The sequence below is a fragment of the Bacillus sp. DE0042 genome, from assembly GCF_007680225.1.
Classification (GTDB): Bacteria; Bacillota; Bacilli; order Bacillales; family Bacillaceae_G; genus Bacillus_A; species Bacillus_A wiedmannii.
On sequence record NZ_VEJP01000015.1, the window covers coordinates 1 to 46,764 of the forward strand.

58 protein-coding genes and 2 pseudogenes are annotated in these 46,764 nt (G+C 36.6%); 33 read left to right on the forward strand and 27 right to left on the reverse strand.

From position 1 onward, the window contains the following. Positions 1 to 248: 248 nt before the first annotated feature. A complete protein-coding gene (locus FS802_RS29595; protein WP_098708232.1) occupies positions 249 to 977 on the reverse strand; it encodes a VanZ family protein in 729 nt (242 codons plus the stop codon). Then, positions 977 to 1,306 (reverse strand): PadR family transcriptional regulator, encoded by a 330-nt coding sequence (locus FS802_RS29600; RefSeq protein ID WP_048542314.1) that lies wholly within the window; start codon positions 1,304 to 1,306, stop codon positions 977 to 979. The genes FS802_RS29595 and FS802_RS29600 overlap by 1 nt, the downstream gene beginning before the upstream one ends. A gap of 345 nt (positions 1,307 to 1,651) precedes the next feature. On the opposite strand from FS802_RS29600, the gene FS802_RS29605 reads away from it, so the two are divergent. From FS802_RS29605 to yunB, 3 genes are all read left to right on the forward strand, one after another. Beyond that, positions 1,652 to 3,043, forward strand: a complete 1,392-nt coding sequence (locus FS802_RS29605) for a bifunctional metallophosphatase/5'-nucleotidase (protein WP_144525663.1) — start codon at positions 1,652 to 1,654, stop codon at positions 3,041 to 3,043. Positions 3,044 to 3,108: 65 nt separating this feature from the next. Further along, positions 3,109 to 3,411 carry a YunC family protein gene (locus FS802_RS29610; protein WP_000248463.1) on the forward strand — a complete coding sequence of 101 codons (303 nt, stop codon included), beginning with the start codon at positions 3,109 to 3,111 and terminating at the stop codon, positions 3,409 to 3,411. A gap of 54 nt (positions 3,412 to 3,465) precedes the next feature. Beyond that, entirely contained in the window at positions 3,466 to 4,197 is a 732-nt protein-coding gene (gene yunB / locus FS802_RS29615; RefSeq protein WP_048561668.1) for a sporulation protein YunB, read from the forward strand. A 36-nt stretch (positions 4,198 to 4,233) separates the two neighbouring features. On the opposite strand, the gene FS802_RS29620 is transcribed toward yunB, so the two are convergent. After that, the gene (locus FS802_RS29620; RefSeq protein WP_000944679.1) at positions 4,234 to 5,217 is read right to left on the reverse strand and encodes a M23 family metallopeptidase; all 984 of its coding nucleotides are present in this window, start codon (positions 5,215 to 5,217) and stop codon (positions 4,234 to 4,236) included. A 189-nt stretch (positions 5,218 to 5,406) separates the two neighbouring features. Here FS802_RS29620 and lipA point away from each other — a divergent pair, with 189 nt between their 5' ends. Next, on the forward strand, positions 5,407 to 6,303 hold the full coding sequence (gene lipA, locus FS802_RS29625; RefSeq protein WP_000166376.1) for a lipoyl synthase: 897 nt from the start codon (positions 5,407 to 5,409) through the stop codon (positions 6,301 to 6,303). 20 nt (positions 6,304 to 6,323) lie between these two features. Here the strand turns inward: lipA and FS802_RS29630 are convergent, their stop codons facing one another. After that, on the reverse strand, positions 6,324 to 6,803 hold the full coding sequence (locus FS802_RS29630; protein ID WP_144525665.1) for a YbaK/EbsC family protein: 480 nt from the start codon (positions 6,801 to 6,803) through the stop codon (positions 6,324 to 6,326). 74 nt (positions 6,804 to 6,877) lie between these two features. After that, entirely contained in the window at positions 6,878 to 7,432 is a 555-nt protein-coding gene (locus tag FS802_RS29635; RefSeq protein ID WP_098088605.1) for a histidine phosphatase family protein, read from the reverse strand. A 135-nt stretch (positions 7,433 to 7,567) separates the two neighbouring features. Between FS802_RS29635 and FS802_RS29640 the strand changes: the two genes are divergently transcribed. Next, positions 7,568 to 8,011: a hypothetical protein gene (locus FS802_RS29640; protein WP_144525667.1), complete on the forward strand. Its 444-nt coding sequence runs from the start codon at positions 7,568 to 7,570 to the stop codon at positions 8,009 to 8,011. 22 nt (positions 8,012 to 8,033) lie between these two features. Here the strand turns inward: FS802_RS29640 and FS802_RS29645 are convergent, their stop codons facing one another. Then, the gene (locus FS802_RS29645; RefSeq protein ID WP_048561665.1) at positions 8,034 to 8,849 is read right to left on the reverse strand and encodes a YhfC family intramembrane metalloprotease; all 816 of its coding nucleotides are present in this window, start codon (positions 8,847 to 8,849) and stop codon (positions 8,034 to 8,036) included. Positions 8,850 to 8,948: 99 nt separating this feature from the next. Here FS802_RS29645 and FS802_RS29650 point away from each other — a divergent pair, with 99 nt between their 5' ends. Continuing rightward, positions 8,949 to 9,680, forward strand: a complete 732-nt coding sequence (locus FS802_RS29650; protein ID WP_144525668.1) for a MerR family transcriptional regulator — start codon at positions 8,949 to 8,951, stop codon at positions 9,678 to 9,680. A gap of 37 nt (positions 9,681 to 9,717) precedes the next feature. Here FS802_RS29650 and FS802_RS29655 read toward each other — a convergent pair whose 3' ends face one another. Then, the gene (locus tag FS802_RS29655; protein ID WP_098654923.1) at positions 9,718 to 10,296 is read right to left on the reverse strand and encodes a YhcN/YlaJ family sporulation lipoprotein; all 579 of its coding nucleotides are present in this window, start codon (positions 10,294 to 10,296) and stop codon (positions 9,718 to 9,720) included. A gap of 115 nt (positions 10,297 to 10,411) precedes the next feature. Here FS802_RS29655 and FS802_RS29660 point away from each other — a divergent pair, with 115 nt between their 5' ends. Further along, on the forward strand, positions 10,412 to 10,723 hold the full coding sequence (locus FS802_RS29660; RefSeq protein WP_002008894.1) for a YutD family protein: 312 nt from the start codon (positions 10,412 to 10,414) through the stop codon (positions 10,721 to 10,723). Between the two features lie 42 nt (positions 10,724 to 10,765). On the opposite strand, the gene FS802_RS29665 is transcribed toward FS802_RS29660, so the two are convergent. The 3 genes from FS802_RS29665 to glpX all read right to left on the reverse strand — a co-directional run bounded on the left by FS802_RS29665 (position 10,766) and on the right by glpX (position 12,889). Then, positions 10,766 to 11,263, reverse strand: a complete 498-nt coding sequence (locus FS802_RS29665) for a cytoplasmic protein (RefSeq protein ID WP_144525670.1) — start codon at positions 11,261 to 11,263, stop codon at positions 10,766 to 10,768. A 371-nt stretch (positions 11,264 to 11,634) separates the two neighbouring features. Further along, a complete protein-coding gene (locus FS802_RS29675) occupies positions 11,635 to 11,901 on the reverse strand; it encodes a DUF3055 domain-containing protein (RefSeq protein ID WP_000392616.1) in 267 nt (88 codons plus the stop codon). A 16-nt stretch (positions 11,902 to 11,917) separates the two neighbouring features. Further along, on the reverse strand, positions 11,918 to 12,889 hold the full coding sequence (glpX, locus tag FS802_RS29680) for a class II fructose-bisphosphatase (protein WP_000439090.1): 972 nt from the start codon (positions 12,887 to 12,889) through the stop codon (positions 11,918 to 11,920). Between the two features lie 147 nt (positions 12,890 to 13,036). Between glpX and FS802_RS29685 the strand changes: the two genes are divergently transcribed. The 4 genes from FS802_RS29685 to FS802_RS29700 all read left to right on the forward strand — a co-directional run bounded on the left by FS802_RS29685 (position 13,037) and on the right by FS802_RS29700 (position 15,713). Then, positions 13,037 to 13,477: a DUF86 domain-containing protein gene (locus tag FS802_RS29685; RefSeq protein WP_000274004.1), complete on the forward strand. Its 441-nt coding sequence runs from the start codon at positions 13,037 to 13,039 to the stop codon at positions 13,475 to 13,477. Positions 13,478 to 13,563: 86 nt separating this feature from the next. Beyond that, positions 13,564 to 14,196: a helix-turn-helix transcriptional regulator gene (locus FS802_RS29690; RefSeq protein WP_000503339.1), complete on the forward strand. Its 633-nt coding sequence runs from the start codon at positions 13,564 to 13,566 to the stop codon at positions 14,194 to 14,196. 107 nt (positions 14,197 to 14,303) lie between these two features. Then, positions 14,304 to 15,068: a TIGR01457 family HAD-type hydrolase gene (locus FS802_RS29695; RefSeq protein WP_002096233.1), complete on the forward strand. Its 765-nt coding sequence runs from the start codon at positions 14,304 to 14,306 to the stop codon at positions 15,066 to 15,068. A gap of 114 nt (positions 15,069 to 15,182) precedes the next feature. After that, positions 15,183 to 15,713 (forward strand): hypothetical protein, encoded by a 531-nt coding sequence (locus FS802_RS29700; RefSeq protein ID WP_000289899.1) that lies wholly within the window; start codon positions 15,183 to 15,185, stop codon positions 15,711 to 15,713. A 34-nt stretch (positions 15,714 to 15,747) separates the two neighbouring features. Here the strand turns inward: FS802_RS29700 and FS802_RS29705 are convergent, their stop codons facing one another. Next, positions 15,748 to 16,329 (reverse strand): NAD(P)H-dependent oxidoreductase, encoded by a 582-nt coding sequence (locus FS802_RS29705; protein WP_000683426.1) that lies wholly within the window; start codon positions 16,327 to 16,329, stop codon positions 15,748 to 15,750. A 615-nt stretch (positions 16,330 to 16,944) separates the two neighbouring features. Here FS802_RS29705 and FS802_RS29710 point away from each other — a divergent pair. Beyond that, the gene (locus tag FS802_RS29710; protein WP_000351167.1) at positions 16,945 to 17,424 is read left to right on the forward strand and encodes a GNAT family N-acetyltransferase; all 480 of its coding nucleotides are present in this window, start codon (positions 16,945 to 16,947) and stop codon (positions 17,422 to 17,424) included. Positions 17,425 to 17,447: 23 nt separating this feature from the next. Here the strand turns inward: FS802_RS29710 and FS802_RS29715 are convergent, their stop codons facing one another. Further along, on the reverse strand, positions 17,448 to 17,939 hold the full coding sequence (locus FS802_RS29715; RefSeq protein ID WP_000665100.1) for a phosphatidylglycerophosphatase A family protein: 492 nt from the start codon (positions 17,937 to 17,939) through the stop codon (positions 17,448 to 17,450). A 120-nt stretch (positions 17,940 to 18,059) separates the two neighbouring features. Here FS802_RS29715 and yutH point away from each other — a divergent pair, with 120 nt between their 5' ends. Then, on the forward strand, positions 18,060 to 19,061 hold the full coding sequence (gene yutH, locus FS802_RS29720; RefSeq protein ID WP_098654932.1) for a spore coat putative kinase YutH: 1,002 nt from the start codon (positions 18,060 to 18,062) through the stop codon (positions 19,059 to 19,061). Positions 19,062 to 19,121: 60 nt separating this feature from the next. Here the strand turns inward: yutH and FS802_RS29725 are convergent, their stop codons facing one another. Both FS802_RS29725 and FS802_RS29730 read right to left on the reverse strand, forming a co-directional pair. Next, complete coding sequence (locus FS802_RS29725) at positions 19,122 to 19,337, reverse strand: carbonic anhydrase (RefSeq protein WP_098654933.1); 216 nt, start codon at positions 19,335 to 19,337, stop codon at positions 19,122 to 19,124. A gap of 314 nt (positions 19,338 to 19,651) precedes the next feature. Next, entirely contained in the window at positions 19,652 to 19,888 is a 237-nt protein-coding gene (locus FS802_RS29730) for a NifU family protein (protein ID WP_000431158.1), read from the reverse strand. Positions 19,889 to 20,094: 206 nt separating this feature from the next. Here FS802_RS29730 and FS802_RS29735 point away from each other — a divergent pair, with 206 nt between their 5' ends. The 5 genes and pseudogenes from FS802_RS29735 to phnA all read left to right on the forward strand — a co-directional run bounded on the left by FS802_RS29735 (position 20,095) and on the right by phnA (position 23,002). Then, positions 20,095 to 20,403, forward strand: a complete 309-nt coding sequence (locus FS802_RS29735) for a YuzD family protein (protein WP_048561653.1) — start codon at positions 20,095 to 20,097, stop codon at positions 20,401 to 20,403. Between the two features lie 53 nt (positions 20,404 to 20,456). Beyond that, a complete protein-coding gene (locus FS802_RS29740; protein WP_098654934.1) occupies positions 20,457 to 21,251 on the forward strand; it encodes a nucleotidyltransferase domain-containing protein in 795 nt (264 codons plus the stop codon). 96 nt (positions 21,252 to 21,347) lie between these two features. Beyond that, positions 21,348 to 22,024, forward strand: a pseudogene (locus FS802_RS29745) (CPBP family intramembrane glutamic endopeptidase). 119 nt (positions 22,025 to 22,143) lie between these two features. Continuing rightward, positions 22,144 to 22,425: pseudogene (locus FS802_RS29750) on the forward strand (DUF2628 domain-containing protein); the annotation flags it as partial. Positions 22,426 to 22,660: 235 nt separating this feature from the next. Further along, complete coding sequence (phnA, locus tag FS802_RS29755) at positions 22,661 to 23,002, forward strand: alkylphosphonate utilization operon protein PhnA (protein WP_000212737.1); 342 nt, start codon at positions 22,661 to 22,663, stop codon at positions 23,000 to 23,002. A 92-nt stretch (positions 23,003 to 23,094) separates the two neighbouring features. Here phnA and FS802_RS29760 read toward each other — a convergent pair whose 3' ends face one another. The 4 genes from FS802_RS29760 to FS802_RS29775 all read right to left on the reverse strand — a co-directional run bounded on the left by FS802_RS29760 (position 23,095) and on the right by FS802_RS29775 (position 26,067). Next, the gene (locus FS802_RS29760) at positions 23,095 to 23,892 is read right to left on the reverse strand and encodes an ABC transporter permease (protein WP_000679243.1); all 798 of its coding nucleotides are present in this window, start codon (positions 23,890 to 23,892) and stop codon (positions 23,095 to 23,097) included. After that, positions 23,876 to 24,535, reverse strand: a complete 660-nt coding sequence (locus FS802_RS29765; RefSeq protein ID WP_000470282.1) for an ABC transporter ATP-binding protein — start codon at positions 24,533 to 24,535, stop codon at positions 23,876 to 23,878. The genes FS802_RS29760 and FS802_RS29765 overlap by 17 nt, the downstream gene beginning before the upstream one ends. A 54-nt stretch (positions 24,536 to 24,589) precedes the next feature. Then, the gene (locus FS802_RS29770) at positions 24,590 to 24,763 is read right to left on the reverse strand and encodes an aspartyl-phosphate phosphatase Spo0E family protein (RefSeq protein WP_144525671.1); all 174 of its coding nucleotides are present in this window, start codon (positions 24,761 to 24,763) and stop codon (positions 24,590 to 24,592) included. A 233-nt stretch (positions 24,764 to 24,996) separates the two neighbouring features. Continuing rightward, positions 24,997 to 26,067: an NAD(P)/FAD-dependent oxidoreductase gene (locus FS802_RS29775; protein ID WP_000682062.1), complete on the reverse strand. Its 1,071-nt coding sequence runs from the start codon at positions 26,065 to 26,067 to the stop codon at positions 24,997 to 24,999. Positions 26,068 to 26,420: 353 nt separating this feature from the next. On the opposite strand from FS802_RS29775, the gene FS802_RS29780 reads away from it, so the two are divergent. From FS802_RS29780 to FS802_RS29790, 3 genes are all read left to right on the forward strand, one after another. Continuing rightward, positions 26,421 to 26,660, forward strand: a complete 240-nt coding sequence (locus tag FS802_RS29780; RefSeq protein WP_000595025.1) for a YuzB family protein — start codon at positions 26,421 to 26,423, stop codon at positions 26,658 to 26,660. 244 nt (positions 26,661 to 26,904) lie between these two features. After that, positions 26,905 to 27,771, forward strand: a complete 867-nt coding sequence (dapF, locus tag FS802_RS29785; RefSeq protein WP_000077410.1) for a diaminopimelate epimerase — start codon at positions 26,905 to 26,907, stop codon at positions 27,769 to 27,771. A gap of 40 nt (positions 27,772 to 27,811) precedes the next feature. Further along, positions 27,812 to 28,165, forward strand: coding sequence for a HesB/IscA family protein (locus FS802_RS29790; protein ID WP_000573830.1), 354 nt, complete (start codon positions 27,812 to 27,814; stop codon positions 28,163 to 28,165). 146 nt (positions 28,166 to 28,311) lie between these two features. Here the strand turns inward: FS802_RS29790 and FS802_RS29795 are convergent, their stop codons facing one another. Continuing rightward, the gene (locus FS802_RS29795) at positions 28,312 to 28,875 is read right to left on the reverse strand and encodes a GNAT family N-acetyltransferase (RefSeq protein ID WP_098654936.1); all 564 of its coding nucleotides are present in this window, start codon (positions 28,873 to 28,875) and stop codon (positions 28,312 to 28,314) included. 223 nt (positions 28,876 to 29,098) lie between these two features. Here FS802_RS29795 and FS802_RS29800 point away from each other — a divergent pair, with 223 nt between their 5' ends. The 3 genes from FS802_RS29800 (at position 29,099) to FS802_RS29810 (ending at position 30,524) form a co-directional block, all read left to right on the forward strand. Further along, positions 29,099 to 29,440: a hypothetical protein gene (locus tag FS802_RS29800; protein ID WP_001224266.1), complete on the forward strand. Its 342-nt coding sequence runs from the start codon at positions 29,099 to 29,101 to the stop codon at positions 29,438 to 29,440. Continuing rightward, entirely contained in the window at positions 29,427 to 30,065 is a 639-nt protein-coding gene (locus FS802_RS29805) for an O-methyltransferase (RefSeq protein WP_000809683.1), read from the forward strand. Before FS802_RS29800 ends, FS802_RS29805 begins: the two co-directional genes overlap by 14 nt. A gap of 105 nt (positions 30,066 to 30,170) precedes the next feature. Then, positions 30,171 to 30,524: a YxeA family protein gene (locus FS802_RS29810; protein WP_098273324.1), complete on the forward strand. Its 354-nt coding sequence runs from the start codon at positions 30,171 to 30,173 to the stop codon at positions 30,522 to 30,524. A gap of 29 nt (positions 30,525 to 30,553) precedes the next feature. Here FS802_RS29810 and FS802_RS29815 read toward each other — a convergent pair whose 3' ends face one another. Next, positions 30,554 to 31,015 (reverse strand): 2-thiouracil desulfurase family protein, encoded by a 462-nt coding sequence (locus FS802_RS29815; protein WP_098111116.1) that lies wholly within the window; start codon positions 31,013 to 31,015, stop codon positions 30,554 to 30,556. A gap of 78 nt (positions 31,016 to 31,093) precedes the next feature. On the opposite strand from FS802_RS29815, the gene FS802_RS29820 reads away from it, so the two are divergent. Beyond that, positions 31,094 to 31,975, forward strand: a complete 882-nt coding sequence (locus tag FS802_RS29820; RefSeq protein WP_098654937.1) for a helix-turn-helix domain-containing protein — start codon at positions 31,094 to 31,096, stop codon at positions 31,973 to 31,975. A gap of 17 nt (positions 31,976 to 31,992) precedes the next feature. On the opposite strand, the gene FS802_RS29825 is transcribed toward FS802_RS29820, so the two are convergent. From FS802_RS29825 to FS802_RS29840, 3 genes are all read right to left on the reverse strand, one after another. After that, positions 31,993 to 33,240, reverse strand: coding sequence for an MFS transporter (locus tag FS802_RS29825; RefSeq protein WP_000391926.1), 1,248 nt, complete (start codon positions 33,238 to 33,240; stop codon positions 31,993 to 31,995). A 326-nt stretch (positions 33,241 to 33,566) separates the two neighbouring features. Continuing rightward, positions 33,567 to 34,043 (reverse strand): GyrI-like domain-containing protein, encoded by a 477-nt coding sequence (locus tag FS802_RS29835; protein WP_098654938.1) that lies wholly within the window; start codon positions 34,041 to 34,043, stop codon positions 33,567 to 33,569. A gap of 125 nt (positions 34,044 to 34,168) precedes the next feature. After that, complete coding sequence (locus FS802_RS29840; RefSeq protein ID WP_141546051.1) at positions 34,169 to 35,158, reverse strand: NAD(P)/FAD-dependent oxidoreductase; 990 nt, start codon at positions 35,156 to 35,158, stop codon at positions 34,169 to 34,171. A 462-nt stretch (positions 35,159 to 35,620) separates the two neighbouring features. Between FS802_RS29840 and FS802_RS29845 the strand changes: the two genes are divergently transcribed. The 5 genes from FS802_RS29845 to pepA all read left to right on the forward strand — a co-directional run bounded on the left by FS802_RS29845 (position 35,621) and on the right by pepA (position 40,117). After that, on the forward strand, positions 35,621 to 36,829 hold the full coding sequence (locus FS802_RS29845; RefSeq protein WP_000856610.1) for an NAD(P)/FAD-dependent oxidoreductase: 1,209 nt from the start codon (positions 35,621 to 35,623) through the stop codon (positions 36,827 to 36,829). Between the two features lie 123 nt (positions 36,830 to 36,952). Beyond that, positions 36,953 to 37,459 (forward strand): NUDIX hydrolase, encoded by a 507-nt coding sequence (locus FS802_RS29850; RefSeq protein ID WP_098654940.1) that lies wholly within the window; start codon positions 36,953 to 36,955, stop codon positions 37,457 to 37,459. Continuing rightward, positions 37,456 to 37,773: a YuiB family protein gene (locus FS802_RS29855; RefSeq protein WP_000027005.1), complete on the forward strand. Its 318-nt coding sequence runs from the start codon at positions 37,456 to 37,458 to the stop codon at positions 37,771 to 37,773. The genes FS802_RS29850 and FS802_RS29855 overlap by 4 nt, the downstream gene beginning before the upstream one ends. A gap of 86 nt (positions 37,774 to 37,859) precedes the next feature. Beyond that, positions 37,860 to 38,486 (forward strand): 3D domain-containing protein, encoded by a 627-nt coding sequence (locus tag FS802_RS29860; RefSeq protein WP_000920109.1) that lies wholly within the window; start codon positions 37,860 to 37,862, stop codon positions 38,484 to 38,486. 146 nt (positions 38,487 to 38,632) lie between these two features. Beyond that, a complete protein-coding gene (pepA, locus tag FS802_RS29865) occupies positions 38,633 to 40,117 on the forward strand; it encodes a cytosol aminopeptidase (protein WP_144525672.1) in 1,485 nt (494 codons plus the stop codon). 129 nt (positions 40,118 to 40,246) lie between these two features. On the opposite strand, the gene cdaS is transcribed toward pepA, so the two are convergent. Further along, positions 40,247 to 40,852, reverse strand: a complete 606-nt coding sequence (gene cdaS / locus FS802_RS29870; RefSeq protein WP_001158734.1) for a sporulation-specific diadenylate cyclase CdaS — start codon at positions 40,850 to 40,852, stop codon at positions 40,247 to 40,249. Between the two features lie 143 nt (positions 40,853 to 40,995). On the opposite strand from cdaS, the gene FS802_RS29875 reads away from it, so the two are divergent. Together FS802_RS29875 and galU are read left to right on the forward strand one after the other, a co-directional pair. Next, positions 40,996 to 42,720 (forward strand): phospho-sugar mutase, encoded by a 1,725-nt coding sequence (locus FS802_RS29875; RefSeq protein ID WP_098720580.1) that lies wholly within the window; start codon positions 40,996 to 40,998, stop codon positions 42,718 to 42,720. A gap of 108 nt (positions 42,721 to 42,828) precedes the next feature. Further along, complete coding sequence (gene galU / locus FS802_RS29880; protein ID WP_000832650.1) at positions 42,829 to 43,716, forward strand: UTP--glucose-1-phosphate uridylyltransferase GalU; 888 nt, start codon at positions 42,829 to 42,831, stop codon at positions 43,714 to 43,716. Positions 43,717 to 43,821: 105 nt separating this feature from the next. Here the strand turns inward: galU and FS802_RS29885 are convergent, their stop codons facing one another. From FS802_RS29885 to FS802_RS29895, 3 genes are all read right to left on the reverse strand, one after another. Continuing rightward, a complete protein-coding gene (locus FS802_RS29885; protein WP_064476311.1) occupies positions 43,822 to 44,658 on the reverse strand; it encodes a hypothetical protein in 837 nt (278 codons plus the stop codon). Positions 44,659 to 44,806: 148 nt separating this feature from the next. Further along, positions 44,807 to 45,400 (reverse strand): biotin transporter BioY, encoded by a 594-nt coding sequence (locus tag FS802_RS29890; protein ID WP_001252151.1) that lies wholly within the window; start codon positions 45,398 to 45,400, stop codon positions 44,807 to 44,809. A 50-nt stretch (positions 45,401 to 45,450) separates the two neighbouring features. After that, complete coding sequence (locus FS802_RS29895; protein ID WP_088060021.1) at positions 45,451 to 46,194, reverse strand: DUF3298 and DUF4163 domain-containing protein; 744 nt, start codon at positions 46,192 to 46,194, stop codon at positions 45,451 to 45,453. A gap of 95 nt (positions 46,195 to 46,289) precedes the next feature. Here FS802_RS29895 and FS802_RS29900 point away from each other — a divergent pair, with 95 nt between their 5' ends. Beyond that, entirely contained in the window at positions 46,290 to 46,673 is a 384-nt protein-coding gene (locus FS802_RS29900; protein ID WP_000520763.1) for a hotdog fold thioesterase, read from the forward strand. The last annotated feature ends 91 nt before the right edge of the window (positions 46,674 to 46,764 follow it).

The window sequence follows — 46,764 nt, forward strand, 5'->3', positions numbered from 1 at the left end:
TGAGTCCATATAAATATAGAACTCAGGTTGCTTAGTTGCGCTTTTTTAATACTGTCTACTTGACAGGGGTCACTGCAGTGCAGGGCGCTTTTTTATGTTGTGCTTGGGTCGATTCAGGTCAGGATGGGATACCCAGGCGGGTGTTTAGCTAGATATATCAGCGATTATTCAAATATATCGACGATTCGACAAGGGATATCGACTTATCAACAAATTACGACAGGAAGAACAGCTCGTAAACCCCAAACCTAAATCGTATCCACCTTATCCACAGATTTAATACGCTCCCAAACATGTTTCATCCCAATGGACGAACCATATCCAATTAAAGCACCTAACATATTCAATATGATGTCATCAATATCGAAAACACCAGTAAAAGTAAGGAGTTGTAACGATTCAATTAATAAAATAAACTTAATGAAAATTTTTGATGCCATTTTTACATTGTTTATTTGTTTAAATAATAAAGGTAGAAGGAATCCGAATGGGATAAATATGATGACATTTCCTAATGTATTCATAAGTACGATGTCTAGATTATAAGAATCAAATTCAGTTAAATAGCGGATTGTACTTCTGAAAGGAACTAAGTTTATTAACCCACCGTGTATAGAATGCCAGTCACCTGTTTCAAAGAAGTACTTCAGATTACCAAAGTAAAAAGCTGGTCTCCCGAGTAACAGTTTAAATAACAAAACAAATGAATACGGTAAAAATAATCCCCAGCCAATCCACTGTACATATTTTTGCGTAGAAGATTGCATCGCTTTTTCAATTTCAGTTCCTAAAGTAGAGGCTTCTCCAAAATTTTGAATGGCTAATGTAGTAGCTTCTTCCTCAGATTTTCCTTGATCGAGAAATTCTTGTTTTAAGCTTGTAAGATGATCATAAATTTCGAAGTATAGTTCGTCTCTATCAGATTGCGCTAGGTTTGTTTTTTGAACAATACTCGTTATGTATTCTTCAATCGTCATTAATTTAAAGCTCCTTTCTGACAAGTTTTAATAAGAGCTGTAACTGAATCCCACGCTGTTAGTTTTTCTTCTAAAATTTTCTTTCCGCTCGTAGTAATGCGATAAAACTTTCGTTTCATACCAGTTTCAGATTCACCCCAGTAGGAATTGATTAAATCCTTTTGTTCCATACGTTTGAGTGCTGGATAGAGTGTACCTTGGCTCATCGTGTATAGATCGTTGCTGTTTTCTTTTAGCTTTTGAATAATTTCATATCCGTACGTATCGTGTTGTTTAATGATGGAGAGAAGTAAAATATCAATACTTCCTTTTAATATCTCTTTATCCATTTTATGGTTCACCACCTTATGAGGAAATTGTAACACGACATATGTCGTATTACAAGGTATATATGTAGAATAATCCTCCATATAGGAGTTGGTAAAACACTCTTCGCCAAGCCGCCCAACAAACTTACTGACAAATGTCGCCCCTCTGACTAATCCACAGATTTGAAAAAATAAAATTTCTCATATTAAAAGGGCAACCTTTGGCTTTTTCTTATAATGCGAGTACAATGTAAAATAGCAAGAAAAGACGAAAAGTATTTACAGGATTATTGCGTACGTGTAGCGTAAATGGCAGTAAGGAACTGAGAGGAGGTTTTTTCTCTGAATATAAATAAAGAAACAATCATCCACCTTTATCATACAAACGATATACATAGTCATTTTGAAAATTGGCCGCAAATTTCTCGGTTTGTACAAGGGGAGAAAAAGCGAAGACAGGAAGCGGGAGAGACCGTTTTGACGGTTGATATCGGCGATCATGTGGATCGTTTTCATAGTATTTCGGAAGCGACGAATGGACTTGGCAATACGAAGCTTTTGAATGAGGCGTTATATGATTATGTAACAATCGGAAATAATGAAGGAATTACGTTAGCGAAGGAGCATTTGAATCGTCTATATGATGATGCTGGATTTGAGGTGCTCGTTGCGAATTTATTTGAAAAAGAAGGTGTACGTCCGGAGTGGGCAAAGCCTTATAAATTACATACAACGACAGATGGAATTACGATTGCCTTTATCGGACTAACAGTAGCGTACCCAGAGTTTTATCATATGCTCGATTGGCATATTGAAGATCCGCTTATCCATTTAGAGTCTATTTTAGAAGAAGTGCGAGATGAGGCTCATATTACCGTTGTCCTTTCTCATCTTGGAAAAAGCATGGATGAGTATATGGCAGAGCATTATGATATAGATGTTATTTTAGGTGCACATACGCACCATTTATTTGAGCGTGGCGTTCTTATGAATAATACTTTACTTTGTTGTTGTGAAAAGTGGGGACGTTACGTTGGGCACGTTCAGCTCACTGTGGATAAAGAGAAGAAGAAGTTATTGAAAAAGGACGGTAGAGCGATTAAGACAGAACGTTTAGGTGCTTATAGCAAACCGTTATCCACAATTGAAATGCTGCAGGAAGAAAGTAAACATATTATGGCAGAGCCTGTCGTTCATTTAAAGGAATCATTACCGGTCGATTGGTTTCATGAGACATCATTTTCTCACATGTTAGCAAATGCGCTGAAAACGTGGTGTGGTGCAGAGATTGGAATGGTGAATGCGGGTGTACTTCTTGAAGGATTAGAGGAAGGTGTTGTGACGCGCGGAGATATTCACAGAATTTGTCCACATCCAATTAATCCATGTTTATTAAAAGTGCCAGGAAAAACGTTACGAGAAGTTATTTTGAAAGCGCGTCGCCCGAATATGGAGAACCTTGAGGTAAAAGGATTCGGATTTCGCGGAAAAGTGATGGGAAAAATGATTTATGCTGGTGTAGAAGTCGTTCCAGATACGATTCCTGGGAATAAAATTTTACTGGAAGATGTATTGATTAACGGGGAATCGCTGGAATTAGATCGTATATATACGGTAGGAACGATTGATATGTTTACATTCGGATACTTATACCCAGAGCTATCCACACTTGCTGACAAACAATATTATATGCCAGAGTTACTCAGAGATGTGTTAACAGACGTGTTGATAACTCATACATCTTCTGTCAAACTATAGGCTAGTTAACTTGTAACACTCATTTTTCTCTTGTCATACAGATAAGAAAGAGAGGAGTGTGAACTATGGTTAATGTGGAGCCAATTATAATCGATAATTATACGTTTATTGCGGTTAGCGTCAAACTTCCAAAGACAAATTTGCTAGCTGTAATGAGCGATAAAGGATATATTATGTGCGGTGCATTAGATGTAGGTCTTTTAAATGAGAAGTTAGGTGATCGAGGTATTATTGCTGGCCGTGCGGTTGGTGTAAGAACGATTGAACAACTTCTTGAAGCACCGCTAGAATCAGTAACGATTGAAGCCGAAGCATTAGGTATTACGGCAGGCACAATCGGAAAAGAAGCATTATTAAAAATGAGATAAGCATATATCGTCCCTCCTTCTTGCATAGAAATGATATAAGAAGGAGGGTTTTTTATGAGTATATTTCGTTCGAAAAATTCGCGGTTTCGAAGGGGACCAATTTCCTTTCGGCACATACTGCTTATGTCGTTTATTCTTTTTGTCATATTACTCGTGCAAGGGTTATGGATTGTGAATAGTAGTATTCAGCCGACATTACTTAAATATGGAGAAGTAGAGGCGCATAAAATGGCGACAGCGGTTATGACGAAGGCGGTAAAAGACAGAATTAATGAAGGGTTCGATGTCGATTCATTAATGAAAGTACAAAATGATAAAAACGGGAAAGTATCCACAATTAATTTAAATACAAAGCAAGTAAATGAAATCGTAACGTCAACGACCACATACATAGAAAAATATTTACAGCAAGTAGAACAAGGTGATTTGAAGGGGCTAGGTATTTCTGAAAAAAATGGAGCAACGATGGCAGTTCCTTTTGGTCGTGTAACGGATAATGCGCTTCTTGGGAATATAGGACCCGACATTCCAATTGATTTCACGACGATTGGCCATGTGAATACGGATATTAAACAAAAAATTGAACCGCACGGGATCAATACGACAGCGATTCAAATTATTATGGAGATGGAAGTCACGTTGCAAGTGATTATTCCATTTCATACGAAAGAAATAACAGTGAAGCAAGACGTTCCGATTGCAACGCGCATTGTTCAAGGGGAAGTGCCTACTTATTATGGAAGCGGGAGTGTTGTTGTACCTGATAAAAAGAAAACGGATAGTTAGCCGAATTTAAAAAATAACCGTAGCATATTGCTACGGTTATCGCTTTGTATTCGCGCGTTCTTTTCGCTCCCAAAGACTTAAATGCATGTATGGATCGAAAGCCCATTCTGTATAACCATTGTCTTTATACATGCCGAAATGTAGGTGGGGCGGGAATTTTCCAGCTGTGCCGGGAGGGCCGTAACCGGTGCTACCAACAAATCCGATTACTTTTCCGGGCTCAACAATTTGTCCAAGCTGTATTTCCTTTGAGAATCCGCCTAAATGAGCGTAATAATGGTAGTTATTATGAAGGTCACGAATGCCGATGCGCCATCCGCCAAGACGGTTCCAGCCTTTTGTTTCAATAATGCCATAGCAAGTGGATCTTACTGGTACGCCGTAGCCTGCAAAAATATCGGTTCCTTCATGAACTCTCCTTCCCCCAAAACTTCTTCCAGCACCGAAAGTACTACGGTAGCTATGGTCACTACGAATCGGAAGAGGGAAAGCATTTCCTTCTAAATTAATACGTCCATAATGTTTATAAATACGGGCGTATTCGGTAATTAATTCAACTGTTTTCGCACGTCTATAATATTCCCAAAGCATAATGTGAATACGGTCTTCGGACGGTCCTTGTTTCTTTAAAATCGTTGCTGCTGTATGCAAAAGATCACGGTCGTTATTTGCATTTGCAAATCCATCTTTGTCACCATCTAAACCCATCCCGCCAAATAGAGAAATTGTATGGGGAAGAGTGTCGTTAATATTAACGGGTCCAGCCCATATTTCTGGTTTGAAATAAAGGGAAATGATGGCATCTGGTTTTTTCGGAATATCTTTTCTTACGCTCCGTATATTTCTTTCATATTGATCCATTGCAGCTAAGTAATACCACGGAATGCCTGAAGATTGCTCGGTTTCTTTATATAGTGCCATGCGCTTTTCGTATATGCTTTGCTGATTATCTTCACCGTAAGCGATGTTTTGGTGGAGAAGAAAGCAAATCGAAAGCAAAAGAGAAATTTTTCGAAGCATGAAATAGACTCCTTTCACAACATCACTCTTTTTAGTGTGGGATATACGGAGTATTTCATTATAGGGAACGATTGGAAAAAATCTTAGAATCTTCATTTGAGCAAATCGCTTTCATACGTTAGAATAGATATGTTACATTGAAAGAAGCGAACACGGTAAACTATTTCATATTGTGCGGAGTTGATAACCATGACAAAACAAACAGAATATAAGCGCAAGCCCGAATGGTTGAAAATTAAGTTAAACACGAATGAAAACTATACAGGCTTAAAGAAAATGATGCGTTCTAAGAATCTTCATACAGTTTGTGAAGAAGCGAAGTGTCCGAATATTCATGAATGCTGGGCTGTAAGGAAAACAGCAACATTTATGATCTTAGGTGCGGTTTGTACACGTGCTTGTCGTTTTTGTGCGGTTAAAACAGGCTTACCAACTGAGCTTGATTTACAAGAGCCAGAACGCGTAGCAGATTCTGTAGTACAAATGGGCTTAAAGCACGTTGTTATAACAGCGGTTGCACGTGATGATTTAAAAGACGGGGGAGCAGCTGTTTTTGCTGAAACAGTACGCGCTGTTCGTCGCAAAAATCCATTTACGTCAATCGAAGTATTACCATCTGATATGGGTGGAGTAGAAGAAAACTTAAAAATGTTAATGGATGCAAAACCAGATATTTTAAACCATAACATTGAAACAGTACGTCGATTATCTAACCGAGTTCGCGCTAGAGCAAAATATGACCGTTCATTAGAGTTTTTACGTCGAGCAAAAGAAATGCAGCCTGATATTCCAACTAAATCGAGCATTATGGTGGGCTTAGGTGAAACGAGAGAAGATTTAATTGAAGCAATGGATGACTTACGTGCAAACAATGTGGATATTTTAACTCTTGGACAATACCTACAACCATCTAAGAAGCATTTACCAGTTCTTAAATATTATCCACCAGCAGAATTTGCAGAGCTTAAAGAAATTGCGCTTAGCAAAGGATTTAGTCACTGTGAAGCTGGTCCACTTGTGCGTTCTTCTTACCATGCGGACGAGCAAGTACGTTCTGCAAAAGAAAAAGTAGCAGAAGCAAAATAATGAAAAAAGAGAGCTAATCATTAGCTCTCTTTTTGTTTATATTCTAAAACAGTATTTGGGCATGTTAATAAGATTTTCTTTAATTCCTCTGTGGATAATTCAATTGTAAATTCAGGTACACCAGGTGTAATTAAAATTTTATCGTAAGCGTAAATAGCGCTATCCGCAATAATCGTTACATGTTGTGAATAACCGAAAGGAGCTACACATCCTGGAGTACAGCCTGTTTCTTCTCTTAGCTCATCAGGAGAACAGAGAGATAAGCTTTCTCCTGTTATTTCTTTCATCTCTCCTCGGTTGAGCCTTGTGCCCTCTAACGTAAAAAATACGTAATAATCTCCAGACTTTGATTTTAAAAATAAGCTTTTACTTGGAGTGCCGTGTAAGCCAAGCCTTTCACGTACGATACGATCTGTTTCATAATCGAGTACTGGCTCGTGTTCAAACTTTTCGTAAGAAGCATTTGTTTTATGTAGTAAAGCAAGTACATCTTCGTACATATGGAGTGATACCCCTTTCTATTGTTAGTACAGTTTCTTCTCGTGGCGTCAACTGAATGTGTTGGAAAGAGATATTACTTGGACGGTGCTTCCCATAATCGTTTTAGGATACATTGTTTATCGAGTGTAATTTCGTAAATATCAGGATTCGTTAAAGCTCTCCATTCAATAAAGCCGATCGTATGATCAAAGTGCTTTAAAATGAGCGTGAGTAAGTTGCCGTGTGTAACAAGTAGTGTTGTAGTATGGTTTAACTTTAAAACGTCTTGGATAAGTGATATAGCTCGATCCGTCGCTTGTTTTGTTGACTCTCCGCCTGAAAAGGCAATATCTATATTTGTAAAAGTAGATTCTAGTTTTTGCAACCAATCATCCATTGGAACGTCGCTTAATATGCGTTCAGCTAATCGTTCGTCTTCTTGGATAGACAAGTTAGCTTGAAGCGCATAGGGCCGAATAGAATCGATAGCTCGCACAAATGGGCTTGAAATAATATGATCTATTTGTGGTTGGTTTTCTAAGAGGAATGTAGCAAGAGTGTTTGCTTGATTTTTTCCTGCAATCGTTAATTCGGCATCACGTTCTTGTCCAGTTGCTGAACAATGTCGTATTACAATCAATTTCTTCATAATTCATCCCCATCTTTCAAGTTGACGCTTATATACTTCGACAAATGTGGAAAAAATTCCTTTTTATTGGAAACGGCATATTGATCTAAATATGTGGAAAAGTAATGTGGATAAATGAACATTTGAGGTGTAATGATGAAAAAAATGATATGTATTATATTCGGTCTTTGTTTTTTTATACACTTGTCCACAACATATGCAGAATCGAATGCAAAATTAAATTATCCAAGCAATCGAAATAAGCCATTTGTGAATGAGGATGTGTTTTACGGACAGTTAGATAAGAAAATCTATAAAGAATACAACAATGCAGCATATAGCGTTCGAAAAAAAATCTCATTTAAAGAAGTGCCTGATGAAGAATTTTCATTCTTACAAAAAACAGCTGTGGGTTGTCGGAGTAGTGTGGTGTTCCAAGATTCTTTTATTCACCCTGATCGCCAAGTTTATTTTTTCGCGTCCTTTTCTCAAAATGAAGCAGACGAATTTCGTAAGTACATTGTTATAGATGCAGAAACGAAGAGGAAGCTACAAGAGGGAAAAAGCTATCATCACTATGATAATCCATATAAAAAATAACCCACCAACTGGTGGGTTATTTTTACGCTGGCACACTCATTAATTTCTCTTTCATTTTACGAATAAGAATGACAGCACCAATTGTGAAGAGAAGGGTAATTCCTTCTGCAACAAAGATGTTGATTGTTTTTGTTTGGTAAAGTGCCGCGAAAAAGTCTACAAATGCGTGGAATAATATAGCGTAAACAAGGAAGATATATTTCTTCTGTTTTACTGCGTATAAGACAAGCATCGTAAAGGCAATTTGCAGTACAAGAGCCATAATTCTTTCCAAGCTGCCAAGGAAGTATAAATAAGCAGGTTGTTCTATTAACATATCCTTTATAACATTTAATTGTGGTAGTTTTTCTGCCATTTGAGCGAAGCTACCGTTGTTAATAGCATTTGCGAATATAAGTGTCTGTAATGCGGAGAATCCGCCGACTAAAATGGATTCAATCCCGCCGTGACCTATTCCGTAAGCAAAACCATCTTTATATTCTTGATATTTTTTTAGTAGGAAGAAGAAGGCAACGAAACGTCCTAATTCTTCAAAAATACCAGCGGTTAGTCCGCCATAAAGTGCAAAGACAAAAGGATTTTCTAAAATTGGAGCGATTGCCGGATTCCCGCGCATAAATAGGTGGAACGGTGTCTCGAGAATTTGGGTAAATCCAATAAAAATAAGAGCACCAACACCGACTACTTTCCAATTAATATGATATTTTTTACGAAAATAAACAAACGCAATAATAGGTACCAGAATCGAAAGCACAAGTTGAATTGTGATACTGGCAATTACCGTACTTGAAACCATACTTTCACCGCTTTCTAATATATGTACATATCTATTATGCATGAAATATGGGAGAGATGAAACTTTTAACAAAAAATGAATGTACTTATTGACTCTAACGTTGCGTCATACTTTATCGTATGTATTAAGGGGGAGATACACATGACAATGAAGGTAAAAGAAGTAGCTAATTTAGTTGGAATTAGTGTGCGCACACTGCATCATTACGATGAAATTGGGTTATTAACCCCAGACGAGACGACAGAGTCTGGATATCGTCTATATTCCAATGAAAATTTAGAGACATTGCAGCAAATTTTATTTTTTAAAGAACTAGGCTTCCCTTTGAAGAAAATTAAAGAAATTATCAGGAGTCCATCATTTGACCGAGAAGAAGCTCTACAGCTTCATAAGAAAATGCTTCTTGAAAAGCGTGCTAGGTTAGATAAAGTGATTGCGACGATTGATAAAACAATTCAGCATACAAAAGGAGAGATTGAAATGACGAATAAAGAGAAATTTGAAGGCTTCGATTTCAGCGAGAATCCGTACGAAGAAGAAGCGCGTGAAAGATGGGGAGACGCGGCTGTAGATAAAGCGAACAAATATGCAAAAGGTATGTCAAAAGATAATCAAGAGGAGTTCAATACGATTTACAGAAATTTAGCGGCCCTTAGACACGGCGCACCAGATTCTAAAGAGGCACAGGCAGCAATAGGAGTATGGTACGATTACTTGCAAAACTTAGGAGAATATTCATTAGATGCTTTTAAAGGACTCGGTCAAATGTACGTCGCTGATGAGCGCTTTACGAAAAATATTGATAAGTTTGGCGAAGGGTTAGCACAGTTTATGTGTGATGCGATGGAGGTTTATGCGGATCGTAAGAAATAGCCAAAAATAAAGAAGGTGGAGGTTTTCTCCATCTTCTTTATTTTTTAATCATATCATTCAAAGTTTGATCCCCCGTATTGTTTAAATGAGGATTTTTGCTCATTTCTCGCTTTAGCATGTCGAGGCTCTGTGTATATTCTGTATCATTTAATGCGCCAGATTGAAGCCCTTGAATTTGAGAAATCAACTTTTGGTCTGTTGATACATATGCTTTATAATAGCGAGGGACGATGGACAAAGCAGCTTTATATACTTGATCTGCTACGAGTTTTGGATCCGTTGTGTTTGCACGGTATACAACAAATACTTCATCATCGGTAACGAGCGTAGCAGCGTTTGTAACGTCAGGAAGTTTGACTGTCATGCCTGTAATCATTTCAGCGACTTTCTCACGGTTAATGGCTCCTACTTGTTTGTTAGATACTTCATGTTTTTGTTTAGATGAATAACCGACTCTCGTTAATCTTGTATTTGTATTTTCCGTATGATACATGTCGTTTTTATTGGAAACAAGAACACGACTTCCTTCTTCACGTTCCATTTCGGCTTTATTAGATGATTGACAGCCTGCGAATAAGGAAAGAGTGAGGAGAGAGAGTATAATTTGTTTTTTCACGATGTATCACCTCCTTCTCCATAGCATGCACTAATTTTCAATTTTTTGTATTTGAAATTGTTGGTTGGTATGCTTTGTGATACGATAAAAAGAAGAATGCTTAGAGAGGAAGTTAATGATGGAGCAAAAGCAAGAGCAAGAGATGCATGCTACGGTGAGCATTAATAATGTGCAGTACGAAGTAATTAAAAACTTTCGTGACGGTTTTAGTGAAGAAGCATTTAAAGAGCGTTATGCAGAAATTTTAAATAAATATGATTATATCGTTGGGGACTGGGGTTATGAGCAACTTAGATTGCGCGGTTTCTTTGATGATAGTAATCAACGTTCGACATATGATACGAAAATTAGTACGTTAACGGAATATTTATACGAGTACTGTAACTTCGGTTGTGCACACTTCGTATTACGAAAAGTGAAGAAATAAAAAAATCCTCTTACGATTGTAAGAGGATTTTTTTATACTTGCTCACAAACAAATCGAAATAGAATCGCCTTCAGAAAGTATTGCATTTGGTTTCATTTGTTGTCCGTTCAATTGAATATCCCCATTTTTAATTTTATCCACAATGAGTGTACGGCTCCAGTCGGAAATATATGTGGATAAAGCTTTATCCATTCGGTGGGAACCGAAAACGATATCTAATACGATTGTAATTTCAGCTACGCCACTTTCTTTATGATGTGTAATGGAAATGGTAGTAGTTGTTTCTGTTTGATCCTGCTGGGTCATATCGACTGTTTCAACGTGATCAGTAAATGCTTTATAAATATGAAGTTTTTGATTCCACGTATGATCTTTCGGACATTTATAAATGGCAAAGCGGTATATATTTTTTCCGTTGGCGTTATGCCTACGAATATTCGTGTCAGTAAATAGGGTAGTGCGTCTGCAATTTTTACAATACTTTTCAATTGTACCTTGTTCATTTTCATATAAACTCCAAGAAAGTTGTACTTTCTGCATTTTCCTTCACCTCTTATAGTAGTGGTAAAGGAACGTAATACAGCTATTTGGATGTCTTGTAGTATGAAGACATGAGAAATAGACAAAAATAAAAGGAGGTTCCCCAAAGAGGAACCTCCGTAAACATCATACTACAGATGCGTTACGTTCCTTGTAATGGGAATGGGCAGACTACTCCCTTGAAAAAGCACGGTGCTTTTTTGAGAGTAATGCTATCCAATTGCTGGTCCATTACAAAGTAAATGTCGGCATACGTAGATAACGTCCTTTCTATCCAAATAGATTTATTCTTAATTATAACATAAGGTTTGAAAATTCAAAATACTTACAGTGAAAAAACACCAGCTAAAATAGCTGGTGTCTACGATAAATTATATAAGTTCAAATAAAAATGAGCGTAGTTCTTCTGCAATTTCTTCAGTCATAGAAAATGCATGCTCTAAGTAGCCTGGTTCGTTTAAATCGTCAGGACCGATGATTGCAAATCTATTGCGCTGCATATCTAGGACAATTGTTTTACCGTAATGACGATCGGAGTATAAAAGCGCTAAATCATGACGCTCATTTTCTCCCATAAAGCTAACGAAACGAGTTCTTGTAGCGACTGTATCGTCGTACAGAAAGAAACGTTCTTCCATACACATGGCTCCTTTATTAAATATCTAAGTTTAAGTGTGGTTTATGATCTAAATGGTGATGCGTTTTAATGAATCGTACCGTTCTTGTTTTGTAACGCATAACGATAGAATATGTTTCAGCTAAATCTCCACCAAGGAATTTAACACCGTCTAATAACTCACCAGCAGATACACCAGTTGCTGAGAAGATTGCATCATCCCCAGATACTAAGTCATCTAACATAAGAAGTTGACGAGGATCTTCTAATCCCATTTCACGACAACGAGCTTCTTCTTCTTCGTTCATTGGAACTAAGCGAGCTTGCATTTCACCTTCAAGGCATTTTAATGCTGCTGCAGAAATAACACCTTCTGGAGCTCCGCCAATACCTACGAATAAATCAATACCCGTTCCAGGTAGTGCTGTTGCGATTGACGCACCAACATCACCATCACCAAATAATTTTACGCGTGCACCTTTTGCACGAACACGGTCAATAATATCTTGATGACGTTCACGTTCTTGCACGATAACTGTTAGATCACGAATCTTTTTATTGTTAGCTTCTGCTACAATTTCAATTGTTTTTTCAATTGGATCATCTAAGCTAATTTTACCAGCTGCTTTTGGACCAACCGCGATTTTTTCCATGTACATATCAGGAGCATGAAGAAGGTTTCCTTTATCTGCGATTGCGATAACTGCCATTGCATTTGCAAGACCTTTTGCAACGATGTTTGTACCTTCTAATGGATCAACGGCGATATCTACTTCTGGACCGTTACCTGTTCCTAGTTCTTCACCAATATACAACATCGGTGCTTCATCAAGTTCTCCTTCACCGATTACAACTGTACCTGCCATGTTTACTGAATCAAACATATCACGCATTGCTGTAGTTGCTGCATCATCTGCTTCGTTTTTCTTTCCGCGGCCCATCCACTGTGCGGATGCTAATGCTGCTGCTTCTGTTACACGGACAATTTCTAGTGCGAGTTCACGTTCCAAGATTCCATTCCTCCAATTTCAAAAATCATACAAATATAACTATAACAAATAACAGAGAAAAGGTGAATTCGAAAAATTGTCGATTTTTTCAGAAGAAAGCGTTACAATTAAAATGTAAATGCTTTAATTTCCAGGTAGGTGACATTCATGTATTTTGTAGACAGAAAGAAAATAGAACAAATGCTAGTATGTTTAGAACGAGCAACAAGTACATTTCAAGAGAAAAAGATATATGAAACCGAGTTTGAATTTTACGCATTAGAACGTATAGCTCATCTAATTATTGATTGTGTATTAGATGTAGGGAATGCGATGATTGATGGATTTATTATGCGCGATCCAGGAAGTTATGAAGATATTATCGATATTTTGATGGACGAGCGAGTGATAAGTGCAGAAGAAGGACAAGGGATGAAAGAAATTATCCTTCTTCGAAAAATGCTTACGCAAGATTATATTCAAATGAATCATGATGAATTATATAAGACGATTCAAAAATATATTGCAGTGGTAGAGAAATACCCAGCAAATATTCGCAGTTATTTAGAGAAGGAATTAGGACCTGTATCTGCATTTGTACCAGAATAATTATGCTTATAAGATCCCCAGGACTATCTTTTGGGGATCTTATATTGTATGTGAGAAAGTAAAGGGAAAAGGGAGAAGGGTAAAGTATGGGGGAAGCACGTACGACGAAAGATGAAATTGTACAATTGTTGAAAGTAAAGGGAGAGCACACGGTAGCGGAACTAGCTGACGTTTTAGAGATTACAGAAATGGCGATCCGAAGACATTTAAGTAATCTTGAGAAAGATGGTTTCATTTATTCTAAGATGGTAAGACAACATGTCGGAAGACCAACTTATTTGTATGGATTAAGCGAAAAGGGAGAAGATACATTCCCGAAGGAGTATAAGCAATTTGCTATTGATATGCTAGAAGATTTAGCTCGGATGGGTGATGAAAAAATACTTAGTCACGTTTTAAAAGAGCGAACGAAGCGAATGGAAGAACAGTTGCAAAAGCGAGTGAGTAATCAAAAGAATTTAGCATATAAAGTGCAAGAGATAGCAGCTATGCAAGAGAAAAATGGTTATATGGTTCAAATAAAGAGAGATGGAGAGAACTCTTTCGTAATTGAAAAACAAAACTGTCCGTTAAAAGAAATTGCAGAGAGATTCCCGCAAGTATGCGAAGATGAAAAAGAGATGTATAATCGTTTATTTGCAGGAGCAGATGTAAAGACGTTAGCAAACATGTGTGAGGGCGATTGTAGTTGTTCTTACCAAGTAAAAGAGAAAAAATGAACGTTATGGGGCGCTTTAAGGTAAAGCGTTTTTTTCTTTGGAAAAAGCGGGTAATATAAGAGTGGTATGATAGGTGAGAACGTTAGCATAGAAGGAGAGACATAATGATGTATAAAGGTTACTTAATTGACTTAGACGGTACGATGTATCGCGGAGAAGAACAAATTGAAGAAGCGAGCGACTTCGTAAAAGCATTAGGAGAGCGCGGCATTCCTTATTTATTCGTTACGAATAATTCGACGCGTAAACCAGAACAAGTGGCAGAAAAACTTGTTCGTTTCGATATTCCAGCGGAAGCAGAGCAAGTATTCACAACGAGTATGGCGACAGCGAACTTCATTTATGAACGTAAACAAGACGCAACTGTATATATGATTGGTGAAGAAGGCTTACATGATGCACTTGTGGAAAAAGGATTTGAACTTGTGGATGAAAATCCTGATTTCGTTGTTGTCGGTTTAGATCGTGACATCACATATGAAAAATTAGCAAAAGCATGTCTTGCTGTGCGTAACGGCGCGACGTTTATTTCTACAAATGGAGATATCGCCATTCCGACTGAGCGCGGATTATTACCAGGTAACGGTTCATTAACATCAGTTGTAACAGTATCAACAGGCGTGGATCCAATCTTTATCGGAAAACCAGAATCAATCATTATGGAACAAGCGTTAAAAGTGCTTGGTATAGGAAAAGATGAAGCATTAATGGTTGGGGATAACTACGATACAGACATTTTAGCGGGAGTAAATGCTGGCATGCATACCCTTCTTGTCCACACTGGAGTCACAACTGTGGAGAAGTTAACAGAATATGAAGTACAACCAACGCAAGTTGTGCATAACTTGACGGAGTGGATTGAGAAGATGTAATGAAAAACAGGTAACCGGAAGAGGTTACCTGTTTTTTATGCATAATTGCATATGTGCTATTGTTATATAAAATGTAAAATTCATATGTAATGATATCGAGGGGAGGGAATCAGAGTGTACTGGATGTCATGTATTATGTTTGTTTTTACATTATGTGTTTTATTTTTTGTTCTATGGAAGATATATAAAATAAATGAAATGAAAAAAAGTGCAGGAAAACTTATTGCAACATATCCACGAGTGAAGAGACGTTGGATTGCATTACTTGGGCCAGCATATTTCATTGGACAATGTATGTATATATACGCTCAGTACGTAAGTGGCGATATTGATACAGCTGAACAGTTTCTTATTCAGTCGGGTAGTTATGTTGTAGCAAGTTGTTTTATGACTTTAATAGCTGTTCATCTTATTAAAAGTGTACAAATATATGAAAAAGGTGTAGTAGACGGATTAAACTTTTATTCATACGAAGAATTAAAAGGCTATAAAACATCAACATGGGAAAATCCAAAAGAAAATATATTTTTATATCGCGGGCGAGAAAAAATGAATGACAATGTGAATTTACTTATTAGACAGGAAGATATGAATGAATTAGAAAGTATTCTTCAAAGATATATTCCGAAATTAATGATGAAATAAAAAAACTCCGGTTTTAACAACCGGAGTTTTTTTATTAGAATGCACGATTCACAACATCTTTCACTTCTTCAAGATATTGTTTACGCACATTATCATCCACAGAAGGGACACTCGTATAGAATGTATGCTCAATTGTTTCAATGCCTGTAAATTCAAAAATACCAACATCCGCTGTTTTCTTCATTGCGTCAAACATACCGCCTGCTGTGTATGCTTCTTTTGAATTTCCCATTGTGGATAATAATAATCCTTTTTTACCGCTTAATAACTTTTCAATACCATTTTCACCGTAAGCATAAGCGAAGCCATGGCTAAATACACGGTCAACGTATCCTTTTAAAATAGCAGGAAGTCCCGCCCACCAAACTGGATAAATGAATGTAATGCTATCAGCCCAAGCGATATGCTCTTGCTCTTCTTTAATATCTTCTGGTGTATTTCCTTGAGAAAATGAGATGAAATCGGAAGCGCCTAATACTGGATTGAAGTTTAATTCGTATAGATCGCGAACGCGTACTTCATGACCTTTTTCTTCTAATTCACTTTTTACCGTTTCTAAAATCGCATGGTTGAAGCTTTCTGTATTTGGGTGTGCATAAACGATTACATGTTTCATTGTTCTGCCTCCTATTTGTGGATATGTGAATAGTTTTTTATTTATGTAACAATTATGGTTACTTCTTTTGCGGAAGTCAAATGATACATATGTATAAAAAGACGGCAAAAATCGTCTTTCTATACCCCACTCATACAAAGAACAAAGAAAACAAATAAAATGATGACAATACCAATGCCGAAATTAAATACGAGAGTACTATCCATATTATGTAACCTCCTTATTTGAAAGTAAAAAGCACTCTAGCCAAGAGTGCTTTTTTTATTTTGAGTCTACTTCAAAACTTTGAGAAAAGGGTTCATGCATGTAAAAAGTTACATTATTTTATGTGTTTATATGTTGAAATGAGTAAGTCCTTGTGAGGTATAAAAAAAAGACACTCTTTCGAGTGTCTTTCATGATGACAAAATGTGCCAATTGCTTGAGTTTGATAAGGCGCTAATATCCGTTTTAACGCCTTTTCTTTGATCAAGAAGTGTAGCAACAGCGATTCAAATAAATTGTACCATTTGTTTCATAGGTGTGCGTATGTAATTATGCATATTCCGATTAGAGGGAAATGAGGCGCGGAAAATGAATGAGTATATATAGAATATTTGATTAGGAGAGAGAAGGATGGATATACATAAGTTAACGGTAGAAGAAGCAAATGAGATAAATACGTGGACGTATGAAGAACCTTATGATTTGTATAATTTTTCAGGAGAGGAAGAAGCAATAGAAGAATTATTAGATGGGACGTATTATGGCTGTTGTGACGACAAGGGAGAGTTTATCGGCTATTTTTGTTTTGGGGAAAATGCACAAGTACCAGGGGGAAGAGATGCTCATTTATATGGTGGAGAAGATGTAATTGATATCGGACTTGGCATGAAGCCAGCGTTAACAGGGAAAGGGCTGGGGAACATATTTTTTCAAGCTGGGATAGCTTTTGCAGCGAAAGAATATAAGCCGAAAACGTTTCGACTTAGTGTAGCGACATTTAATACAAGAGCGATTACGCTATATAAAAACTTAGGTTTTCAGCAAGGTCCTATTTTTCTGAGTCGCGGAAGAGAATTTATGCTCATGGAATATGAAAGACCGTCAGTATGAAACTGACGGTCTTTCATATTTTATTATTCCGAATGCTCAGCTCTGTGCGCTAAACGGCTTGAAGCAGCGGCAGCGATTCCGCCAACGATATCATCAAGGAATGTGTGTACCTTTCCAGATGATTTATCATTTAAGAATTCTAAAATACCAGGTTTTAATTTATCGATATATCCAAAGTTCGTGAAACCGATAGAGCCGTACACATTAACGATAGAAAGTGCGATCACTTCATCAATTCCGTATAAGCCTTCATCACGTTTTACGATATCTTGTAACGGCTCACTTAACATTCCTTTTTCAGCAAGAACATCGAGTTCGATACCAGTAATCAGTGCGTTTTGTACTTCACGTTTTGATAATACACGCTCAACGTTATAACGGCATTCTGACATCTCTAAATTTGGATGATATTTTTTTTGAAGAAAATGAACAAGCTCAGCAATATCGTCAATTGTTACACCGCGCTCTTGTAATAGTTGTAATGCTCTTTCTTGTAGTTGATTTGATTCTTTCATGTTTATCACCTTTTTTTCTTTTTAGTATTTGTATACGTTTCGTTGCTTTATCATGTGCATAGGAATGAAAGGCGAGCACAAGCTCATATATATAAAGAAAAACCATAGGTGGCGACTGCGATGATTCATCATATTTATGAGCATTATCACATGCATGTTAAAGAATTAATCCCCCTTGGCCCCTATAAAAGCTTTTGGATTCGCAACAAAATTTATGTACTTGTTCCAATTGGAGAAATGGAGGAAGAAGTACTTGTAGAGATGAAAAAGCTCAGTGACTATATGAACCAGCAAGGGGATATAACTGTAGCGACTTTCGTTCCGACTATACACGGCTACTATGTATGTGAGATAGAAGAACAAAATTACTGCTTATTAAAAGGTATGCGTGCGTTAGAACGACATGCTACATCATTAGGAAGTGAGCTTTCTATATTCCATAAACGAGGCGCATTCTTTCCAGAAGAAATCGAGCAATTAAGCCGCATTGGTGAATGGAAAGCGTTATGGGAAAAAAGACTCGACCAATTAGAAAAGTTTTGGCAATCACAAGTGATGAACCACCCTACAGACGTATTCGATCAATTGTTTATTGAATCCTTCCCGTATTACTTAGGAGTTGCAGAAAATGCAATTCAATATGTTGTCGATACAGAGATGGATGATACACCGCAAATGACTGATGCAGCAACAATTTGCCAAGAACGATTCACACCTTTATTATGGCATCAAACGAAGCGCCTCAAACTCCCTTTTGATTGGGTGTATGATCACCCAACTCGAGATATGGCAGAATTAATCCGCTATATGATGATAGAAAAAAAGAAAGACTGGGAGCAAACAATCGTTCAATTTGTTACAGATTATGAACGGAATTATTCGCTATCTTCGTTTGGTTGGCGCCTATTATTTGCAAGGCTCCTGTTTCCACTTCACTACTTTGAGACAGTCGAACGATATTACCAAACAGGAAACGAAGAACAAAAAAGCATATATAGAGATCGCTTAGAAGCCATTTTACACGATGTGAACCGCTCTGAGAAATTTATGAAGCACTTTTATGGCTCACTTCGTTTACCAGTTGATAAGTTAGGGATTAGGAAATTAGATTGGCTATCTTAAAATATAAAAAAGAGACCGATTGAGGTCTCTTTTTTATATATCACAATTGTATGTAATACATTATGCCCCTACCTGTTGATCTGCACATATATTTAAAATGAATTGATGTCTTTCGATTTTTTCATTTACTTTACTCAATAATTCTTGCTGGATTTCTTTAAATAAAAATTGATAACTCGCATTCCATGCTGGTATAACGGATGAAAGGTCTAATAAATACTCTTTTTTCTTTTCTAGTTCTTGAATTGTTAAAAAAGTGTTTCCCATTCTTGGCATGTGTCGTCCCCCTATGTTTTTTACTTTTATATGTGTGAACGATTCTATATTATTAATTATCTCATTTTTTGAGAAGGATTTCCAATTTTGTTTTATGATGTTAAAGGGGAAGTATTATTTAAATAAAAAAAGAGACCCATTTGGGTCTCTTTTTAGGAAGCGATTCTGAACGAGCCGCTTCCGTTTTTAGATTAATATCTAGCTCCAGCGGCTAAAATGTTCGGTGGCTGCGCTTCTTCCGCCGAGGCAAAAAGCGCCTCTATGTCAGAAGCTCCATCCTCCTCACATTTTGAACGAGCCGCTTCCGCTTTTAATTAAAATACTTGTTCTACTTCAATAACGCCTGGTACTTCTTCTAGTAATGCGCGTTCGATACCAGCTTTTAGTGTGATTGTAGAACTTGGGCAGCTTCCGCAAGCACCCATAAGGCGTAATTTTACGATACCTTCTTCAATGTCTACTAATTCAACGTCTCCGCCATCGCGAAGTAAGAATGGACGTAATTTATCTAATACTTCTAGTACTTGTTCTTCCATATGTGGGTTTTCCATTTTTATCGACTCCTTTCATCAGTTTTATTATAATCAAGATAGAGGGGAAAATCTATTTTTTCTGTTCTTGTTTTAATGTCGAAATTTTTTATCATGTTTACAACGTGTTTTTTCAGTATAGGGGTAGGGAATAAGTTTGTAAAATGATGTGCTTATGTAATAAGACATCTGAATATACTGTTGAAACAAGAAGTGGGGGAGAAGAAATGGTTAATGTGCAAGTGTATGGGACGAAAGTAATTTGTGCGAGCTGCGTTGGAATGCCATCTTCAACAGAAACGTTTGAGTGGTTACAAGCAGCAATTGGTCGTAAATATGAAGGACAAGAAAATAAATTTAATTTCGAGTATATTGATTTTCAAGAAAAACAAGAAGATGAAGATAAAAAAGCATTCGCAGAGCGCGTAGTGGAGGAAGATCTATTTTATCCGGTCGTTCTTGTAAATGGAGAAGTTGTTGGAGAAGGAAATCCTCGTTTGAAGGATGTTTACGAAGAAATCGAGAAATATTTATAAAGCAGGAAGCCTTTGCGAATTCGCAAAGGCTCTTTTTTATTGGAGGGATAGATGTGAAAAATGGAGTGAAGCATGCGTTACCAAGGGAAGTACGACAGTTAATGGAGCGGTACACAGTAGAATTAAAAGAAATTTTTTTAGATGAAAAAATAGTCGGGGTATATATTTACGGATCCATCGCACTCGGTGCATTTCATGCAGAAACGAGCGATGTTGATTTTGTTACGGTAATAAGTGATTCTGTGAATGAAGCTGAAAAACAGCAACTTGTAGAACTTCATAAGAAACTTAGTGAGAGTACGTTAGGTAAAAGAATGGATGGTATGTATATTCCGCTTGCTGATTTAGGGAAATACAATGATGAAATGAATGAGTACGTGTATTGTGCAGATGGTAAAGCGAATATAGGTCATTGGGATATTAATGCGGTCACATGGTGGACGTTAAAAAATCAAGGTATTACAATTACCGGGAAAGAAGCTGAAGATCTTTCATTTCAAATAAGGTGGGATGATGTAGTAAATACGATGAAATACAACGTAGAACAGTACTGGAGTGAAAAAGCGAAGCAACCATATTTATTTTTTATAGAAGAGTGGGTAGAATCAGCTGTCGTTACGATGGGACGTATTTTATATACACTGGATCATAAAACAATCGTTTCAAAAGATAGAGGATTGCAATACTTGTTAGAACGTTCAGGGGAAGAATGGGAGCTTTTATTAAAAGAAGTAGCGAGAATACGACAGAATCCAAAAGAAAAGCGAATGCTCTCAAGGTGGAGAAGGGCTGATATGACGAAGAGGTACTTACTGCATTTAATTGAAACATGTAGAGATAACTGGTAGGGAAAAACAGACGATACAGTAGATTGTATCGTCTGTTTTTGTGTTAAAAATGGTATATAATGGTTTGAAAGGTTTAATTATACTGGAGGGGGTAGGATGAATACAGAATTAGCTACATATGAAGAAAAGAATGTAGTAATGAGTATGATCGAAGTAATCAGTATGATAGTAATTATTTTTGGGGTAATGCATGGAATTGGTTTTTTGAACATTATATATGACTGTTCCTTATATCCATGGTATGTAGATCATCTTATTCCGCCTTTAACATTTCTCACTATTATTTTAATATACTCACCAGCAAGAAATTACTGTGTGCATTTATTAAAATCAATACAGTTCAATCATTTTAAGCATTATGTAACGATAGTAATGACGATGATCGTACTGCTTATATATCTTGCGGTATTAAATTTAGTTTTACCACATGGGCTTGGTGTGGATGAACCTAATCTAGTAATAGAGCCTACTAAAAGTGAAATCATTTTATATGTAGTTGTACTCACCATTTTTGCACCGATTTGGGAAGATCTTGTATTCCGAGGTATGTTTTTTATGAAATTATCTCAGCGCTTCTCCACACTTAGTAGTGCAGTTATAAGTGCTTCTATATTTACTTTAGGTCATCCCCTTACAGTAGGGAGTGTTTTATATATTTTGGTGGCGGTATATGTTTAGCTTATACGTATAAGAAAACAAATAACTTACTCGTCCCATGTGGGATTCATTTATTAAATAATGCATTTTTTATATTAGTAAATTTTCAACTGTAAAAAGACGCCTTTTTGAAAAGGGCGTCTTTCGTATTTTGTAGAAATGGATTTACATGTACTGTGTAGAGGTAAGGTAATACGAAATATAGATAGTTTCATGTGAAACATTTTTATTATCAAATATACAAAATGTCGTTCGCTCAAGTGGTGAAGGTGTTACTTTAGAGATTATGACGGATAATCCAACGTGGAAGCTTGTGAAGAAAGAACAAGATTATGACGTAGTAGAGTTTACTGGTTATGATTATACAGAGAAGAAAAACGTGAAAATTAAATTTGCTGTTTACTTCAGTTAAGACTATTTTGAATGGAAAGAAGTATATGAGAATAATAAGAAGTTAAGTGAAGAAGAGTTAGAAGAGTATCAATTTTACATTGAAGAAAATGGTTGGGGGTTCTAGTGAGAACTCATTTATTTTGAAAAGAAGAATCTTGTGAAGGTTCTTCTTTTTTATTGTAAAACACCATACGAATTGAAATTTTGTAAAATACAATAAAAAATGAGAATTTGAGGTAGGGTTGTCAATAACGTAAGACTATGGCACTATAAAGAAATGCTGTACAAATTTTATTTATCGAGATGTAAACATCAATTTTGATTTTTACGTATAAATAATGAACGGAGGAAATGAATTTATGGCTACTTTACCAAATTGTCCAAAATGTAATTCAGAATATACGTATGAGGATGGCGTTCTTTTCGTATGTCCTGAGTGTGCTCATGAGTGGGGCCAAGAAGCAGAAGCTGAAAATAATGATGGTGCAAAAGTTGTAAAAGATGCGAACGGAAACGTTCTTCAAGATGGCGATGCTGTTACTGTCATTAAAGATTTAAAAGTAAAAGGAACTTCTTCAGTTGTGAAAATCGGTACGAAAGTAAAGAGTATCCGTCTAGTTGATGGCGATCACGATATTGATTGCAAAATCGACGGTTTCGGAGCTATGAAGTTAAAATCACAGTTCGTTAAGAAGGCGTAATAAAAAAGAGGAGGCGATTAGCCTCCTCTTTTTTATTGTCATTTTTTATCGGTAAGTCGATATAATTTTATTTACCGTGAACAGTGCAACATTTACCGCGCGCCATAGTCAATCTCTTTTAACTGACACCGTTTATTAAAGAATGTTTTATATCCAAGCTGTAAAAAGATAATGACAGCAAAGGCAGTACTCCCAGAAATACCGAGTATGATGGCGATTTGATATTGAATAGCTGTAAAAGGTGATACACCAGCTAAGATTTGTCCTGTCATCATGCCTGGTAGGCTTATAATTCCCATTCCGACCATGGAGTTGATTGTTGGCAAAATAGCAGAGTCAAAAGCGTCGCGTATGAGCGGAGCAGTTGCTTCTTTCGGTGTTGCACCGAGCATAAGTGCTCCTTCAATTTGACCTCTTTGCGATTTCATATTATTTAAGAACGTATTTGCACCGAGAGAAACACCTGTCATTGCATTTCCAACTAACATTCCCGTAATAGGAACGATATATTGCGGAGCATACCAAGGATCATGCCCGATAATAACAAAGATAAATAGTAGAAGTGGCCCAATTGATCCGGCAACCATGGAAAGAGCGGCTACTCGTTTTAAGTCTTTAGACATCGGGATGTTAACCCGTTTATAAATATTAAAAATTGCAAAGGTAGTAATAGAAGTAATGAGAGCAATTGTATAAAATGGATTACTATTTTCAAATACGTATGTAAGGACATAGGCAACAAGTACGAGCTGAATCGTCATACGGAATGTTGCGAGCGCAATTTGTTTTTCACGCGGAATCCCTTTTAATTTTACAAGTCCAATTAAAATAAGAATAAAAATATATGCAGCGGCAAGTTGCCAAATTTGGAGTTCAATAACGCCCTTCAACTGAGAGCACTTCCTTTCTAGTTGCACCGTTTGTTTTGCTAATTTCAATAATATCGTCTGCAATTTCTTCTGGAAGTTGTTGTGAGTGTGTAATGAAGATAACTGTTTTTTTCTTTTCTCTTGCTAGCATAGTAAATTGTTTCATAACGCGACGTTCTGTATCGCTATCTAGTGCCGAGGTTGGTTCATCTAATAAATAAACAGGTGGATCCATAAGTACGATACGTGCAAAAGCAAGTCGTTGTTTTTCTCCGCCTGATAATGAATCGGCGTTGTCTTCTAAATTTTTTTCTAAGCTAACAGTCGTTAGTGCGCCTCGCAAAATATCATCATTTGGAAATGATTTTTCAGAAAGACGAAGTCCCATTAATAGATTGTCTTTAATCGTTCCATCAAAAATAGGTGGCGTTTGCCCAAGCATGACTACGTCACGTCGTAATTGAATTGGAGGATAATCAGAAATCAGCTTTCCGTTGTATTCAATTGTACCGGATGTTGGAGATTGTAAATCATTTAGCATGCGAAGCAATGTACTTTTTCCGCTCCCACTCTCACCGATAATACATGTGATTTTTTCTTTTTGAATCTGTAAATAAGGAATGTGTAGTATATCTTTATATGTAACGTCTTTTAATATAAACATAGATGGCTCCTTTCTGATTCTAGTTATATCGTATCAAAAAAGATTGTAAAACGGTTATAAAGAGCAACGTTTTTTCTTCGTCTTGAGTTTTATTAATAAGTTAAGTAAACGATCTAATTCTTGGCTGAAAGAAATTACTTTATCATGAGTGAATCCGTACTTTTCAACGAGATAGATCAATTCTTTCTTCTTCGCTTCTATTCGATAGTTTAGTTTCGTTAAGTTCATAAGTGAAATGGAATACCTCCTGTAAAAGTATTTACAACATAAAAAATAAGACCGAATGACTTCGGTCTTAAAGGAAATAATAAAACAACTTATAAATAGCATACACTGTTTATCAATAGTTTTTAATATAAAAATGAAAAATAAATCATCATTCATATTGAGAAAGATGTGTCTGATAATTGTATTTTAAGTCATAAAAGAGGCTGCCTACTTAGTAGACAGCCTGTAAAGTATTAACCTTTATGATATTTGTACATCCAAAGAAGACCGGATTTTAATAATCTCGGTACACGTCCCATTAATGGTTGGTTTGCAAGTAAACCGAAGCCGTGCTTCTTACCAAGAGAGCCGAGAACACCTTTTAATTTAATTACAGGTAGTTCGTCAGGAAGTGGCTCATTATTCCAACGTTTTAATAATATTTGGACAATTTGCTCTCCTTGACCTTCAGCAAGTTGTGCAGATGGAGCGTGTGGAAGTGCTGCGCAATCTCCTACAACATACACGTGCTCATTATTTGGAATATTGTGATATTTTGTTAAAACAACCCGTCCGCTACCATCTTGTTCAACTGGAAGGTTTCGAACAACTTCATTTGCTTGAATACCAGCTGTCCAGACGATTGCATCACATTCAAGTGGTTCATCGTGGTTGTACACAATATTTGGTTCTACTTTTGTAATGTTAGAGTTTCGTATAATAGTAACCTTATGTTTTACGAACCATTCTTCTACGTATCTACTTAATTTCTCTGGATATGGGAATAGAATTCTATCTTTTCGATCAAATAAGTGAATTTTTAAATCAGAACGGCTTTCGCGAAGTTCACTTGCAACTTCAACGCCACTTAATCCAGCGCCAACGACAGCTACTGTTGCGTTTGGTTCTAGACTATTTAATTGTTCATATGTCTTACGTGTTTGTTCAATCGATTGTAGGCTATGTGTATATTCCTTCGCCCCAGGAACGTTATGATATTTATCCTCACAGCCAAGACCGATAATTAAATCATCATATGGGATCGCTTCGCCGCCATCAAGATGAACAGCTTTTTCTTCGAGATCAATATTTGTTATTGTGCCGTATTGAATATTGAGGCGTGGGTGCTCGGGAAACGGTATACGAATATGTGTTTCTGAAATAGTACCCGCAACTAATGCATAATATTCAGTTTTGAAGCAATGATATGGTACTTTGTCGATTAATGTCACTTGTACATCATCTGGAAGTTGGTTGCTTGGAAGTAGCCGCTGCAGAATTCTCATTCCACCGTAGCCGCCACCTAGTATTACGAGGTGTTTCATGATGGATTACCCCTTTTCTGTTGAAATATCCCCTAATCATACAATTTTATATTAATAAAATATTTCGACTTTACTCAATCAAATTATATCGAATTTGTGAACAAATAACAATGCATGAATGAATACTCTGTTGTACAATAAGAAGAAAAGTAAAGTAAACTGTTTTTCCTTTTTAGTTACTATTTCATTGTGAGTAGCATGTTATATAAAATAAGACCATCTACTTTGAAGTGAAATAGTGAAGTAACTAAATAGTTTAGAATGTATAACGAAAACAACAAGAGACAGCTTAGTTTTCTTCTTAATAGATAGAGTCAGAAGGTAATTTGTTTTGTAGTACAGGGGGGAGAATTTTGATTAAACCATTAATTGAATTTTGTGTAGGTAATCTTGCGAGTGGCTCACAAGCAGCTTTAGAGAAATTAGAAAAAGATCCGAATTTAGATGTAATGGAGTATGGTTGTTTAGGATATTGTGGCATTTGTTTTGAAGGACCGTTTGCACTTGTAAATGGTGAAGTAGTACAAGGTGCTACAGTAGAAGAATTGGTCAATAATGTATATGATTATTTGGATGAAAATCCAATGTTTTAAGGTGTTGCAATCAGCAGCACCTTTTTCTTTTTCTATTAGATAAAATTTTCTTTCGCGGGGGAGGATAATATTGTATATAAATAAAAAAAGGCCCTTGTAAAAGGGCTTTTTTCTTACACAATTTGTGCAAGAATGGCTTATCGCCAAATGTTGTCAAATATGAGAAACGGGGGACATTCATATTGTGTTCTAAAAGCGTGCATTTTATACTTAAAATAACAAACTATTTTTGGAGTGAATACAAATGAGCCAATTTTCTTTTACAAAAATGCATGGTCTTGGCAATAGTTATATATATGTAAATATGTTTGAAGAACAAATTCCTGAAGAAGATTTAGTTCTTGTGGCGGAAAAGGTTTCAAATATTAATACTGGTATTGGAGCAGATGGAATGATTTTAATTTGTCCATCTGACGTAGCTCCGGTGAAAATGCGCATGTTTAATAATGATGGTTCAGAAGGAAAGAGCTGTGGAAACGGTTTACGCTGCGTAGCAAAATATGCGTATGAGCATAAACTAGTAGAAGAAACAGTTTTCACAATTGAAACGTTAGCTGGTATTGTAACAGCGGAAGTAACGGTAGAAGAAGGGAAAGTTACATTAGCGAAAATCGATATGGGAGCACCGCGTTTAACACGTGCAGAAATACCGATGCTTGGTGAAGGTGAAACACCATTTATTCGTGAAAACTTCTTATACAATAATCATCGCTATGCATTTACAGCTGTTTCAATGGGGAATCCGCATGCGGTTATTTTTGTTGATGATGTAGAACAAGCGCCTCTTACAACACTTGGTCCAGTCTTGGAGACACATGAAATGTTCCCAGAGCGAGTAAATGTTGAATTCATCGAGATTTTGAATGATGCAGAGATGAACTTCCGCGTTTGGGAACGTGGATCTGGTGTAACACAAGCTTGTGGAACAGGGGCGTGTGCTGCAGTTGTAGCCTCTATTTTAAATGGGAAAATGGAACGTGGTAAGGAAATTATAGTTCATTTAGCTGGTGGCGATTTAATGATTGCATGGACAGAAGAAGGCAATGTGTTAATGAAAGGACCAGCGGAAGTAATTTGCCGCGGAGTGTATGAGTACAAGATAGAAGCGTAAAGATGTATAATAGAATGAGAACAGAAAGGATGTGTATTTCATGATTGAAGTAACAGAACAAGCAGCTTTTCAAATTAAAGATATGTTAAAAGATGCTGAAGATGGAGAGAAGTACGTGCGCCTTGCTGTACATGGCGGCGGATGTACTGGCCTTTCTTACGGCTTAGGATTTGAAGTAGAACCAAAAGAAGACGACACAGTTCTTGAGTTTTTCGGTGTTGAATTTGTTATCGATACAGAAAGTGCTCCAATTGTTAAAGGAGTAAAAATTGATTATAAACAATCTATGCTTGGCGGCGGATTTACAATCGACAATCCAAACGCAATCGCATCATGCGGATGTGGATCATCTTTCCGTACAGCGACGAATGCTGGTAAGCCGGAAGAGTGCTAAGTTTTTAGTAAGAATAGAGAAAGACCTTTTTAGCGATGGAATAAAATCGTTAAGGAGGTCTTTTCTTTTGTCGTAAAAAATCAAAAACGTTGCCTTCCAAATTTAGAAGCCGACTTTAAGATATGTTGCATAACGAATGTTAAAATCTAATTTATTTTTGCATAGATGCAAGTATCAGTTAGTTGTTTGCCGTCAGCTGAAAGATCTTCATTACGTAATGTCCCTTCAAGCTCAAAACCTAGTTTTTCAGGGATTGCACGACTTTTCGTGTTATTACGTTCACATCGTATTTCAATCCTTCTAAATTTGAATAACTGAAATCCAAAGTTTATTAACGCACTTACTACTTCTGTCATATATCCATTACCACTAAATTGCGTGTTAATCCAGTATCCAATTTCACATTTAGAAACCTTCCAATCGATTTCGTGAAGGCTAGCCGTTCCAATAAAATCATTCGTCTCCTTATGATAGATAAGATAGCGAAAGCTTTCTCTTTTCAAAAAATCTATATGTGCATTTCTCAGGAGAATTTCCGTTTCTTCAACAGTAGGAATTGACTGGAATAAAAGCAGCCATTGCTTTAATTCATTAATGGAATCTTTAATAGCTTGTTGTACTATATTCCCTTCACCAGCTTGAAGTGGTGCTCGAAGAATGAGTCTGTCTGTTTCTATTTGTAACGGAACATCTAATAAAATAGGATTCATATTATTTCTCCTCTCGAAAGCTAGAAAACAATAAATATATATTCCATTCATCATTTAGAAATCCCTTTTCACATATTGAAAACGAAACCGCTACTTAGAAAGGAGTTAAATGATTCCTTTTTAAGTAGCGGTTTTTCTTTTGTTTTGACATTTTGTATACAAACGTATACACTTTTGATTAACGAAATAAATGTATATATTTGTATACAAAGGGGGATTTGAAATGAGAAAAGATAAGTTCATGAAAGAAGGACACCACCGTGGTGAGCGTCATAAAGGGAGAGACGGATCGCATCATCGCGGACCGAAAACATTTCGCCGCGGGAGAGCGATTGCCTTTTTAGAAATGATGAATTTGAAACGAGCGACAATTAAACAACAGTTAAGTGAGCCGGAATTCCAGTCTATTCAGCAAATTTTAATCGGGGAATTAAAGGCAATTGATATGGTTATTAATGAATTTACACAACTATTTGAAATACATGAGAGTGAAACAGAAGAAGCGCCTACGTTAGATGAGAAGGCAAATCTAGAGCAAGGGACTGCATCTGATGAAACAAATTAATCGTTATATCGATTCAGTGTTTTGTGATCAAGATGCTCTTTTGGATGAAGTGATTGCTTCCATAAAAGAAAACGAAATGCCGCCGATATCGGTATCACCTTCTTCGGGGAAACTTTTAACGATGTTAGTTTCCATTTCTGGAGCGAAAGATGTATTAGAAATAGGTGCATTAGGTGGGTATAGTGGCATTTGTCTTGCGAGAGGTTTTGGAGAAGAAGGTACGTTAACTTCACTTGAACTAGAAGAGAAATACGCAGAGGTAGCGCATCGTAATTTACATAAAGCGGGATTTGGAAAACAAGTGTCGTATATGACTGGTGCTGCTTTACAAAGTCTTGAGAAATTAGTCACAAGTAATAAGCGATTTGATTTCTTCTTTATCGATGCTGATAAGGAGAATTATGAAAATTACTTAACGTACTGTATTGAGCTTGCTAATCCAGGTGCTGTAATTGTTACAGATAATGTTTTAGCTGGTGGTAGTGTAGCTGATGAAAGTGCGAAACAAAAACGTTATACAGAAGTTATGAAGAAGTTTAATGAAGTAGTAGCAACGCATCCAAGTTTAGAATCCGTACTTATTCCGATTGGTGACGGAATGACGGTTTCTAAAGTGAAGAAATAATGATTATCTTACAAAAGTGTAATGTTCATGTCATGTTTTTGAATTTCTTCTTTAAAGCTTAGGCTTTAAGATAACAATATAAGAAAAACACATGAGGTGAAGGAAATGAAAAGATATATTGCACTTTTTAGTATTTTAGTTGTATTTGCAAGCCTATTAGTTGGTTGTGATTTAAATCGTATGGGTAAAGACGAGTATTACGTTCAAATTACAGTAGATGGAAAAGAGTATAATGGTAAATCTGATAATGGTGAGCCGTATAAAAATTACGAATATAAACTAAATGGTTTTGATAAAGACGGGAAAGAAAAAGAATTAGAATTTAATGCACAAAAAAATCTTCGTAAAGAAGCATTCTTACGTGTATATCACTCAGATAAAAAAGGTGTATCAGCTTGGGAAGAAGTAAAGAAAGATGAGCTTCCTGCGAAAGTGAAAGAAAAACTAGTTGTGAAATAAGGCAGATAAAAAGGAATTGACGAACAGGGTCAATTCCTTTTTATATTCTCGAAATCCTCTTCTGAAATGACTTTCAATCCATGTCTTTTGAATAAAGCAGTTGTTACGCCGTAACCAGTTTGTTTATTCCCGTTAAATTCTCCAGTGTAAATCGTAGAACTACCACAAGATGGACTGCGTTCCTTTAAAATAATATATTCTGGATGTAAATCTTTCATTTGTTCTAGAGCTTTATAAGCACCGCTCACGAAAGCTTCTGTAACATCTTCACCGTCTTTTGTCATCACTTTCGCTTTCCCATCTAAAACATCATCGCCATTCCCGCCAATAATTTCAGCTGAAGGACGAGGCGTTGGTAATCCTCCTAATACTTCAGGACAAATGAGGACTGTATCTTCTTGTTGCAGTAGCTCCTCTATTTTTGAAACGAGATTGTCATTTCCATCATACCGACAAGCGATACCACCTAAACAAGCGCTTATTACGATCATATTGTCACCTCCAAAAAAAAATTAAAATATCACGCCAATTTTTCTTCCTGATTCTTATCTATAAATGAGGTGATAAAAATGGGAAGCCTATATAATTTAATGAAACCATACAGTGAATTTCGAAGTAAAGAAGAGTTTAATACATATCAAAAAGAAGTCTTGAAGTGCTATCGATTTCAATTGAATAAAACTGATTCTATCATTATTCATTTTCTAGGGAAGTATGCGGTGAATGAGAAACAGAAAACAGTGGGAGTTGCTTGTCCGTTAATGGAGACGATTGCTACAAATGTTGGAAAGAGCATTCGTACAGTACGCCGTTCAATTGCAAAGTTAGAGGAACTAGGAATTATAAAGCGTGTTGCGACAAAAGAAAGACATAAACGCGGCGGGTATAGTGCGAACTTATATGTATTTCTTATATCTGCAATTGACCGCATGGATGACCGTATGAAAATGTCCGCATGTGAAAGTGAGGGTCGTGCAGCTGGCTGTAGTAAAAATGTGCAAAAAAATGAGGGGGAAACAATTCTTTCTAAAAACATTCCACAAATAAAAGAGAATAGAAAAGAAACGTACGAACTTGATGAGACGTATTGCCGCCACGATATACCGAAGCCTTTTATATACGCACTTGTACCGATGACGCGTAATCCGAAGAAGATTAATATATTTTGGAGTAAGGTGGAACTTGCATATAAAAAGAGCGGGTTACTAGAGCAAGGTGTGTTACTGGAGCAAATATTAGCTGATGAAGAAGTGTATGGAAACTTCATTTGGCGAGTGAAGAGTGTTGTGAGAGCGTATAAATACGGGGAAATTCGTAAAAATGTTAAGGCTCTTTTATACAGTACAGTGCGGGATCTATTTTTAGAGGTTGGACTAGAATGGGGAGCGGCTATGAGAAGAAGTAAGGGGATACCGTTATTTGATCCGTTTAAAAAGGAGCCATGCGTATAACACATGACTCCAAGTGGTTAATCAAACTTTCTTACAACTGGAACACGAATTGCTACAAATAGTACGAAGACGATAACAGCGATTGCACCGCTTTTCATAACGGTTACGATTGGAATCCCTATTGCAAGTGCGATTGATGTGAATGCATAAGAAAGCGGGATAAAGCCCATTGATGAGAGCATAAGTAAACTCATTACACGTCCCATCATTTCTTCTTTTACTGTCGATTGAATCATCGCCATAAGCGGAACGATAGCCATTGCGATTGTAATACCGTAAAACATGCCAGCTAATAATGCTTGCCAAAGTACGGTGCTAAAGTTAATGGATAAGAAGAATACACCAGACAGTAGCATCATGATAATGCAAAATAGACCGCGTCTACGATTAATATTTTTTAAACCGACAATGACAGCGCCTATTGCCATTCCGCCACCTACAGACGCTTCTAAGTAACTAAATTGAAGCGAATCACCGTGCAGAACATTTTTAACGAAAAGCGGGAAGCCAACTTGCATCGGACCGATTAAAAATAAGTTTAAAAAGGCGCTACAAAGAAGGAAAGTTGAAAGGAATGGTGATTCCTTTACATATAAAATTCCTTCTTTAATCGAAGTGAACATGCCTTTGTCTGTATTTTGCTGTTCTGGCATCGTAAATTGTATTTTTTGAACGAGTATGGCTGCGACGATTAGTAATAAAATCGTGATCGAAAAGATCGTTTCATAGTTCGTAAATTTGATAAGAATTCCGCCCAGTACAGGGCCTAAGATGACAGATGCTTGGTTTGTCATTTGTGTAAGTGAGTTTGCTTGTGTTAAACGGCTTTTTTCTACAAGTTCAGGCAAGATAGATCCATCAGCTGACCAGAAAAAAGCATCAGCAAGCCCGAAGAATAAAGCGAATAAAGCAAATGTATATAGTGTTACATCACCTACGATGAACCATGTAAGGATGGTTGCGACAAGAATAGCACGAATAATATTAGAATAAAACATAATGTTTTTTTTCGGGAATTTATCAGCTACAGCACCGCCGATAATCATAAAAATAAGCCTTGGAACACTAAGAGCTACGAAAACAACACCGAGTGAAGCCTCAAGGTTTAATGTTTTTGCTATGTACCACGTTTGTGAAAAAGTAAAAAAGGCTAAAGCAAAACTTGAAAAAAGAGTAGCTGCCCAAAGGAAAAGGAAATTCGTATTTTTTAATAACGGTTTCGCATTTTCTTTTAAAGCAGATTTATTTTGTTGTAGTTCCTCCATATTGCTTCCTTTCTATGTGACAAATTTAAACTGAAAAACCTGTTAACAATCACTTTATCCCGCGTTAACGGGCAGTAAAACTCCCACCTCAAAATTTGGCTTGAGCAAAGAAGTTAGGTGGGAGACTAACTGCCCGTAAACGTCCGATTGGTTCAACTAATACTCAGTGGGGATGAACAAAACCCCCACTGAGTATAGTTTCACTTTATACAGTTTCTAATATTTCTATACTGCACTTTCTCATTGTAGACAATAATAATGAATTTGCACAGTGGCTATTTAACGACAAAAAAGAAGATACCAAATGGTATCTTCTTTTTTGTCTTTCAGGCTAATGCAATATAAATATCTAATTGTACGTTGGTTGGATCTGTTGCTTTTTCATCATAAAGCTCAAAGTCTGTTGTAAAAGCACGTTTGTTTTCTTTTGACCATTGCCAAATATATTCCCAAGCCTCACAAACGACTTCAGCGACTGGTCCTTTTCTCGTTGTAAATACCGCATATGTAGCGGCAGGTATTGTTAAAGTTGTCATATTTTCAGGAACGTCTTCTAATGAAGAAACGGGCATACCGATTGTAAATTGATATGTACCAGTTTCGTCTGATTCGTAATTTGAGTAGAAAGCGAATGTTTCTTGCGTTTGTTGATTTGGGATGTGATGCATAATTTGTTCTTGGAAGTAGCGGTTCCAAAGCCCGGGAATTTTTCCTCCAGTAGATGCCTCTATTTCATTTGTCGTCTTAATTGAAACGCCGATTGCTTGGAAAGCTTCTTTTTTTACGATAATAGGTTCTTTCATTTTAAAATATCCCCCTCACTATATAGAACGTTTGTTCTCGTTTATTGTAACATATTTTGGAAGGATACGGTAGCACAATAATAAAAGAACTCCTTCACGTAAAAGGAGTTCTTTTCATTTCTATATTAAAACATACTTGAGCTGTGCATCGGTTGAAGTTTTGCGTTTGGATCGAAGTAAGCTTTTGCATTGTTTACTGCTGTTGGTGCTTCACCAAAGCCGCAAGCAATGAGTTTTACTTTTCCTTCATATGTACAAATGTCACCAGCAGCGTATATGCCAGGAATATTTGTTTCCATTTTCGAGTTCACGAGAATGCTGTTTTTTTGTATATCTAAGTCCCAGTTTTTGATTGGGCCAAGAGAGGAAACGAAGCCGTAGTTTACGATGACATCATCCACATCGATGATAAGTTTTTCTTCTGTTTTTACATGCTGAAGAACGACTTGTTCAATGTTGTCATCACCAATGAGTTCTATTGGAACGTACGGTGTGCTTACTTCTGCACGAGAATTCATTAAGCTTTCTACGCTATGTTCATGCGCACGGAATTTATCACGGCGATGAACGATTGTAACTTTGTCAGCGATTGGCTCTAACATCATTGTCCAATCAACCGCTGAGTCGCCGCCACCAAATACTACGACGCGCTTACCAGCAAATTTATTCATATCATCAACGAAATAATGTAAGTTTTTCTTTTCGTACTTTGCTGTACCTTCTAATTCTAAGCGGCGTGGTTGGAAAGCACCATTGCCAGCAGTAATAATAACTGATTTAGAATAGTGAGTTTGCTTATTCGTAACAAGTTTAAATATACCGTCAGCTTGTTTCTCAAGCGTATCAACAGCTTCTTCTAAACAAACGGTTGGGTCAAATTTTTTCATTTGCTCTTTTAAGTTATCAACTAATTCTTGTGCACGCACTTTCGGAAATCCAGCTACATCATAAATGTATTTTTCAGGGTAGAGTGCGGATAATTGTCCTCCAAGTTGAGGTAAGCTTTCAATGATTTTTACACTTGCTTGTCTCATGCCGCCATAAAATGCTGTGAACAGCCCTGTTGGACCACCACCAATAATTGTTATGTCGTAAACTTTTTGATTTTCTGCCACTTTCATTCCCCCTATAGATGGAATTTTGATATTGATTTCATATATTGTTCATATGTACACGAAAATCCTGCAAATGATGACACTTTCAAATAAATGATAGCATATTTGAGTTCATAATACTTCTGAAAACGACTGAATTGTGTGTAAGTTTTCGCATAGATGCTTTTTTAATTGTATAAAATATGGTGAAAGGAAAATACATGAAAAAAAGGCTGAAAAACCCTTGAAAACGCTATGTTATTTTAAAATATTGATAATTCTCCAGACGCTTGAATTCTGGAATAAAACCGACTAATATAGGGAAGTATTATGTTAAATTTCTATGACAAAATTCGTACGATTTTTTGACTGCGTTTTGTTATGATATAGAATGTGATAAATTCCACATTCTTGACAAATATAGTTTTTAGTACTTGGTATTATTTTTCATTACTATTATATAAAGAAAAGGGTTGTGATTTGGTGAAGACTCCAAAAATCGTAGTTTTAGGTGCAGGTTATGGCGGGATGATTACGACTGTTCGTCTGCAAAAAGCATTATCTGTAAATGAAGCTGAAATTACGTTAGTAAACAACAACAGCTATCACTACCAAGCGACTTGGTTACATGAGAGCGCAGCTGGTACATTACAAGATGAAAAAATCTGTCTAGATATTCAAGACGTTATTGATACAAATAAAGTGAACTTTGTACAAGACACAGTAGTAGAAATTAAAGCTGCTGAAAAACGCATCATCTTAAAAGACGGCGAGCTAGAGTATGACTACTTAGTAATCGGTCTTGGTTTCGAATCAGAAACATTCGGAATTACAGGATTAAAAGAGCATGCATTCTCAATTGCTAACATTAATGCAACTCGTGAAATTCGTGAGCATATGGAAGCTAGTTTTGCTAAATATGCAACTGAACAACGCGATGAATTAGTAACGATCGTTGTTGGTGGTGCTGGATTTACTGGTATCGAGTACGTAGGTGAGCTTGCAAACCGTGTTCCTGAACTTTGCAAACAGTACAATGTACCACGTGAAAAAGCACGTATTATCTGTGTAGAAGCTGCTCCAACAGCACTTCCAGGTTTCGATCCAGCATTAGTAGAATACGCTGTAAAACAACTTGAGAAAAAAGGCGTAGAATTCCGCATCGGTACAGCAATTAAAGAAGCAACTGAAGAAGGTATTATCGTTGCAAACGGCGATGATACTGAATTAATTAAGTCGGAAACAGTAGTTTGGGCTGCGGGTGTTCGTGGTAACGGTATTGTAGAAGAGTCTGGCTTTGAAGCAATGCGCGGACGTGTAAAAGTTGATGAGTACATGCACGCTCCAGGATACGAAGATGTATTCATGGTTGGTGACGCAGCGCTAATCATTAACGAAGAAATTAATCGTCCATACCCACCAACGGCACAAATCGCAATTCAAGAAGGTTACAACATTGCACACAACTTAACTGTGTTAGTTCGTGGTAAAGGCGAAATGAAAAAATTCGCATTCGACAATAAAGGATCTGTATGTTCTTTAGGTCATGACGATGCAATGGGCGTTGTTATGGGCAAAAAGTTAACAGGTTGGAAAGCTTCTTTCATGAAGAAAGTTATCGATAACCGTTACCTATTCTTATTAGGTGGACCTTTATTAGTTCTTAAAAAAGGTAAATTAAAGTTCTTTTAATATATAGTAGAAAAAGCAGAAACGGCTAAGAGCTGTTTCTGCTTTTTTCATTTTAAAAATATAGTATAATATATAAAAAAGAAAGAATATTCTGTCCGTTCTAGTAGAGGAGGGTATTACATCATGGAGAAGCGAGGGAAAGTGTGGTTAGCTGTTAGTGGTTTAGTTGCTACAAAAGATGGCAGGTGGCTGTTCGTTAAGAAAAAATACAGTGGATTAAAGGGGAAATGGTCTTTACCGGCTGGTTTTGTAAATGAAGGTGAGACGGTTGATGAAGCTGTGAAACGTGAAGTGTTAGAAGAGACAGGTATCGTCGCTCATGTGAAGGGGATCATTGGTATTCGATCGGGCGTGATTCGCAATGAGATTAGTGATAATATGATTATTTTCCTTTTGGAGCCTGAAGGAGAAAACATTATTGTACAGGAGAAGGAATTGTCTGAAGTAGCATTTTTACATCCAGATACGATTGCGGACGATCCAAATACGTCTCTACTTATCAAATATTTGTTTGAAGGAAGGTCAGAACTACATCTTGAGATGAACAAAACATTAGATCCAGGAGAGCAATTTGGTTATACAGCCTATCATGTATTTACGGCGCATGCGAAGGAGAGGGAGAAAGAGTGAGTATACCAGTACTACTTATTTCAATGATGTTATTTTTCATTTTGTTTTTTGGAATTGGATTTTTACTCAACATGATTTTGCGAGCGACGTGGGTAATGGTTATTGTGTATCCAATTATTTGTATGCTTATTATTAATAAAGCGAGTATGTGGGATTATTTTTCAAAGCCGAAAGAAACATTCTCTTCATTTGGGACAAGTGTATCGCATTTAGGGCAGGCAGATGTGTTTATTCTATCTACTGGATTAGTAGGTGCTGCTTTAGCCGGAATTGTCATTAAGAAACTGCGGAAAAGCGGATATCAAATGTTTTAATCTCCAATTCATTTGGGGATTATTTTTTTGCATATTCCTTCATCGTATAGGGAATGATTAACGATGAAGGAGTGTGGAATATAAAAATGTTAAAACGATATTGTATTCGCATTATGATGACTTGTTTACTTGTATCCGCATTATGCGTAACATGGAATGCTTTCACAGGAGTTTCTTTATTAGAGATTGTAAAGAAATATGAGGGAACGAGTGCAAAAGAAGTACATGCAGCAGAAGTTAAGAGAAATGTTGCTCCGAGTAAAGAAGTGATAAATGCTTTAGAGCAGGCAAACGACTGGTCTAAATATCGTTCAATTGAAATGACTGCAACAGGTTATACGTCGGGAATTGAGTCAACTGGTAAGAGACCGGGACATCCGGAGTATGGTATTACATATTCAGGAGTTAAGGTGAAAAGGGATTTATATTCCACAATCGCTGCGGACTTACGCGTATTCCCAATTGGAACGATTCTATTCGTACCAGGTTATGGGTACGGTGTAGTAGCTGATAAGGGCGGTGCAATAAAAGGAAACCGTCTTGATCTGTATTATGATACGGTGAAAGATGTTTATAGCCAATGGGGTAAGAAAAAAGTGAATGTGTATGTAGTGAAAGTTGGAAATGGTAAGTTTTCAGAAGAAGAGTTAACGATGTTAAATCAAGACGAAACGATGCAAGTGTTTCGTGGTCAATATTTAAAACAAAGATAGTCTAGTGGGAATTACGCTAGACTTTTTTATTTTATAAATAGAAGAAATACGGATTATGTAGGATGTAACAGAAGTTAGAATTGTCGCATTTTATCGAAAATAAAGTTATAATAAAGGCAGAGTAGAGAAATTTAGGGGGTCTGAACATGTTTCAAGTACAAAAAGAATTAGCAAGCCATGAAGCGGTAATCGTTGCCTTATTTGAAGAAGAGAAAACGAGTAGTTTTGTACAAGAACTGGACAAAGCTTTTGAAGGACAATTACAAGTTTTATTAGAAGAGAAAGAACTTTCTACTAAGAAGAAAGCTATTTCAAAAGTACATAGTTTAGGAAAAACAAATGTGAAACGTTATTATTTCGTTGGTTTAGGTAAGAAAGAGTCTTACACGACAGAAACGTTGCGTTCTGCTCTTGGTAAGGCGTTTAAAACGTTACAAGCAGCAAAAGTACAAGATGCAGCAATCTTGCTTGATTCTTTCGTAACAGAGAAATTAGATGCGATTGATGTAGCTCATATTGCAGCAGAAGTACAAGGTCTTGGTACATATGAGTTACAAACGTATAAATCAGATAAAAAGGATCGTGTGGAACTAGAGAAGTTCACGGCTATTACAGCGGAAGAGGCACAAGAAATTGAAGCTGCATTAACAGTTGGCTACGTACATGGACGTGCAACAAATTCAGCTCGTACACTTGTAAATATGCCGCCAAACGTATTAACAGCAACAAAGCTTGCTGAGTATGCTGTTGAGTTAGCGGAAAAGTATGATATGGATTATAAAGTTCTTGAGAAAGAAGAGATGGAAGAGCTTGGTATGGGTGCGTTACTTGCAGTAAACCAAGGATCTACTGAGCCACCAAAAATGATCGCTCTTATTTATAAAGGAAAAGAAGAGTGGACAGATGTCATTGGATTCGTTGGAAAAGGGATTACATACGATACAGGTGGTTATTCTTTAAAACCACGTGAAGGCATGGTCGGTATGAAAGGTGATATGGGCGGTGCTGCTTCTGTATTAGGTGCGATGGAAATTATCGGTGAACTTCGCCCAGAGCAAAATGTGATCGCTGTTATTCCATCAACTGATAACGTTGTGAGTGGTACAGCATTTAAGCCAGACGATGTAATCACATCTATGAGCGGAAAAACAATTGAAGTATTAAATACAGATGCAGAAGGTCGCCTAGCGTTAGCTGACGGTATTACGTATGCGAAAAAACTAGGTGCAAACTATCTTATTGATGTTGCGACATTAACAGGTGGTGTAATTGTTGCACTTGGAAATCAGACGACAGGCGCAATGACAAACAATGAAGAGTTGTTTGAGCAAGTGCTAGAGGCTTCTATGGAAACAGATGAATCAATTTGGCAATTACCGATTTTTGATCGTGATAAAGAACGCGTTCGAAACAGTAAGTTTGCCGATTTAAATAACTCACCAGGCCGAGAAGGACATGCGGTTATGGCAGGTACATTCTTAGGTGAATTTGCTGAAGATACACCTTGGGTACACTTAGACATCGCTGGAACATCTGAAACGTCAGGAGCGCATGATTTAGGGCCAGCTGGAGCAACGGGTGCAATGGTACGTACACTTGCAACACTTGTTGAACGTTTCGGAGAAGAGTAAGATCCATAAGAGAAGGCTGTTCCAACATTTTGGAACAGCCTTTTTTATTGGTATGATTATTGTCATTTTTTTCGTTAATTCGATATAATTTCATTTCCTATTGTACTGTTCTATAGGAAAAGATGGAACCTATAAAGAAATCGTATATAACGTTCCATTTAAAGCGAATGAAGTGCGACCTGTTTCTTCAGAGACAACTAAAATAAGTGCATCGCTTTTTTCTGATAAGCCAATTGCAGCTCTGTGACGTGTTCCTAGTTCAGGATCAACTTCTGTGCTTTTCGTTAAAGGAAGAATATTGGCAGCTGAAACAATATGATTATTTTTAACGAGAACGGCTCCGTCATGAAGAGGGTTACCTGGATAGAAAATGGATTCAAGTAACGGTGAGGTTAAATGAGCATGTAATGTTGTTCCAGTTTGAATGAGAGAGTCAAGCGGCTCGTTTCTTTCCACAACAATAAGAGCCCCGTGTTTTCGGGCGCTTAAATGTTGGACAGTTGCTGTAATAGAATGTGAGCTTTCCGTATAAGGTGATAAATACGCTTGAATATAGTATGTAGCTGCCAATGTTTGTACGTTTGCTAACATATGATGAATATCTTCCATTTTGCACAAAATACATTCATCTTCTTTATCAATTGCTTGCCTCATAATTGATAATTCTTTCTCAGCAATTTCAATCATTTGCTTTGTTTGAATTTTGAGCTCTTCTGACAAGCCCCATTCTTGCATAATCCTCATTCCCTTTAGTGGAGTATTTAACCATAGTGTATACAAATATTCCTAGTAAAATCCTGTTAGATTGTAAAAAATATTGAGATACAGGTTGTTTTTTTCATATAATAAAGGTATGACAAGCGAGAGGAGATAGAAATATGAACTGGAAACAAGAATTTAGTCGCTGGCTTTCATATGCAGAGTTAGATGCAGAACTAAAAGAACAGTTAGAAAACATGAAGCAAGATGAGAAGAAAATTGAGGACAGCTTTTATAAAAATCTAGAATTCGGCACAGGTGGTATGCGTGGTGAACTTGGTGCTGGTACGAACCGTTTGAACGTATATACAGTTCGTAAAGCAACACAAGGATTAGCGACGTTTATTGAAAAATTAGGTGAAGAAGCGAAGAAGCGCGGTGTTGTTGTAGCGTACGATTCTCGTCATAAATCACCTGAATTTGCAATGGAAGTAGCTGCTACACTTGGTGCACACGGTATCACAACATATGTGTTTGAAAGCTTACGTCCAACGCCAGTGCTTTCTTTCGCAGTTCGTCATTTACATACAGTAAGTGGAATCGTTCTTACGGCAAGCCATAATCCGCCGGAATATAACGGTTATAAAGTATACGGTGAAGATGGTGGGCAGTTGCCTCCAAAAGAAGCTGATGAGTTAATTAGCTATGTAAATGCAGTAGAGGATGAGTTAACAGTTGAGGTTGCTAATGTGGAGCAATTAAAAGCTGACGGTTTATTACATATTATTGGACAAGAAGTAGATGATGCATATGCTGCAGAATTGAACAATGTCATTATTAATAAAGAAATGGTACAAAATGTTGGTAAAGACTTAAAAATCGTCTTTACACCATTACACGGAACATCAAATATTTCTGTACGCCGTGGTTTAGAAGAAGTTGGATTTACAGATGTAACAGTTGTAAAAGAGCAAGAGTTACCAGATCCGAACTTCTCTACAGTAAAATCACCGAACCCAGAAGAGCATGCGGCGTTTGAGTATGCAATTCGTGACGGTGAGAAGGTAGGCGCAGATGTGTTAATCGCAACGGATCCTGACGCAGACCGTCTAGGCGTTGCAGTTCGTAATCACGATGGTGAGTTCCAAGTATTAACTGGTAACCAAACAGGTGCATTAATGCTTGATTACTTATTATCTCAAAAGAAAGAAAACGGAACACTTCCAGAGAACGGTGTTGTATTAAAAACAATCGTAACGTCTGAAATTGGCCGTACAATCGCGAAAGCATACGGTTTAGATACAGTTGATACGTTAACTGGATTTAAATTTATCGGTGAGAAAATTAAACAGTATGAAGAAAGCGGACAATACGAATTCCAATTCGGTTATGAGGAAAGCTATGGTTATTTAATCCGTCCATTCTGTCGTGATAAAGATGCAGTACAATCTGTTCTATTTGCATGTGAAGTAGCTGCATACTACAAATCACAAGGTAAAACTTTATACGATGGTTTATTAGAAGTATTTGAGAAGTACGGTTTCTTCCGTGAAGATCTTGTATCGCTAACGCTAAAAGGAAAAGATGGAGCGGAACAAATTCAAGAGATGATGGCAAAATTCCGTGGAAATCCTCCGAAAGAAGTAGCGGGCTTAACAGTTGTAGCTGTTGAAGACTATAAAGCGAGCATCGTTACATCTTTACAAGATGGACATAAAGAAGAGATTCACTTACCGAAATCAAATGTGTTAAAATATCAATTAGAAGATGGTTCTTGGTTCTGCCTACGCCCATCTGGAACTGAACCGAAGATTAAGTTCTACTTCGGTGTTCAAGATAATTCTTTACAAAATAGTGAACAAAAGTTACTTACTATTAAAGAAGATATTATGAATCGTTTATAATATAAAGTAATTTTAAGTAGTAGGGAACAAAAGGGAGTGAAACCTCCCTTTTGTTCTATGTAAGGAAATAATCGTTATTGATTCTGACAGAAGAGAGGGTATTTTGTGATGAAAAGAGTAAGAAAAGCGATAATCCCAGCAGCTGGATTAGGAACACGTTTTTTACCAGCAACAAAAGCAATGCCAAAAGAAATGTTACCGATAGTAGATAAACCAACTATCCAATACATTGTAGAAGAAGCAATAAAATCAGGAATCGAAGATATTATTATCGTTACTGGTAAAACGAAGCGCTCTATTGAAGATCATTTTGATAATGCATTTGAGTTAGAGCAAAACTTATTAGAAAAGAAAAAGTATGAGTTACTTGAAAAAGTACAGGCTTCTTCAAAAATGGTAGATATTCACTATATCCGTCAAAAAGAACCAAAAGGATTAGGGCATGCAGTTTGGTGTGCACGTAAATTCATCGGTGATGAGCCATTCGCTGTTTTATTAGGTGATGATATCGTTCAAGCTGAAAAACCATGTTTACGTCAATTAATTGAAGAATATGATAAAACGCTTTCTTCTGTTATTGGTGTACAAACGGTTCCAGAAGATGAAACACACCGTTATGGAATTATCGACCCATTAGAGCAGGAAGGACGTCGTTATCAAGTTCGCAATTTCGTTGAGAAACCAGCAGCAGGTACAGCACCTTCAAACTTAGCAATTATGGGACGTTACGTTTTAACACCTGAAATCTTCATGTTCTTAGAACAGCAACATGTTGGTGCTGGTGGTGAAATTCAGTTAACAGATGCAATCCAAAACTTAAACGAAATTCAACGTGTATTTGCTTACGATTTCGAAGGAAAGCGCTACGACGTAGGTGAAAAGTTAGGATTCGTTCAAACGACAATCGAAATGGCCCTGCAACACCCAGAATTACGTGATGAAATGGTTCCAATGATGCAGAAAATTTTAGAAGAACACACGAAGCAACAGTCTTAATATAGTGATATAATCCCCTGTTGGATGAGCGGTAAAGGAACGTATTTACTGCTTAATCTAAAGGGGATTTTTTTGAGAAAAAAAGACACTCTAGAGAGAGTGTCTTTACTTTTGATCAGTAGGCTTTAGCTCATCAGCTTTGGATTTTATTTCATCAGTAATAGCGATATTAATATTACCAGCTGCTTTTTTGTATTCCTGAATCAATGCATTAACGTTTTGATTAAATGAAATTAAGCTGCCACTTGGAGATTGGGCCTGTTCGTTAAGCGCAGTGATAATCCCATATATTTTTTTATATTCTTCATAGGTTTCTTTATATTTATTAGGCTGTTCTTTTGCAGCTTCAGAGACTAACTTTAAATCATTTCCCATATTGTTATAAAACGTATCAACGCTTGTAATCATTCCGTCAATTTCTGTTCTCTTAGAACTTAGTGCATTATTGAAGTCCTGTCTTTTATCTATTGCGCTTGACCATGTAGTTGAATACTCGGATAACACGTAAGATGCTGCATATTTAAAGGTGTTTATATTATTATAAAAAGATGCTGCGGCAATTAAGTAATTAGCTTCTTTTTTCTTTTGGGCTTGAAGAGCTTGATACTCCTCTTCCATATTTGTTACTTTTGTTATCGTAAAGAGAAGAACGATGACGGATATAACGGTTGTTAGAAATAGTATTAACGATGTTATTAAAGATTTTTTTGCTGGTAATTTTCGTACTTTCTTAATTAACCCAATAACAATAAAGATTAAAGCCGCGCATAAACTAACTATAGTAAGAATTAAAAAGAAAAATGCTAGGCCGTTTCCAAAGGTATATGACATTCCTAACTCGCTATTTCCATATAATTTGTAACCGATACTCATACCTAGTATGAAAAATAAAGATAGTACTCCGACACTTACTTTAATAAGTGTATTTTTTGATAGATTCACTGATTTTCCTCCAAAATATTGTTCTAATTAGATGTGCAAAATATCTAATTTGCTGAATTAGCATAACAAAAATCATTTTTAATATGTGTCGTATATTGTCGAAAAACAAAAAAAGAGTTATCTTAACATAGTAAGATAACTCTTTTTATTATGAAATCGTCGAATGAGAATGCTGATAAGCGGAACGACGTACAGCATAGTATATGCGAGGTGCGATAATAGCACCGATAATTGTAAATGCAATATCTTTTACTGCGAACCACATCATAATCATCCAAGCAGCTTTATAACTCATATTACCACCCATGAAGAAATTGACTGCCCCGTACATATAAGTAGTACCGATAATATACGTTAAAATGATTCCTGTGAAAGAGGCAATTGCAAATGTACTGAATGTTGGTCGTTCTTTTTGTTCTACTAGTTTTCCTGATACGTAAGCAACGATAATAAATGCAATAATAAAACCACCAGTAGGATCTAAAAGTGCCCCGAATCCAGCTTTGAAGTTAGCGAAAATTGGTGCACCAGCTAAGCCAACGAGCATATACACAGTCATTGATAATGCACCAAGTCTACTTCCAAGAAGAAGCCCTGCTAAAATTGCAAAAAATGGTTGCATAGATAATGGGATGCCCGCTACTTGCAGGAATGGTGCCCAAGATACAATATTTGCACCAATGGCCATAAGAGCGACGAACATGGCAGCTAATGCTAAATCTAAAACATGAAATCTTCTCATAATGTTAACCTCCTGTTGTTTTTAGGTTAACATTATCGTAGCGAAAATATTTACTTGTTGTCAATCAAAATATTTTGATAAGAAGGCTTCAAATACTCTCTTAGCAACGTATACGGAATACGAAATTGAGGAATTCCGCTTGAATAAGGAGCAATCTCATATAAAGGGAAATAAATGACGAGGTTGTCCGGTTCTAAAAAGAAGTGAAACTTTTTCGTACTCATTACTTTTTCAGTTGCATCGGGAAAATAAATGCCTTCATTTTGTTTAATTTGTCTTACGATCTCCGCGCGGATTACTTCTTTATATTTATCTTCTTGTTGAAATAAATCGTCTAAGTGTAGTAACTTTTTTTCTTTTAAATCAAATGTGTTTGCCTTCCACGTATAAAGACCGTGTGCTCCGCCTGTATATTGATAGTAATTCAAATATAGGCTGAGTAAGGGTGGTTTATTTAAGGAGATTTTATAATCAACATTCGCCACGTACGGATGAAAAGGTGTGCTAGATCCTTCTGTTTCTTTATAATATTTTTTTGCGTCTTTTTCTAATTTAGTTTTAAATTTGTCAGTAGACTTTTTGTAATAGAAATTGAGCTTATTTTGAAATTTAGAATCGGAAAAATTGTGAAACGAAGGTCTGTTAATTTGATATTCTATATAAGGTTTCTTACCTTTTTGTGTTACAGTCTGAACATCGATTGTCAGGTTGGATGCTTTGGCTGCTAGTGCACAATTTGGTACAATAGTCAGCAAGGAGAACATAAGCAGTAATATACAAAATTTCTGTTTCATTTAGGTGAAACCTCCTTATATAAGTGTTATAAGTAGTTTGAAAATAAATAGGTAAAATTATACATTCAATTAAAGTAAGAGAAGGAGGAAACGATATGGGAAAAACTTTAATGGATTCACTTGGAATTGAGTTGTTAGAGATGACAGAAGATAAGGTGGTTGCTACGATGCCTGTTGATGAGCGTACGCATCAGCCATTTGGTTTTTTACACGGCGGTGCATCTCTTGCATTAGCGGAAACAGTAGCAAGTGTTGGTTCATACAATTTAATTGATCAAGAGAAATGCATCTGTTTCGGTCTAGAAATTAATGCAAATCACATTCGCTCAAAGAAAGATGGAATTGTAACAGCGATCGGGACACCGATACATAGAGGACATTCAACGATGGTTTGGGATGTGCGTATTATTGATGAAAATGATGATTTACTATGCATATCAAGATGTACAGTAGCAATTAAAGAAAAACGTGAAAAGTAAAAAGAGGCGGCTCAATTGCAGTGACCCCTGTCAAGTAGACAGTATTAAAAAAGCGCAACTAAGCAACCTGAGTTCTATATTTATATGGACT

Excerpts from the sequence above, each read along its gene's own strand:
- FS802_RS29765 (WP_000470282.1), bottom strand. The coding sequence starts at position 24,535 with ATGTTTATATTAAAAGACGTTACATATAAAGATATACTACACATTCCT.
- yunB (WP_048561668.1), top strand. The coding sequence starts at position 3,466 with ATGAGTATATTTCGTTCGAAAAATTCGCGGTTTCGAAGGGGACCAATT.
- FS802_RS29645 (WP_048561665.1), bottom strand. The coding sequence starts at position 8,849 with ATGCATAATAGATATGTACATATATTAGAAAGCGGTGAAAGTATGGTT.
- FS802_RS29705 (WP_000683426.1), bottom strand. The coding sequence starts at position 16,329 with ATGAAACATGTAATCGTTTATGCACACCCAAATACAGAAAGCTTCAAC.
- FS802_RS29815 (WP_098111116.1), bottom strand. The coding sequence starts at position 31,015 with ATGATCGTAATAAGCGCTTGTTTAGGTGGTATCGCTTGTCGGTATGAT.
- FS802_RS29610 (WP_000248463.1), top strand. The coding sequence starts at position 3,109 with ATGGTTAATGTGGAGCCAATTATAATCGATAATTATACGTTTATTGCG.
- FS802_RS29620 (WP_000944679.1), bottom strand. The coding sequence starts at position 5,217 with ATGCTTCGAAAAATTTCTCTTTTGCTTTCGATTTGCTTTCTTCTCCAC.
- FS802_RS29595 (WP_098708232.1), bottom strand. The coding sequence starts at position 977 with ATGACGATTGAAGAATACATAACGAGTATTGTTCAAAAAACAAACCTA.
- FS802_RS29795 (WP_098654936.1), bottom strand. The coding sequence starts at position 28,875 with ATGAATCCTATTTTATTAGATGTTCCGTTACAAATAGAAACAGACAGA.
- FS802_RS29850 (WP_098654940.1), top strand. The coding sequence starts at position 36,953 with ATGGAGAAGCGAGGGAAAGTGTGGTTAGCTGTTAGTGGTTTAGTTGCT.
- FS802_RS29710 (WP_000351167.1), top strand. The coding sequence starts at position 16,945 with ATGGATATACATAAGTTAACGGTAGAAGAAGCAAATGAGATAAATACG.
- FS802_RS29675 (WP_000392616.1), bottom strand. The coding sequence starts at position 11,901 with ATGGAAGAACGTTTCTTTCTGTACGACGATACAGTCGCTACAAGAACT.
- FS802_RS29665 (WP_144525670.1), bottom strand. The coding sequence starts at position 11,263 with ATGCAGAAAGTACAACTTTCTTGGAGTTTATATGAAAATGAACAAGGT.
- FS802_RS29690 (WP_000503339.1), top strand. The coding sequence starts at position 13,564 with ATGGGGGAAGCACGTACGACGAAAGATGAAATTGTACAATTGTTGAAA.
- yutH (WP_098654932.1), top strand. The coding sequence starts at position 18,060 with ATGATTCATCATATTTATGAGCATTATCACATGCATGTTAAAGAATTA.
- FS802_RS29660 (WP_002008894.1), top strand. The coding sequence starts at position 10,412 with ATGATGGAGCAAAAGCAAGAGCAAGAGATGCATGCTACGGTGAGCATT.
- FS802_RS29810 (WP_098273324.1), top strand. The coding sequence starts at position 30,171 with ATGAAAAGATATATTGCACTTTTTAGTATTTTAGTTGTATTTGCAAGC.
- FS802_RS29600 (WP_048542314.1), bottom strand. The coding sequence starts at position 1,306 with ATGGATAAAGAGATATTAAAAGGAAGTATTGATATTTTACTTCTCTCC.
- FS802_RS29630 (WP_144525665.1), bottom strand. The coding sequence starts at position 6,803 with ATGTACGAAGATGTACTTGCTTTACTACATAAAACAAATGCTTCTTAC.
- FS802_RS29735 (WP_048561653.1), top strand. The coding sequence starts at position 20,095 with ATGGTTAATGTGCAAGTGTATGGGACGAAAGTAATTTGTGCGAGCTGC.
- FS802_RS29775 (WP_000682062.1), bottom strand. The coding sequence starts at position 26,067 with ATGAAACACCTCGTAATACTAGGTGGCGGCTACGGTGGAATGAGAATT.
- FS802_RS29835 (WP_098654938.1), bottom strand. The coding sequence starts at position 34,043 with ATGAAAGAACCTATTATCGTAAAAAAAGAAGCTTTCCAAGCAATCGGC.
- FS802_RS29695 (WP_002096233.1), top strand. The coding sequence starts at position 14,304 with ATGTATAAAGGTTACTTAATTGACTTAGACGGTACGATGTATCGCGGA.
- phnA (WP_000212737.1), top strand. The coding sequence starts at position 22,661 with ATGGCTACTTTACCAAATTGTCCAAAATGTAATTCAGAATATACGTAT.
- lipA (WP_000166376.1), top strand. The coding sequence starts at position 5,407 with ATGACAAAACAAACAGAATATAAGCGCAAGCCCGAATGGTTGAAAATT.
- galU (WP_000832650.1), top strand. The coding sequence starts at position 42,829 with ATGAAAAGAGTAAGAAAAGCGATAATCCCAGCAGCTGGATTAGGAACA.
- cdaS (WP_001158734.1), bottom strand. The coding sequence starts at position 40,852 with ATGCAAGAATGGGGCTTGTCAGAAGAGCTCAAAATTCAAACAAAGCAA.
- FS802_RS29900 (WP_000520763.1), top strand. The coding sequence starts at position 46,290 with ATGGGAAAAACTTTAATGGATTCACTTGGAATTGAGTTGTTAGAGATG.
- FS802_RS29800 (WP_001224266.1), top strand. The coding sequence starts at position 29,099 with ATGAGAAAAGATAAGTTCATGAAAGAAGGACACCACCGTGGTGAGCGT.
- FS802_RS29895 (WP_088060021.1), bottom strand. The coding sequence starts at position 46,194 with ATGAAACAGAAATTTTGTATATTACTGCTTATGTTCTCCTTGCTGACT.
- pepA (WP_144525672.1), top strand. The coding sequence starts at position 38,633 with ATGTTTCAAGTACAAAAAGAATTAGCAAGCCATGAAGCGGTAATCGTT.
- FS802_RS29650 (WP_144525668.1), top strand. The coding sequence starts at position 8,949 with ATGACAATGAAGGTAAAAGAAGTAGCTAATTTAGTTGGAATTAGTGTG.
- FS802_RS29635 (WP_098088605.1), bottom strand. The coding sequence starts at position 7,432 with ATGAAGAAATTGATTGTAATACGACATTGTTCAGCAACTGGACAAGAA.
- FS802_RS29805 (WP_000809683.1), top strand. The coding sequence starts at position 29,427 with ATGAAACAAATTAATCGTTATATCGATTCAGTGTTTTGTGATCAAGAT.
- FS802_RS29875 (WP_098720580.1), top strand. The coding sequence starts at position 40,996 with ATGAACTGGAAACAAGAATTTAGTCGCTGGCTTTCATATGCAGAGTTA.
- dapF (WP_000077410.1), top strand. The coding sequence starts at position 26,905 with ATGAGCCAATTTTCTTTTACAAAAATGCATGGTCTTGGCAATAGTTAT.
- FS802_RS29640 (WP_144525667.1), top strand. The coding sequence starts at position 7,568 with ATGAAAAAAATGATATGTATTATATTCGGTCTTTGTTTTTTTATACAC.
- FS802_RS29685 (WP_000274004.1), top strand. The coding sequence starts at position 13,037 with ATGTATTTTGTAGACAGAAAGAAAATAGAACAAATGCTAGTATGTTTA.
- FS802_RS29730 (WP_000431158.1), bottom strand. The coding sequence starts at position 19,888 with ATGGAAAACCCACATATGGAAGAACAAGTACTAGAAGTATTAGATAAA.
- FS802_RS29790 (WP_000573830.1), top strand. The coding sequence starts at position 27,812 with ATGATTGAAGTAACAGAACAAGCAGCTTTTCAAATTAAAGATATGTTA.
- FS802_RS29825 (WP_000391926.1), bottom strand. The coding sequence starts at position 33,240 with ATGGAGGAACTACAACAAAATAAATCTGCTTTAAAAGAAAATGCGAAA.
- FS802_RS29770 (WP_144525671.1), bottom strand. The coding sequence starts at position 24,763 with ATGAACTTAACGAAACTAAACTATCGAATAGAAGCGAAGAAGAAAGAA.
- FS802_RS29890 (WP_001252151.1), bottom strand. The coding sequence starts at position 45,400 with ATGAGAAGATTTCATGTTTTAGATTTAGCATTAGCTGCCATGTTCGTC.
- FS802_RS29860 (WP_000920109.1), top strand. The coding sequence starts at position 37,860 with ATGTTAAAACGATATTGTATTCGCATTATGATGACTTGTTTACTTGTA.
- FS802_RS29820 (WP_098654937.1), top strand. The coding sequence starts at position 31,094 with ATGGGAAGCCTATATAATTTAATGAAACCATACAGTGAATTTCGAAGT.
- FS802_RS29715 (WP_000665100.1), bottom strand. The coding sequence starts at position 17,939 with ATGAAAGAATCAAATCAACTACAAGAAAGAGCATTACAACTATTACAA.
- FS802_RS29725 (WP_098654933.1), bottom strand. The coding sequence starts at position 19,337 with ATGCCAAGAATGGGAAACACTTTTTTAACAATTCAAGAACTAGAAAAG.